The organism is Methylotenera sp. (genome assembly GCF_030653755.1).
In the GTDB taxonomy this organism is placed as follows: domain Bacteria; phylum Pseudomonadota; class Gammaproteobacteria; order Burkholderiales; family Methylophilaceae; genus Methylotenera.
The window spans coordinates 1-57,671 of the sequence record NZ_JAURYU010000054.1; the positions used below are offsets into that span (position 1 = coordinate 1).

General features: G+C 42.8%; 48 protein-coding genes and 2 tRNA genes (1 of these 50 running past the window's edge). 17 read left to right on the plus strand and 33 right to left on the minus strand.

The annotated features are described in order from the left end of the window. From Q7U33_RS11505 to Q7U33_RS11525, 5 genes are all read left to right on the plus strand, one after another. Nucleotides 1–673 (plus strand): GGDEF domain-containing protein (locus Q7U33_RS11505; RefSeq protein WP_304861094.1); only part of this gene is annotated, 673 nt, incomplete at its 5' end. Between the two features lie 142 nt (nucleotides 674–815). Then, nucleotides 816–891: transfer RNA gene (locus Q7U33_RS11510), tRNA-Val, on the plus strand. A gap of 68 nt (nucleotides 892–959) precedes the next feature. Beyond that, nucleotides 960–1,036 (plus strand) — tRNA-Asp (locus Q7U33_RS11515). A 306-nt stretch (nucleotides 1,037–1,342) separates the two neighbouring features. Next, entirely contained in the window at nucleotides 1,343–1,561 is a 219-nt protein-coding gene (locus Q7U33_RS11520) for a YdcH family protein (protein ID WP_304861098.1), read from the plus strand. Between the two features lie 38 nt (nucleotides 1,562–1,599). After that, the gene (locus tag Q7U33_RS11525; protein WP_370652010.1) at nucleotides 1,600–2,034 is read left to right on the plus strand and encodes a cytochrome b/b6 domain-containing protein; all 435 of its coding nucleotides are present in this window, start codon (nucleotides 1,600–1,602) and stop codon (nucleotides 2,032–2,034) included. On the opposite strand, the gene Q7U33_RS11530 is transcribed toward Q7U33_RS11525, so the two are convergent. Next, nucleotides 2,027–2,959, minus strand: a complete 933-nt coding sequence (locus tag Q7U33_RS11530) for a response regulator transcription factor (protein WP_304861108.1) — start codon at nucleotides 2,957–2,959, stop codon at nucleotides 2,027–2,029. The genes Q7U33_RS11525 and Q7U33_RS11530 overlap by 8 nt on opposite strands. Next, nucleotides 2,949–6,380, minus strand: coding sequence for an ATP-binding protein (locus tag Q7U33_RS11535; protein WP_370652013.1), 3,432 nt, complete (start codon nucleotides 6,378–6,380; stop codon nucleotides 2,949–2,951). Before Q7U33_RS11535 ends, Q7U33_RS11530 begins: the two co-directional genes overlap by 11 nt. A 358-nt stretch (nucleotides 6,381–6,738) precedes the next feature. On the opposite strand from Q7U33_RS11535, the gene Q7U33_RS11540 reads away from it, so the two are divergent. Then, nucleotides 6,739–8,673, plus strand: a complete 1,935-nt coding sequence (locus Q7U33_RS11540) for a TonB-dependent receptor (RefSeq protein ID WP_304861201.1) — start codon at nucleotides 6,739–6,741, stop codon at nucleotides 8,671–8,673. A 4-nt stretch (nucleotides 8,674–8,677) separates the two neighbouring features. Here Q7U33_RS11540 and Q7U33_RS11545 read toward each other — a convergent pair whose 3' ends face one another. The 16 genes from Q7U33_RS11545 to Q7U33_RS11620 all read right to left on the minus strand — a co-directional run bounded on the left by Q7U33_RS11545 (nucleotide 8,678) and on the right by Q7U33_RS11620 (nucleotide 22,483). Beyond that, nucleotides 8,678–9,244, minus strand: coding sequence for a HupE/UreJ family protein (locus Q7U33_RS11545; protein WP_304861112.1), 567 nt, complete (start codon nucleotides 9,242–9,244; stop codon nucleotides 8,678–8,680). Nucleotides 9,245–9,372: 128 nt separating this feature from the next. Further along, on the minus strand, nucleotides 9,373–10,008 hold the full coding sequence (ureG, locus tag Q7U33_RS11550; protein WP_304861114.1) for an urease accessory protein UreG: 636 nt from the start codon (nucleotides 10,006–10,008) through the stop codon (nucleotides 9,373–9,375). 8 nt (nucleotides 10,009–10,016) lie between these two features. Beyond that, complete coding sequence (locus Q7U33_RS11555) at nucleotides 10,017–10,652, minus strand: urease accessory protein UreF (protein WP_304861203.1); 636 nt, start codon at nucleotides 10,650–10,652, stop codon at nucleotides 10,017–10,019. Between the two features lie 49 nt (nucleotides 10,653–10,701). Further along, nucleotides 10,702–11,196, minus strand: coding sequence for an urease accessory protein UreE (gene ureE, locus Q7U33_RS11560; RefSeq protein ID WP_304861116.1), 495 nt, complete (start codon nucleotides 11,194–11,196; stop codon nucleotides 10,702–10,704). Nucleotides 11,197–11,205: 9 nt separating this feature from the next. Continuing rightward, on the minus strand, nucleotides 11,206–12,909 hold the full coding sequence (gene ureC, locus Q7U33_RS11565; RefSeq protein WP_304861118.1) for an urease subunit alpha: 1,704 nt from the start codon (nucleotides 12,907–12,909) through the stop codon (nucleotides 11,206–11,208). Continuing rightward, on the minus strand, nucleotides 12,906–13,211 hold the full coding sequence (locus tag Q7U33_RS11570) for an urease subunit beta (RefSeq protein ID WP_304861120.1): 306 nt from the start codon (nucleotides 13,209–13,211) through the stop codon (nucleotides 12,906–12,908). The genes ureC and Q7U33_RS11570 overlap by 4 nt, the downstream gene beginning before the upstream one ends. 83 nt (nucleotides 13,212–13,294) lie before the next feature. Next, on the minus strand, nucleotides 13,295–13,597 hold the full coding sequence (gene ureA, locus Q7U33_RS11575) for an urease subunit gamma (RefSeq protein ID WP_304861122.1): 303 nt from the start codon (nucleotides 13,595–13,597) through the stop codon (nucleotides 13,295–13,297). Between the two features lie 83 nt (nucleotides 13,598–13,680). Further along, on the minus strand, nucleotides 13,681–14,562 hold the full coding sequence (locus Q7U33_RS11580; RefSeq protein WP_304861124.1) for an urease accessory protein UreD: 882 nt from the start codon (nucleotides 14,560–14,562) through the stop codon (nucleotides 13,681–13,683). Next, nucleotides 14,562–15,251, minus strand: coding sequence for an urea ABC transporter ATP-binding subunit UrtE (gene urtE, locus Q7U33_RS11585; protein ID WP_304861127.1), 690 nt, complete (start codon nucleotides 15,249–15,251; stop codon nucleotides 14,562–14,564). The genes Q7U33_RS11580 and urtE overlap by 1 nt, the downstream gene beginning before the upstream one ends. 110 nt (nucleotides 15,252–15,361) lie before the next feature. Next, complete coding sequence (gene urtD / locus Q7U33_RS11590) at nucleotides 15,362–16,105, minus strand: urea ABC transporter ATP-binding protein UrtD (RefSeq protein WP_304861129.1); 744 nt, start codon at nucleotides 16,103–16,105, stop codon at nucleotides 15,362–15,364. Then, complete coding sequence (urtC, locus tag Q7U33_RS11595; RefSeq protein ID WP_370652011.1) at nucleotides 16,102–17,277, minus strand: urea ABC transporter permease subunit UrtC; 1,176 nt, start codon at nucleotides 17,275–17,277, stop codon at nucleotides 16,102–16,104. Before urtC ends, urtD begins: the two co-directional genes overlap by 4 nt. Nucleotides 17,278–17,291: 14 nt before the next feature. Then, nucleotides 17,292–18,209, minus strand: coding sequence for an urea ABC transporter permease subunit UrtB (urtB, locus tag Q7U33_RS11600; RefSeq protein WP_304861132.1), 918 nt, complete (start codon nucleotides 18,207–18,209; stop codon nucleotides 17,292–17,294). A 165-nt stretch (nucleotides 18,210–18,374) separates the two neighbouring features. Then, a complete protein-coding gene (gene urtA, locus Q7U33_RS11605; RefSeq protein WP_304861135.1) occupies nucleotides 18,375–19,619 on the minus strand; it encodes an urea ABC transporter substrate-binding protein in 1,245 nt (414 codons plus the stop codon). 77 nt (nucleotides 19,620–19,696) lie between these two features. After that, nucleotides 19,697–20,035, minus strand: coding sequence for a zinc ribbon domain-containing protein (locus Q7U33_RS11610; RefSeq protein ID WP_304861137.1), 339 nt, complete (start codon nucleotides 20,033–20,035; stop codon nucleotides 19,697–19,699). Nucleotides 20,036–20,047: 12 nt separating this feature from the next. Then, nucleotides 20,048–21,271, minus strand: a complete 1,224-nt coding sequence (fmdA, locus tag Q7U33_RS11615) for a formamidase (protein ID WP_304861139.1) — start codon at nucleotides 21,269–21,271, stop codon at nucleotides 20,048–20,050. A gap of 45 nt (nucleotides 21,272–21,316) precedes the next feature. Continuing rightward, complete coding sequence (locus Q7U33_RS11620; RefSeq protein ID WP_370652012.1) at nucleotides 21,317–22,483, minus strand: porin; 1,167 nt, start codon at nucleotides 22,481–22,483, stop codon at nucleotides 21,317–21,319. A gap of 224 nt (nucleotides 22,484–22,707) precedes the next feature. Here Q7U33_RS11620 and Q7U33_RS11625 point away from each other — a divergent pair, with 224 nt between their 5' ends. Next, nucleotides 22,708–23,265, plus strand: a complete 558-nt coding sequence (locus Q7U33_RS11625; protein WP_304861141.1) for a hypothetical protein — start codon at nucleotides 22,708–22,710, stop codon at nucleotides 23,263–23,265. After that, nucleotides 23,262–23,675 (plus strand): hypothetical protein, encoded by a 414-nt coding sequence (locus Q7U33_RS11630; protein ID WP_304861143.1) that lies wholly within the window; start codon nucleotides 23,262–23,264, stop codon nucleotides 23,673–23,675. Before Q7U33_RS11625 ends, Q7U33_RS11630 begins: the two co-directional genes overlap by 4 nt. Nucleotides 23,676–23,699: 24 nt before the next feature. Here the strand turns inward: Q7U33_RS11630 and Q7U33_RS11635 are convergent, their stop codons facing one another. From Q7U33_RS11635 to infA, 9 genes are all read right to left on the minus strand, one after another. Further along, entirely contained in the window at nucleotides 23,700–24,122 is a 423-nt protein-coding gene (locus Q7U33_RS11635; RefSeq protein WP_304861145.1) for an Hpt domain-containing protein, read from the minus strand. After that, nucleotides 24,079–30,024: a PAS domain S-box protein gene (locus tag Q7U33_RS11640; protein WP_304861148.1), complete on the minus strand. Its 5,946-nt coding sequence runs from the start codon at nucleotides 30,022–30,024 to the stop codon at nucleotides 24,079–24,081. Before Q7U33_RS11640 ends, Q7U33_RS11635 begins: the two co-directional genes overlap by 44 nt. A 38-nt stretch (nucleotides 30,025–30,062) precedes the next feature. Beyond that, a complete protein-coding gene (locus Q7U33_RS11645; protein WP_304861150.1) occupies nucleotides 30,063–31,169 on the minus strand; it encodes an HD-GYP domain-containing protein in 1,107 nt (368 codons plus the stop codon). A gap of 221 nt (nucleotides 31,170–31,390) precedes the next feature. Beyond that, nucleotides 31,391–31,717 carry a DUF3240 family protein gene (locus Q7U33_RS11650; RefSeq protein WP_304861152.1) on the minus strand — a complete coding sequence of 109 codons (327 nt, stop codon included), beginning with the start codon at nucleotides 31,715–31,717 and terminating at the stop codon, nucleotides 31,391–31,393. Further along, nucleotides 31,714–34,785 (minus strand): efflux RND transporter permease subunit, encoded by a 3,072-nt coding sequence (locus Q7U33_RS11655; RefSeq protein WP_304861210.1) that lies wholly within the window; start codon nucleotides 34,783–34,785, stop codon nucleotides 31,714–31,716. The genes Q7U33_RS11650 and Q7U33_RS11655 overlap by 4 nt, the downstream gene beginning before the upstream one ends. Further along, nucleotides 34,785–35,873: an efflux RND transporter periplasmic adaptor subunit gene (locus tag Q7U33_RS11660; protein WP_304861155.1), complete on the minus strand. Its 1,089-nt coding sequence runs from the start codon at nucleotides 35,871–35,873 to the stop codon at nucleotides 34,785–34,787. Before Q7U33_RS11660 ends, Q7U33_RS11655 begins: the two co-directional genes overlap by 1 nt. Then, nucleotides 35,870–37,168, minus strand: coding sequence for a TolC family protein (locus Q7U33_RS11665; RefSeq protein WP_304861158.1), 1,299 nt, complete (start codon nucleotides 37,166–37,168; stop codon nucleotides 35,870–35,872). Before Q7U33_RS11665 ends, Q7U33_RS11660 begins: the two co-directional genes overlap by 4 nt. Before the next feature lie 64 nt (nucleotides 37,169–37,232). Then, nucleotides 37,233–37,619 carry a hypothetical protein gene (locus tag Q7U33_RS11670; RefSeq protein ID WP_304861160.1) on the minus strand — a complete coding sequence of 129 codons (387 nt, stop codon included), beginning with the start codon at nucleotides 37,617–37,619 and terminating at the stop codon, nucleotides 37,233–37,235. Nucleotides 37,620–37,722: 103 nt separating this feature from the next. After that, entirely contained in the window at nucleotides 37,723–37,980 is a 258-nt protein-coding gene (gene infA, locus Q7U33_RS11675; protein WP_304861162.1) for a translation initiation factor IF-1, read from the minus strand. 368 nt (nucleotides 37,981–38,348) lie between these two features. Here infA and Q7U33_RS11680 point away from each other — a divergent pair, with 368 nt between their 5' ends. Both Q7U33_RS11680 and Q7U33_RS11685 read left to right on the plus strand, forming a co-directional pair. After that, nucleotides 38,349–38,552: a cold-shock protein gene (locus Q7U33_RS11680; RefSeq protein WP_019897632.1), complete on the plus strand. Its 204-nt coding sequence runs from the start codon at nucleotides 38,349–38,351 to the stop codon at nucleotides 38,550–38,552. A 220-nt stretch (nucleotides 38,553–38,772) separates the two neighbouring features. After that, nucleotides 38,773–40,608, plus strand: coding sequence for a GGDEF domain-containing protein (locus Q7U33_RS11685; RefSeq protein ID WP_304861166.1), 1,836 nt, complete (start codon nucleotides 38,773–38,775; stop codon nucleotides 40,606–40,608). Between the two features lie 161 nt (nucleotides 40,609–40,769). Here the strand turns inward: Q7U33_RS11685 and Q7U33_RS11690 are convergent, their stop codons facing one another. Next, the gene (locus tag Q7U33_RS11690; protein ID WP_304861168.1) at nucleotides 40,770–41,096 is read right to left on the minus strand and encodes a c-type cytochrome; all 327 of its coding nucleotides are present in this window, start codon (nucleotides 41,094–41,096) and stop codon (nucleotides 40,770–40,772) included. Between the two features lie 23 nt (nucleotides 41,097–41,119). Next, nucleotides 41,120–43,006 (minus strand): methanol/ethanol family PQQ-dependent dehydrogenase, encoded by a 1,887-nt coding sequence (locus Q7U33_RS11695; protein WP_304861170.1) that lies wholly within the window; start codon nucleotides 43,004–43,006, stop codon nucleotides 41,120–41,122. A 286-nt stretch (nucleotides 43,007–43,292) separates the two neighbouring features. On the opposite strand from Q7U33_RS11695, the gene Q7U33_RS11700 reads away from it, so the two are divergent. After that, complete coding sequence (locus Q7U33_RS11700; RefSeq protein ID WP_304861173.1) at nucleotides 43,293–45,233, plus strand: sigma-54-dependent Fis family transcriptional regulator; 1,941 nt, start codon at nucleotides 43,293–43,295, stop codon at nucleotides 45,231–45,233. A gap of 86 nt (nucleotides 45,234–45,319) precedes the next feature. Here Q7U33_RS11700 and Q7U33_RS11705 read toward each other — a convergent pair whose 3' ends face one another. Beyond that, complete coding sequence (locus tag Q7U33_RS11705) at nucleotides 45,320–45,544, minus strand: hypothetical protein (protein WP_304861175.1); 225 nt, start codon at nucleotides 45,542–45,544, stop codon at nucleotides 45,320–45,322. Nucleotides 45,545–45,753: 209 nt separating this feature from the next. Between Q7U33_RS11705 and Q7U33_RS11710 the strand changes: the two genes are divergently transcribed. After that, a complete protein-coding gene (locus Q7U33_RS11710; RefSeq protein ID WP_304861177.1) occupies nucleotides 45,754–46,335 on the plus strand; it encodes a nucleotidyltransferase family protein in 582 nt (193 codons plus the stop codon). Between the two features lie 14 nt (nucleotides 46,336–46,349). Here Q7U33_RS11710 and Q7U33_RS11715 read toward each other — a convergent pair whose 3' ends face one another. The 3 genes from Q7U33_RS11715 to Q7U33_RS11725 are packed head-to-tail and all read right to left on the minus strand — an operon-like array spanning nucleotide 46,350 to nucleotide 49,960. Next, on the minus strand, nucleotides 46,350–47,309 hold the full coding sequence (locus tag Q7U33_RS11715; protein WP_304861180.1) for an XdhC family protein: 960 nt from the start codon (nucleotides 47,307–47,309) through the stop codon (nucleotides 46,350–46,352). A 4-nt stretch (nucleotides 47,310–47,313) separates the two neighbouring features. Then, nucleotides 47,314–49,491, minus strand: coding sequence for a xanthine dehydrogenase family protein molybdopterin-binding subunit (locus Q7U33_RS11720; protein ID WP_304861182.1), 2,178 nt, complete (start codon nucleotides 49,489–49,491; stop codon nucleotides 47,314–47,316). 10 nt (nucleotides 49,492–49,501) lie between these two features. Beyond that, nucleotides 49,502–49,960, minus strand: coding sequence for a (2Fe-2S)-binding protein (locus tag Q7U33_RS11725; RefSeq protein WP_304861184.1), 459 nt, complete (start codon nucleotides 49,958–49,960; stop codon nucleotides 49,502–49,504). Between the two features lie 173 nt (nucleotides 49,961–50,133). Between Q7U33_RS11725 and Q7U33_RS11730 the strand changes: the two genes are divergently transcribed. The 5 genes from Q7U33_RS11730 to Q7U33_RS11750 all read left to right on the plus strand — a co-directional run. Then, on the plus strand, nucleotides 50,134–51,039 hold the full coding sequence (locus Q7U33_RS11730; RefSeq protein WP_304861187.1) for a LysR family transcriptional regulator: 906 nt from the start codon (nucleotides 50,134–50,136) through the stop codon (nucleotides 51,037–51,039). 124 nt (nucleotides 51,040–51,163) lie between these two features. Then, nucleotides 51,164–51,859: an SDR family oxidoreductase gene (locus Q7U33_RS11735; RefSeq protein WP_304861190.1), complete on the plus strand. Its 696-nt coding sequence runs from the start codon at nucleotides 51,164–51,166 to the stop codon at nucleotides 51,857–51,859. Between the two features lie 1,014 nt (nucleotides 51,860–52,873). Further along, the gene (locus Q7U33_RS11740) at nucleotides 52,874–54,037 is read left to right on the plus strand and encodes a TolC family protein (RefSeq protein WP_304861193.1); all 1,164 of its coding nucleotides are present in this window, start codon (nucleotides 52,874–52,876) and stop codon (nucleotides 54,035–54,037) included. Beyond that, on the plus strand, nucleotides 54,037–55,212 hold the full coding sequence (locus tag Q7U33_RS11745; RefSeq protein WP_304861195.1) for an efflux RND transporter periplasmic adaptor subunit: 1,176 nt from the start codon (nucleotides 54,037–54,039) through the stop codon (nucleotides 55,210–55,212). The genes Q7U33_RS11740 and Q7U33_RS11745 overlap by 1 nt, the downstream gene beginning before the upstream one ends. Before the next feature lie 3 nt (nucleotides 55,213–55,215). Further along, nucleotides 55,216–57,671: the 5' portion of an efflux RND transporter permease subunit gene (locus Q7U33_RS11750; protein WP_304861197.1), read on the plus strand. It continues 646 nt past the right edge of the window; 2,456 of the gene's 3,102 nt are visible here — the first part of the coding sequence; its start codon is at nucleotides 55,216–55,218; its stop codon lies off the right edge, out of view.

Genomic DNA, 57,671 nt, shown 5'->3' on the forward strand with positions numbered 1-57,671 from the left:
TGATGGCATTTATCGAGACTTTTATTGTCGCGTCACACCAATTAAAGATGAAAGCGGGAAGCTGTTATACCTACAAGGCCATAATTTAGATATTACAGATCGCAAAAAGCTGGAAGATGAAGTACGCCAACTGGCTTTTTATGATGCATTGACAAAACTCCCTAACCGACGCTTATTGAAAGACCGCCTAAGCCAAACCATGGCATCAAGTAAGCGTAATAGCCGCTATTGTGCCCTCATGTTTTTAGACCTCGATAATTTTAAACCCATCAATGATACCTATGGGCATGCAATTGGTGATGCTTTACTAATAGAAGTTGCTGATCGCATCAAAAGTTGCGTGCGCCAAGTGGATACAGTGTCTCGATTTGGTGGAGATGAGTTTATCGTTTTACTCAATACCTTAACCACAAATAAAGAAAAATCTATTCAGCAAGCAAGCCGGATAGCCGAGAAAATTAGAAAAGCATTATTAACGCCATATTTACTATCGTTAAATAATGGTGATACTAAAACTAAGATTGAGCATTTATGCTCAGCAAGTATCGGTGTTGTTGTATTTATTAATCACGAGTCAAATGAGGATGAAATATTAAAGCGCGCAGATGATGCCATGTATGCAGCAAAATCTGCTGGTCGCAACCAAATTAAACTTGACAGCAAGTTTGTTTGACGATTGAAAGCATCAAAATACGCCTGCCAAACGTCACTTAATTGCGACCATTTAAAAAAACTCACTTTTATTTAAATTAATTCAAAAATGTATTGAAAACATCCCGCATTATCTGTAATATGCGGACCTCGTTAGTGCTGCAGGGTGCTTAGCTCAGTTGGTAGAGCGTCGCCCTTACAAGGCGAATGTCAGCGGTTCGACCCCGTTAGCACCCACCATCTTGCACTGACGAAAATTTGAGCTTTAGTCTGAATGTGTATTGATTTTATCAATACATTAAGTTCAAGGAGTGGTAGTTCAGTTGGTTAGAATACCGGCCTGTCACGCCGGGGGTCGCGGGTTCGAGTCCCGTCCACTCCGCCAATATTTTAAAACCCTTATAAGTGCGAACTTGTAAGGGTTTTTTCTTTCCTACCTCACCCCAATATACCAACACATTAAAATATCAATACTTTAAAGACACTCGTCATCTTAAGCTGTTATCAGGCTCTATTTAACTTCACCAACTCAGCATTGTGGCTATCACTCTAAGTAACGGTCAAACACCCAATTACTCACACTTATCACCTTGCATAGTAAGCTCATGATATAAATCAAGAAACTTAATCGTTATGTTATTTACAATGAGCGTATTCTTACTACTTTTAGCATTTACTTAGGAGCCAGACCATGTTTCCAGAACATCGCGATTTAATTTCAAAACTCAAAAATACCGACTTGCACTTTACGAACTTATTTAACCGCCATAATGAACTTGACCAAAAAATTAAAAACATAGAGTCAGCCATTGAAGTGGCTAGCCATGAGGCAATTGAAGCTTTGAAAAAAGAAAAGCTACACCTTAAAGATGAGATTTACGCTATTTTAATTAAAGCAAACAATGCTTAGCTTGCGTAGGTAACACTTCGCCCACACCTCTAATGACAATGCCTCGCAGTAAGCTTATTGCTGTACATGCCCTAGCATTTTTAATGCTACTGATGACTTGGGCCTGTGGAGAAGCGATTAAATCAGAGGCGGGCACGCCTTTTGTTGCCTTATATTATGTGCTGCATATTTTTCCAGGTAGCATTATTTTCATCCTCATTCTTTTTGAATGGCTAGAAAGAAATCAAGAGAAACTGGTGCACACCCCTGATACACCTACACACTTATGGGTTAACAGAAAACTGCATCGTGCCTACTATCTTATTTTACTTGCGCTACCGATTACAGGGATTGCCGTTTTCTTTGACTTGATGACTAGCCGACCCTTTTATCAACTGCACAGTCTTCTGTTTACGCTATTACTGGCACTCGTGGTAGTAAATCTATGTTCCATGGCGGTAGCTAAGTTTAAACAGAAAAAATCACTTACCTGAATGCTCTTAACTTTGAAGCAGCCAACGATGCAGCAGCAGTTCTGGTTTCAACGCCAAGCTTCTCAAACACATGTTGCAAATGCTTATCAACAGTTCGGTAACTAGAGCCCAAAATATCGCCAATATCTCGATTTGTTTTACCTTTAATCGCCCAATAAAGAACTTCTGACTCTCGCTTCGTTAAATGGAATGTGGTCATCAACATCTCAATTTGCACAGCATCAGACTCTTCTCTCAGCAGAATGACCCATTGCTCATCATTGCTATGATCCGCCAAGCTAAAGATCAAACGACGATTATCTTTAATGACTTTAAAACTTACCAACTCAGCATCATCAGCTTGGTCTAGCCAGCGTAAAACTGATTGAGGCGTGGCCTTACCATCAACATAATCTTTTTGATCAAAATAAGTGCTCATCAGCGCTTTTGCAAGTGGTGTTTGCCAGACGATCTTTCCATTTTTTGGTGTAATGGCAAATACAGCCTGACCAAATGCATCCAAGGCACTTCTCGCCTGTGTCACCATTTTAGCGGTGTTCATATGTGCAACGATGCGTGCAAGCACTTCTTTAGGTCGTATGGGTTTGACTACATAATCAATGCCACCAGCACTGAAGGCCGCTGCCACATGCTCTACCTCGGTGAGCCCTGTCATAAAAATAACAGGGATATGGCTTGTATTCACATCGGCCTTTAATTTGCTACAAACTTCAAAACCATCCATTTCTGGCATGATTGCATCAAGCAATATCAAATCAGGCTGGGCATCTTTTGCAATTTGAATGGCGGTGACACCGTTACCTGCAACCAGCACTGTATAGCCAGACTCATCCAATGCATCATGCAACACTGCTAGGTTATCTAGCACATCATCTACAATCAAAATTAATGCTGACTGAGGCGCACTTAATGGATTATTTGTCATGATTCAATTCGTACATTGTTTTTTTCATTAACTCTATTTGAAATTGCTGAGCATACTGTCGCATTAAAGCAACAAACTCAGTATATTCTTCACCCATGTTTTCAATATGATCTAACTTGGTATTAATGCCTTTAACGTAACCCATTTTCACTAATCCAAATAACTCATCCCAATCTTCTTGCAAAGGAATTGCCATTTCTTTTGCTACTTTTATTAGTCTAATCGGCTCAATATTCTCATCGATAGGTTCAACCTCAGTGATCCATTCCAACTGCAAAGCCTCTCCTATCCAGTCAAGTAACTCCTCAATATTAAGCGGTTTAATAATAAAGTCTTTACTACTAATCTCTGCTGAATTTTCCAGGTTTTTATCAAAAGCATTTGCTGAAACGATCGCTATTGGTATGGGAGACTGATGCACTTTGCGGATAATATATGAAGCCTCCCAGCCGTCCATCACAGGCATCGCTAAATCCATTAAAATCACATCAGGTTTAGATTGCTGATAGATTGATAGACACTCTTGCCCATTGCCAGCCTCTGTCACATCAAAGCCCAATGGAGTTAATATGTTGATAATAAGCTCTCTATCCACCTGCTCATTATCAACTGCAAGCACTTTACGGCGCGGCCCTCGATAGCCAACTCTCTTAGCATTGCTATGAGCGTTCGCATCCGCTTCTTGATGAAATTGAGACAAAAACAATCTAATCTGAAACTTCGTGCCTTTGTCTAACTCACTCGTAAAACTTAACTCCCCCCCCATCAACTCGGTGAGTAACTTGCTAATTGTGAGTCCAAGCCCAGTACCGCCTACATTCACTTGATTGGCAGCACTACCTCGTGAAAATGGCTCATAAATTTTCTCATACTCTGATGAAGGTATCCCTGGGCCTGTATCTTCAATTTCAATATGGGCAATCTCTCTGGCATAAGACACACGGAATGTAATTTGCCCCTTACTTGTAAACTTAACTGCATTCCCTAAAATATTAATCAAAATTTGTGTGAAGCGCTTCTGGTCTACTCGCACAAATGCTGGTAACTCCCCAATTTGAACATAACGGAAATCAAGCCCTTTATTACGCGCTTGCAGATCAAACATACTGACTATTTGATTAATAAATACATGGAAATTAAGCGCTTTAATATCAAACGTTAGCTTTCCACTTTCGATCCGTGCGATATCTAAAGTGCCTTCTATCAATGATAATAAATGCTCGCCACTTCTACGAATCACTTGTATCGCCTGTTTACGCTGTGGTGGTATTGAGGTGTCATTATCTAGCAATTGAGCATACCCAAGAATGCTGTTTAATGGTGTACGTAGCTCATGACTGATACCTGTAATATAGCGACTTTTAGCGTTATTTGCTTGGTCAGCAAGGTATCTAGCCAGCTGTAACTCCGCATCAGTTTGGCGATGCAATTCAATCTCCCTAAGTAACAACCCCGTTTGCCGATTGGATTCTTCTTGTGCAACGCGACGACTTTCTGCTGTGAGCACCAGCCACCAAGCCACAATGCCGCTCGCAAACACCAAAGCTGCAAATACTTTCAAATAGCCAGTACGTAACTGAGGTAATAAATCAGCTGCCGTTGATTCTAGAATTGTCGTTTCGTGAAAATAAATAAGGCCTAATACGGCTGCAAAAAATGATAAAGCAATCATCATCAGCAATATATAGTGTGCAATACCCCCTTTAAGATGTGGCCAAAATGCTTTGGGGAAAACAAAACGGTTCAACTGTATCCATTGCTCTGATAATCTAGCCTGTGGCTTGCAAGCATCACTGCAGCGTGCATCTAGACAGCAACATAGTGAACATATAGCCCCTTGGTATGCTGGGCAGTGCGCCATATCATCTGTTTCATACTCACGTTCGCACACAACGCATTGCTGTACTCGTGTTTTGGCAGGAAATTGATAAGGCTTACGCGCAATGTAATATTTCCCTTTTGTTAGCCATGCAATCATAGGAGAAATAGCGAGCGCGCTCCCCAAGGCAATAAATGATGAAAACGCATGAGCCTCTGCGCCAAGTACACCAGAGTAAGCTGTCACTGACAACACAGAAGCAATTAACATCGTGCCTACGCCAACAGGATTGATGTCATACAAATAAGCGCGTCTGAACTCAATGCCTTTTGGGCTTAAACCCAAAGGCTTATTGATAACTAAATCAGCCACCACGGCAGCGATCCAAGCGATGGCAATGTTGGAGTACAAACCAAGCACTTGCTCAAGCGCTTTAAACACATCAAGCTCCATTAAAATAATGGCAATCAATGCATTAAACACCACCCAAACTACACGCCCTGGATGGCTATGCGTTAGACGAGCAAAAAAGTTAGACCAAGCCAAAGAACCCGCATAGGCATTGGTCATATTAATTTTGACTTGAGAAATCACCACAAATAAAACCGTAACTGCTAGTGCTAACTCATGCGACTTAAATACAGACATATAACCAACCAAATACATGTGCGTTGGATTGATGGCTTGTAAATAAGACATATCGCTTTGAATTACTAAATACGCAAGCAACACGCCAGCCGCCATTTTGACCATGCCCACAAAAATCCAGCCAGGGCCCGCCATCAATACGCCTAAATTCCAACGCCAACGGTTCTCTGGTGTTTTTTCTGGCATAAATCTTAAAAAGTCGACCTGTTCTCCGATTTGTGGGATTAAAGCCACGCCAATCGCGGTTGCAGCCCCAAACATAAGCAAATTAAATTCACCAGGCTCGCCAGACGCGCCTGCAAAATGCATCATGCGTGAAACCACTTCGGGGTCTTGATACAGAACCGCGACAAATGGCAGACACATTAAAATAAACCAAATAGGCTGTGTAAGCATTTGAATTTTGTTAATGAGGGTAACGCCATGAATGACAAAAGGAATCACCACGAGCGCACTGACCAAATAGCCTATATACAGTGGCATATTGAAATATAACTCTAGCGCATAAGCCATAATTGCCGCTTCTAAGGCAAATAAAATAAAAGTAAAAGAAGCGTAAATAAAAGATGAAATGGTGGAGCCTATATAGCCAAAACTAGCCCCTCGAGTGAGCAAATCCATATCTAGGCCATACTTTGCAGCATAAAAACTAATCGGTAGCGCCGTGAAAAAGATAATTGCGCCCACAGCTAAAATTGCCCAAAGTGCGTTTACTACCCCATAGTTAACAGCAATAGTGCCGCCAATTGCCTCTAAAACCAAAAATGAAATAGCACTTAGTGCGGTATTGGAAACACGAAGAATTGACCACTTACGAAATGATCTTGGTGTAAATCTCAGCGCATAATCTTCGATGGATTCATTGGCCACCCATGTGTTGTAATCACGGCGTATTTTTACAATACGCTGGCTAGGCTCAACACTTTCTACTTTTGGCAAGGCTGGATTTACTATCGTCAACGCAACTATCCTATGTATTTATGATTGAATATATTTTTGATTGAATGCATATGTATCAGCAATAGACATGCATCAGATTTTGAAATTAAGCCCATCATATATTAATTAACAATTGATAAAAAATAACTACGCAATTTAGCGTATCTCTGTTCAAACTTTGTTCTATTAAAATGCTATCGATAGCGTCTATATCGACTCAAGTCACTGAATAGCATATCAAAAAAATAACGTACATCGGGACCTAAGTATTACTCATCTATCAAAAATTTATTTAAGTATTCAGTTATTACTACTCTCTAGTTCACAAAGTTTTGCCGAATCGGTTAATCTTGACGAGATAAAAGTAAGCACTATTAGAGAAAATATAATCGGTATTGCAGATACTGCAAGCGAAGGCATTATCAGCCACCATCGCATCAATAACATTCCACTTGCTCGTCCAGGAGAAATTTTAGAACAAGTACCAGGCCTCATTGTGAGCCAACACTCGGGAGATGGTAAAGCTAACCAGTATTATTTGCGTGGATTTAATTTAGACCATGGTACTGACTTTGCAGTGTGGTTAGATAGTATGCCGCTTAACATGCCAACCCACGCTCACGGACAAGGTTATATTGATGCGAATTGGCTGATGCCAGAATTAATTGACAACTTGGCTTTTAAAAAAGGGGCATATCATGCTGAACAAGGCGATTTTTCTGCTGCAGGCTCAACCCATTTGCATTATGCCAAAACATTGTCACAAACCATTGCAAAACTCACCATTGGCAACTATGGCTTTAAACGTTTGTTTAATGCAAGTTCACAAAACATGGCAGATGGTGAGTTGCTATATGCTATAGAAGCGCAAACTTATGACGGCGCTTGGAATAACAGTCAACACCTTAAAAAATTTAATGGCTTGCTACGATATAGCACTGGCGATGAAGCGCATGGCTGGAACATTACCGCGATGGGGTATGACTCAAATTGGGATGCTACTGACCAAATTCCAAAACGCGCGGTGAATGCGGGCTTAATTAAACGATTCGGTGCTATTGATACGACAGATGGGGGAGAAACCAGCCGCTATAGTTTATCTGCAGATTGGCATGATGGTGAATGGCAAGCCAATGCTTATGCAATACATTACAAACTCGATTTATTTTCTAATTTCACTTATTTCTTAGATGATCCGATTAACGGTGACCAATTTCAACAAGCCGATAAACGCAATGTGTTTGGTGGCGCAGTTAACCGTAGTATTAATGCCAATATTGCAGGCATAGAAACGAGCCATCAACTAGGAGTACAAGGTCGTTATGACGACATTAGCAATGTAGGGCTATACCGTACGGCTGCACGTCAACGTTTAAGCACCACCAGAGAGGATGCGGTCAAACAAGCGAGTGTCGGTTTATGGTGGCAAGGCAATTGGCAGCTCACGCCAAGCCTACGCGCTAGCACTGGCATACGTGAAGATATTTATCGATTTGATATTGATAGCAATATCTCTGAAAACTCAGGCAAAGCAAATAGTAATATATTGAGCCCTAAACTGGGCTTAGCTTGGCAATCATCAAAACAACATGAATTTTATATTAATTGGGGTCGTGGCTTTCACAGTAATGATGGCAGAGGCTCCACCATTCGCATTAACCCAATTTCTGGTGATGCCGCTGCAAAAGTGAACCCTTTGGTAAAAGCCGTGAGTAAAGAAGTTGGCTGGCGCGCCAACCCTATGGGTAATTGGCAAACGACACTGGCACTATTCCAGTTAGATATTGATTCTGAATTATTGTTTATCGGTGATGCAGGTGCCACAGAAGCCAGCCGCCCAAGCCGCAGAGTTGGTGCGGAATGGACTAATTACATCGCCATTAATAGCTGGAGCTATATTGATGCTGACTTTGCAGTGACACGCGCTCGGTTTAAAGATGCGGATACAGCGGGTGATGATATCCCTGGCGCGATTGCAAAAACTGCATCTATCGGCATTGCCCTCAACCACCCGAGCGGCTGGTCAGCCTCTACGCGTTTACGCTACTTTGGGCCACGCGCACTTATTGAAGATAACAGCGTTAAATCCAATAGTTCATTACTCACCAATGCACATATCGGCTATCAAATTAACCCAAAACTGAATGTGGGTTTAGATATTTTTAATATATTCAATCGCAAAGTATCTGACATTGACTATTTATACACTTCACGCCTGCAAGGCGAAGCAGCCAACGGGGTTGAAGATATACATACGCATCCAGCCGAACCGAGAATGGCAAGACTGACCATGACATTTAACTACTAAATACTTAAGCTATTAACCAATAGCTACCAAGCAATAGCATTGTCCACGCAAAAATAGTGTGTAGCGACTTAGCGAACTGTACTCGATTTGAACCAAGTAACAAGCCCACACCATGCAATAGTGCGGTAGCGAATAACATGCCGCCTAATGTTGCATAGCTTTGCTGCGAATGTAACTCAACGCCATGCGCCATGCCATGGAATACTGCAAACAAAGCAACGATGCTGGTACGGCTAAGGACTGAAATAGGCAAGTGAATCGCTATGAGTAAGCCCATGCCCATCACGCTCGCTGCGATTACTGTTTCCACACCTGTGAAAGTAATGCCAGCCAGTCCTAATACCGCGCCAAATGTCATCACAGATAAAAATGTAAGCGGTAACTGCCAGCGTGCACTGCCACCTAGTTTGTTTGCCCAAACGCCAATGGCGAGCATGACTAATAGGTGATCCCACCCTGTGAGTGGATGCATAAAACCTGCGTAAGCGCTTTGTAGTCCATGCCCTGGGTGCGCCCACGCTACACCTGACATCAAGCTGATAACAGTACCTAAAACAATCCTTTTTTTCATTGAACTTCCTCCAACAGAATTAAATAATCTATTCAACACATATCATGCCAAGGCCATCACCCAAAGCTGGATAATGCAAGCTTGTGGCAATCCCGCGTAACACCGCCACAGGGTTGCAGAAACAGCTTTTAAAGCATTAACCCTTGTTTTTCGATAAATTGCACAATCTCTTCTAAACCTAGTCCATCTTTTAAGTTGGTAAAAATGAATGGGCGTTCACCACGCATACGTTTAGCATCTCTATCCATCACTTCTAGCGATGCACCTACCATGGGGGCTAAATCGATTTTATTAATGACTAACAAATCTGATTTAGTAATGCCAGGGCCGCCTTTGCGCGGTATTTTTTCACCCGCGGCAACGTCAATCACATAAATCGTGAGGTCTGATAACTCTGGGCTAAAGGTGGCGGCTAAATTATCACCACCACTTTCTACAAAGACAATATCCAGCGTTTTAAAGCGTTTGCTTAATTGCGCAACGGCCTCTAAATTCATCGAGGCATCTTCACGGATTGCAGTATGTGGGCAACCGCCAGTTTCGACCCCAATAATACGTTCTGGCTCAAGAGCTTCGTTTCTTGTTAAAAACTCCGCATCTTCTTTGGTGTAAATATCATTGGTGACCACGGCAATGTTATACACATCTCTCAACCGTTTACATAAAGATAAGGTGAGTGCTGTTTTACCTGAGCCTACAGGCCCACCAATGCCAACACGTAATGGCTCTCGATAAGTTGATTCTTGTGTAGTTTGATTTTGCATAGTAGGGTTCATGATCTAAATAGTCTTGTATATTGAGTTTCGTGTAAGCACCCTGCGATACTTAACAGCGGATTAAAATTGCTGATTTTCTCTTCTGGTAAAGTAAGTGCATCTGCAACGACTTGTGGCAAGCGCGCGCCTAAGGCCAGCAGTATCTTTTGCCCTGCCACTTGCCCTAGTGGAACTGTTTTCATTGCTGCGCTCACCTGATTTTCTAACCATCCCCAACTATAGCCGTGCAACATATCACGTGCTGAAATTTCCCAATATTGCGCAATGGCAGCATATACCGTAGGGAATGCGGGCTGATTCAAGTGATTCAGTTTTTGTAAAAAATCAGCGGGTAAACTTTGTAAATCATTGAGCAAGCGGCACAGTGAATAGCCCATCTGATGCATTTCAGCTAAGGCTTCAGAGGTATCGCGTCCTGCCAAATAAAAGTCATTCCACGCACTAACTTCATCCATATTCTGGTGTTGCCATGCTTGATAAAGTCGATGAAGAATTGGCAACTCAAAACTGCGCTGATAGCTATTTAATACATCGCCTATCCAGACCATTGCACTGTTTAAATCTTTCACATCCCCTGACTCAATCGCCCACTCTAACCCTTGTGAGTAACTGTAAGCACCCACAGGCAACATTGGGCTTGCCAACTGCAGTAAACGGCTCAGCGACAGGTTGCTGCAAGGATTATCCACGTTGGCTCATCCTTGCAAGGGGTCGCAAGCTAGCGACGCTATCGTCATCATGACCATGTCTATGACCGCCTCCATAGGCACCAGCCTCTGGCTCAAATGCAGATAGATGTTCAATGACGTTCAGCGATAAACCAAGCAACATTTCTTTGAGTACATAATCTTGTTCTAACCGAATCCAGCCATCGCCAATTTGCAATGGTACATGTCGGTTTCCTAAGTGATAAGCAGCCGCCATCAGTGACTTAGTGGTTTTAGCCGTGACATCATAAACAGCTTCTTTAGCCGCTACTACTTGCACCAGTAATCCACATTCAGATTGCAAGATGTCGCCACCTCTTAATATGGTGCCGCGCTCCAAATAAAGCGCACCTTCTCGGCCTGATCTTAATGAAACTCGTAATCGACTTTTTTGCCTTAATTCGTAAGGCAGCTCAAGATAATCATCAATTTGATCTGCGACGGATACTCGTTGTGTAAAATTTATCATTAGTATGTATTAAAACAAAAAGTATCGCTGCGCCATTGGAAGCTCACTGGCAGGTTCACAAGATAAATCCAACCCATCTGCACGCACCATATAAGTTTCTGGGTCTACATCAATAACAGGTAGCCAGTCGTTATGAATCATATCTTTTTTATTAATATTGCGTGTGCTGCTCACTGGTACTAGCGTTTTTTGTAAGCCTAATGCAGCTATTTCGGGGTTGTGTAATGCCGCCTTGGAGACAAAAGTCACTGATGTTTTCAAACCACCGCCAAAGGCACCAAACATAGGTCGATAGTGGACAGGTTGCGGGGTTGGAATAGAAGCGTTTGGGTCGCCCATGGCAGCAGCAGCGATCATGCCACCTTTCAAAATTGTAGATGGTTTTACGCCAAAAAAGGCTGGGCGCCAAAGCACCAAATCGGCCAATTTACCAACAGCGATAGAACCCACCGTATCGGCAACACCATGTGTGATCGCAGGGTTAATCGTATATTTCGCGATATACCGTTTTACACGGAAGTTATCATGCTCAGCGCTATCTTCAGCAAGGGGGCCACGCTGCATTTTCATTTTATGCGCGGTTTGCCATGTACGAATAATGACCTCACCCACCCGGCCCATAGCCTGAGAGTCTGATGACATCATCGAAAAACCACCTAAATCATGCAATATATCTTCTGCGGCAATCGTTTCACGTCGTATTCTGCTTTCAGCAAACGCAATATCTTCAGCGATTGCTGGATCTAAATGATGGCAAACCATGAGCATATCTAAATGCTCATCAATGGTATTCACTGTAAATGGTCGTGTTGGGTTGGTAGATGAGGGCAATACATTGAGGTAGCCCGCTGCTTTAATAATGTCTGGCGCATGCCCGCCACCCGCACCTTCGGTATGAAAAGTATGAATAGTGCGGCCTTTAAACGCAGCGATTGTGGTCTCAACAAAACCAGACTCATTCAATGTGTCTGAATGAATCGCCACTTGAACATCCATCTCTTCTGCAACGTTTAAGCAATTATCAATGGCCGCGGGCGTCGTTCCCCAGTCTTCATGCAGTTTTAGGCCGATGACACCAGCCCTTACCTGCTCACGCAGTGGCTCTGGCACACTGACGTTCCCTTTGCCAAAAAAACCGAGATTCATCGGAAATGCATCTGCGGCTTGTAACATGCGATGGATATGCCAAGGGCCTGGCGTACAAGTGGTTGCAAAGGTGCCTGTTGCGGGGCCTGTGCCACCACCTAACATAGTGGTGACGCCTGACATCAAAGCCTCTTCTATTTGCTGTGGGCAAATAAAATGAATATGGCTATCAATACCGCCTGCGGTGATGATCATGCCTTCACCTGCAATAATCTCAGTGCCTGCGCCGATAGGAATGGTCACCGCTGACTGAATATCAGGATTACCCGCTTTACCAATCGCAGAAATACGGCCATTTTTAATGCCGATATCGGCTTTTACAATACCCCAGTGGTCAATAATCAGCGCATTGGTGATGACAGTATCAGCGACTTCATGCGCGCACAATTGGCTTTGCCCCATGCCATCACGAATCACTTTACCGCCGCCAAACTTCACCTCTTCGCCATAGAGCGTATAGTCTTTTTCTACCTCCACCCATAGTGCTGTGTCGGCTAATCGAACACGGTCACCCATAGTAGGGCCAAACATTTCGGCATATGCCCGCTTATCTATATTGACACTCATAACGCTCCCATCACTTTCCCAGCAAAACCATAGACTTTTCTGTCACCGCCTAAGGCAACCAATTGCACAGTGCGCGTTTGTCCTGGTTCAAAACGAACAGCAGTTCCCGCAGCAATGTCTAAGCGGAAACCGTAAGCGGCTTGCCTATCAAAGATTAACGCTTCGTTGGTTTCAAAAAAATGATAGTGTGAGCCCACCTGAATCGGTCGGTCACCTTGATTAGCAACATCTAGCGTTTGCGTTTGGCGATTTTCATTGAGCAATATATTGCCTTTTGCAATTTTCATTTCACCTGGAATCATATTTGTTCTCTCAAGCCTTTAAAGGGAGCTTAAACAATCACGCTATACATCGCGTGCGCTTGTAACTCGTACCGTTGTTAAAGTTATGGAATGGGCTGATGCACCGTCACGAGCTTAGTACCATCTGGAAAAGTCGCTTCAATTTGAATATCAGGAATCATCTCTGGAATGCCTTCCATGACATCATCTCTGGTTAATAAAGTGGCGCCATAGCTCATTAGCTCTGCTACGGTGCGGCCGTCGCGGGCACCTTCCATAATCGCCGCACTAATGTAGGCGATTGATTCTGGATAATTGAGTTTTAATCCGCGGGCTTTTCTTCGCTCGGCAAGTAATGCGGCTGTAAAAATCAGTAATTTATCTTTTTCGCGTGGTGTTAATTCCATGAGTAAGCTTTCATATCAGTGCCATATCTAGTTAAACAACTAGCTTGATTATTTTCAGATAATTCTTTTCAAGATAATCATCTTCAAGTATTCCAGATTCTAGGCCGTGCAGCCTCGCGCTGACCATACCAAGGTCGCAATATCATCCATAACTGCTCAAAATAATGTCGGGCACTCTGTGCTGACTGTCCAACATATCGTGCGACAAAAATTTCAGGTAGTGCTGTCACTCCATATTTTGCTTTGCCATCTATCGTTAAGTTGGGTTGCAAATCACGGCAACTATTTAATAATGCAGTTGGGAGCGCATGCGCAGCAATCACAAAAGTAGCATTCACTGCATTTCCACCCAAGCCAATGATAGATTGCAACAGCGGTGTTTCTTGGTCTAAACAGGCACGCTCATTCCAAATGAGCTTACCTTCTCTACGTATGGTCATCGATTGCTGTAACTCACCGCTGTCCCAACGCTCACCTTGTGCTTGTCGCCCAAAACACAGGATATCCCATCCTGCATATTTAGCATTTTTGCTTAAGTTAACCTGTGCAGAAAAACGCACTTTTGAGCCATTAAACAAGATATTTTCTTGAGGTAACCACTCATAACAAGCGTCATCTTTAATCTCAAATGCTAGATGCTGGCTTGCCACTGAGCCATTGGCTTTGTACCATTTACCAGCGCCAGGCGTGGTTAGCAATACATGTGCACGTTGCACTAAATTCACATTCAGCGTCAGTTGGTCGCCACCTGCCACGCCACCTGGTGGATGCACAATCACCCCATGACAAACGTCTGCACCTTCTGGATACAATGTTTTTTGTATCACCAGCGGGCCAATATGCTGTTTTTTTTCTAACCAAGTACGCAAATGATTTGAGTTAAACGATAAATCAAGTTGCGCCAGCCAACTTCGTGGTGCAGCCCCTTGATCTATAGACAAAACTTTACATACATCATCAACCATCAAACTGATAAATAACCTTTAATTTTTGCGGCATCGACTTCACCGCGTTTATCTTCGTGAATAAACTTACCTTTATCAATCACAATAATGCGATCAGCGACCTCCATGGTGAAGCTTAATACTTGCTCGGATACGATAATGGTAATTTCACGCATCTTTCTAATTTCGTTTAATACCCTCGCAATATCTTTAATAATGGAAGGTTGAATCCCTTCAGTAGGCTCATCTAAAAGCAGCACTTTTGGATTAGTCACCAACGCGCGTGCAATTGCCAGCTGCTGTTGCTGTCCGCCTGAAAGATTACCACCCTTACGCTTACGCATATCGTATAACACTGGGAAAAGTGCATAAATATCTTCAGGAATCTCACGCGTCTTTGATTTTTCTAAACCAGTTTCTATATTCTCTTGCACCGTCATGCTAGGGAAAATCATACGGCCTTGTGGCACATAAGCCAAGCCTTTAGCCACACGCTGATAGCTATCGTTGCCTTGTAAATCAACACCATCAACCACCGCTTTATTACTTTTGCTTGGCAAAATACCCATCAGCGATTTAAACAATGTGGTTTTACCCATGCCGTTTCGCCCCATAATGGCGAGTGTTTCATTTTTTTCAGCTTTAAAATTCAGGCCATGAATCACCTGGCTTTGCCCATAACTGACTTGCAAATTCTCAATTTCAAACATGATGATCTCCTATCAGCATCGATGCATTCAACTTTTTCAATAGCATCGGATTAATATTGCTTAATAAATGCAGTCCTGTGAATCCTTGTCATTTAGTGAACCCGACTAATTTAATGCCCCAAATACACTTCAATGACTTTTTCGTCGGCCTGCACTTTATCCATGGGGCCTTCAGCAAGGATTTTGCCCTGATGCAACACGGTCACTTTATGTGCAATTTTCTTCACAAACTCCATATCATGCTCAATCACAATCACCGCACGATTTTGGCATATACGATTAAGCAAATCAGCGGTTTGATCACGCTCCTTAGCGCTCATGCCAGCCACAGGCTCATCTAGCATAAGCAATTCAGGGTCCTGCATTAACAACATGCCGATTTCCAACCATTGCTTTTGCCCATGGCTAAGCAATGCGGCTTCCATCTCTAAAAAGTCACTTAGCATAATCTCAGCAGCAATCTTCATCACTTGAGACCTGACCACTTCAGTACGTTTAAACAAGAGGCTACCCCACACGCCACGACCTTTAGGATAAGAAACCTCCAGATTTTGATAAACGCTTAAATTCTCATAGATGGAAGGCGTTTGGAATTTACGCCCAACCCCTGCGCGCACGATTTCATGTTCTGAAAGCTTAGTGAGTTCTTTATTCATGAACTTAATCGAGCCAGAGGTTGATTTAGTTTTCCCACAAATTAAATCCAGCACTGTGGTTTTACCTGCGCCATTTGGCCCAATCACTACCCTTAGCTCGTTTTTATCAATATAAAAGGTTAAATTATCTACGGCTTTAAATCCGTCAAAAGACACTGTTAAGTCTTCAACAGCTAGCACAAAGTCTGTGTTGCTCATGCTTTTGCTCCTATCTCTTCAGCGTTAACCGGGGTTGCACTCGTTTCTGCTACAGGTTTTTCATCTTCATAAATCTTGTTGAGAAACTTGATTTTTCTTGCATATTTATCCCACAACCCTGCAATACCATTCGGGAAAAACATCACAACCGCCATAAACAAACCGCCCATCAAGAACAACCACAACTCAGGATAAGTTTCGGAGAAAAAGGTTTTACCGTAGTTAACCAACAGCGTGCCATACACCGCACCGATTAAAGAAGCTCTACCGCCCACCGCTGCAAAAATCACCATTTCAATCGAAGGTACAATCCCTACAAAAGAAGGTGACATAAAACCAACCTGCAACGTAAACATGGCACCGCCAACCGCAGAGATCATGGCAGCCACACAGAAAATAAATATCTTAAAGTCTGATACATCATAGCCAGAGAAACGCACGCGCTCCTCTTTGTCTCTCATTGCTAACAACAACATCCCAAACTTACTACTCAAGATATAACGTGAAAGGAAAATGCTACCGAACAACAAAATACCGTTCAAATAGTAAAGAATATATTTAGCAGTATCAGTACGTGTATCCCATCCTAAAACTGTTTTCAGGTCGGTAATGCCGTTAACGCCGCCTGTTAAACCTTGTTGGCCTACAATCAATATGCTCAGAATTAAAGCAATTGCCTGCGTAATGATGGCAAAGTACACACCACCTACACGACGTTTAAACATGGCAAAGCCAATTAAGTAAGCAAATGCAGCGGGTATGACAAGGATGGCAATAATGGTGAGCGTTAAGCTATTGAACGGCTCCCAAAACCATGGAATAGCGGTTAACTGATTCCAATCCATAAAGTCTGGAATACCTGGCGTCGTTTGAATTTTAGTGCTGATAGGGTCTGATGCCTCCAGCTTCATGAACATCGCCATGCCATAACCACCTAAACCAAAGAAGATACCTTGCCCTAAGCTTAAAATACCGCCGTTACCCCACAACAACACCAAACTCACCGCCACAAAGGCATAAGTGAGGTATTTACCCACTAAATTTAACCTAAAAATATCCACACCAACTGGCAAAATAATAAAGATAAGCGCGGCAAGCATGGCAAGGCCAAATGCACCTTGCTTACCTCCTATCAAATTGCTTGATACTATCTTTTTCAACATGGTATTCATTGCTGTTCTCCTTATTATTTACGCAACTTGGAAGCAAACAAACCTTCTGGTTTCAACATTAAAATTCCAACGATCACCAGTAAAGTTGATACTTTGCCCATAGAGCTAGACATGAAGAACTGTAATATTGATTGTGCCTGTGCAATACCAAAGGCTGAGGCAATCGTACCCATCAAACTTGCAGCGCCACCAAACACCACGACCATAAAGCTATCTACAATGTATAGCGTTCCTGTGGTTGGGCCTGTTGATGCAATCGTTGTAAACGCTGCACCTGCAATCCCTGCAATACCGCAACCCAAAGCAAACGTTACACGGTCTACTTTTTGTGTATTAATCCCTACAGCACCAGCCATCACTCGGTTTTGCACGGTTGCACGGACACGTAAACCCCAGCGCGAGCGGAACATAAACAAATAAACACCAGCAGTGACTACCATGGCTAACACCATCACAAATACACCGTTGATTGGAATATCAATATCAGGCGTTGGATTAAATGAACCTAACATCCATTCAGGTAATTCAGCACTGACTTCTTTTGCGCCAAAGGTAGAACGGAAAATTTGTTGCATCACTAAGCTCAACCCCCAAGTAGCCAACAAAGTATCTAATGGCCGTTTATAGAGATGCCGTATCATGATGAATTCAACAAAATAACCCGCTGCAAATGCGAGGATAAACGCGATGAGAATCGCAAAAACAAAGTAATAACTCACAAATCCATAAGTCACAGCCACTTTAGAAATCATGACAGTGGTATAAGCACCAATGGCCATAAATTCACCGTGGGCCATGTTAATCACACCCATTTGTCCAAAAATAATTGCGAGACCTAAGGCCATAAGTAGCAACACTGTAAACATGCTCAGGCCAGAAAAACCCTGCATCACTACAATATTGCTGATATCTGCTATTGAGTAACCAAACATACCGGCCTCCTACATAAATAACGACAGAGAAAACAACACACTTACATTTGCAATGGACAACACCTAAAAGAAAGATGAGCAATGCATTAACTTACGCTTAACTTATCCTGCTAATAGCAGCAACTTCTTAGAAGTTGCTGCTATCGTTAAGTCACTACGCTACTATTATTGATAACCTTTTGGGAATGGATCAGGTTTAATGTAACCAGAGGTGTAAACCACATCGGCTTGACCATCTTTTTTCCATTTACCGATACGTAATTTGGTCGTTAAGTGATGGTTAGCTTCTACCGTCACAGAGCCTTCAGGTGCATCTTTAAACACATAGCCAGGCAACGCTGCTTGCACTTTATCTACATCAAAGCTACCAGCACGTTCTACCGCTGCTTTATATAACCAAGGACCAAGATAAGCGGCTTGTGTCACATCACCAATCACAGAACTAGGACCCCATTTCTTTTTAAACTCAGCCACAAATTTCTTGTTTTCTGGTGTATCAATACTTTGGAAATATTTCATTGCTGAATAGAAACCAGCTAAGTTTTCACCGCCAATACCTAATACTTCATCTTCAGTCACTGAAATTGTCAGCATGGTTTGTTTCGATGAATTTAAACCAGCCGCATTAAGTTGTTTAAACCAAGCTACGTTACTACCACCCACCACCGCTGCATAAATCACATCAGGTTTTTTTAGTTTGATTTTGTTAATCACTGAGCCGAACTGTGTATCACCCAAGGCAATATACTCTTCACCTACCACCTTACCGCCAAGCTTGTTTTCGATATGCTTACGGGCAATTTTCATTGAAGTACGTGGCCAGATGTAATCAGAGCCAATCAGATAAAATGATTTTGCATTTTTCTCTTTTTGAATCCAGTCTAAACCAGCAAGAATTTGCTGTGTCGCTTCTTGACCTGTGTAGAACACATTTTTAGATTGCTCTAGACCTTCGTAGAAAGTTGGGTAAAACAACAAGCCATTTTCTTTTTCAAACACAGGCAAAGCTGCTTTACGTGATGCTGAAGTCCAGCAACCCATGACCGCTGCCACTTTATCTTTTACTAACAGTTTTTTTGATTTTTCAGCAAAAGTTGGCCAATCTGAAGCACCATCTTCCTGAATCACTTCAATTTTGCGACCTAAAATACCACCCATCGCATTAATTTGATCAATCGCTAACTTTTCAGCTTGGATGGAACCTGTTTCACTAATCGCCATGGTGCCAGTAGCTGAGTGCAAAATACCGACTTTCACTGTGGTGTCAGTCACAGCTAACCCTGTTGTATTCACTTTAGATGTTGGAAAATCAGCGGCTAATGCATGGTTTGAAATAATACCGGCCGTCAGTAATGCACCCACCAGCGCACCACTTACTTTCATAAAACTACGTCTATTCAAGGTACTCATTGCTGTATCTCCTCATTGAAAATAAAATTAAAACTACTGAATAAAACTTTAAAAAATAAAACGTTAAAAATGACGGGCTAATGCCCTAGCATCCATGGTCTTGCAGTTTTCTTGGTTTGCATTTGCAACGCTGCGGCCCCAGTCTCTGGGTTGACCTTAGTGCTAGATTTACAAGTATGAGTCCCTGTGCAACCGCAACTTGAGCGTCTAGTGACCCTAGGGTCATGCGCAGACTTCTCATTACGTTCGTGTGCTTGGCGTTGTGATTTAGCCATTACCGCTAATCGAGGCGCTGACATAATTCGGTGACTCTCAGCACCGCACTCTTCACAAAAAGCTGGTGCACTGGATTCACTCATTTTCCTCAACGCGGTAAACACGCCGCATGTTTCACATTCATATTCATAAACTGGCATTAGAATCTCTCCTTAGCTTGTCTTCGCGGTATCGATGCCTTGTTTCACCATGATTTTTGGGCCATCTGCATTTGGCTTCAAATCAAAATCAAAGATCTCTGTTGGTAGCCACAAGGTTGCACATGCGTTAGGGATATCCACAATGCCGCTGATATGTCCTTCTACTGGTGCAGTGCCCAGAATCGATAGCGCTTGCTCACCGCTATACCCAAACTTCTTGAGGTACTCAATGGCATTTAAACAAGCCTGACGATAAGCCACATGTACATCTAAGTAATGTTGTTTACCTTGCTCATCAACGGAAATACCTTCAAAAATGATGTAATCGCGATACGTTGGTGTCAGCACACTCGGTTGGAAAATTGGGTTTTTAATGCCATATTTCTTAACACCGTCTTTAATCAAGCTGACTTTAATATCGAGATACCCAGCCATCTCAATCGCGCCACAGAATGTGATTTCACCATCGCCTTGTGAGAAATGTAGGTCACCCATTGAGAGGCCGCCATCTTTCACATACACAGGAAAATAAATCTTGGAACCCTTAGTCAAGTTCTTGATGTCGCAGTTACCACCGTGATCGCGTGGCGGCACGGTACGCGCACCTTCCATGGCCGCTTTCTTAGCCTCATCACCAGTTAACTTACCCATCACTGCTGATTTAGGCTCAGGAGGCAGTGCAAGTGCTGGTACGCGGTCAGGGTCAGTGGCAATTAAGTCAGCTTCACGTTTATTCCAAGTTTCAAGTAACTCTCTTGAAGGTAAGCACCCAATCAAACCTGGGTGCATAATCCCTGCAAACTTAACATTTGGAACGTGGCGTGATGTGGTGTAAATACCGTGAAAATCCCAAATCGATTTACGTGCATCAGGATAGTGATCAACTAAAAAACCACCGCCATTTTCTTTAGCGAAAATACCGTTAAAACCCCATTGTTTGTCTTCAAACGTACCGACATCCAATATGTCCACCACCATCAGGTCACCAGGTTCAGCGCCTTCAACACCAATCGGGCCGCTCAAGTAGTGCACTTGCGTTAAATCCACATCACGAATGTCATTAGCGCTGTCATTGTTGCCAATTTGGCCACCAGTCCAATCCATACATTCCACACGGAACTCATCACCTGGTTTAACCATGGCAACCATCGGTAAGTCAGGATGCCAGCGGTTATGAATCTGGCCATCTTGTTCCCATGGTTTTTTGTCTAAATCTAATTTAACGATTGTTTTCATCAGACCTTCTCCTTATTTCATCCAAATAAAATCAGTGGGTTAACGTTAGAATTGCATTTGCAAGGAAACATTAAGAGAGTTCACGCTACTTTGATTTGTAACTTTTTTATCGCCATAAGCTGCTGTAATCACAGCGTTGTAAGGCTGCATGACGTAATTCATACCAATTTCAAATTTCTTGGTATCTATATCACCCACTGTGTTGACGCTTGCACTGCTGGTTGCGCCATCAGCTGCAAATTTTTGATAACGTACAAATGGCATAAACTTGCCCCAGCCAACTGGTTGGTTAAATAAATATCCAGCACCTACTGAATAGGCTTTACCTTCTTCACCTAAAAATACTTTATCTGTGTCGTAATCGTAGTAAGCCGCTTCAAAAGAAGCCGTACCATCACCTACGTTCTTTTTCTCTAACAAGAAATCAACACTGTATGAGGTATAGTCACCAACAGCACCTGTTGTGCTTACTACGCCGTCTTTTTTACTGCGCCCTGCCACACCAATCGCCAGTATGTCTTTAGCGCCAAAATAATTACCTGTACCGTAGTAGCCTGGCTCAGCATCCCAGAAGTCATATTGCAAACGGCCTGCATACATTAATTTATCTTTGGTGCCTGCCGTTTCTGATAGAGCGCCTACACCACTAAATCTAAAAATATTGTCGCCTTCAAATGCGCCAAAAGAGTAAGCAAGCTTGCCATCTAATGCGTTACCTACTACAGCCACACCTTCATCACGACCAATAATGCCGCCGTTCCAACCATAGCGAGATGCAATATTTGACCAGTAACCACCACCCATTGAGTAGTAAGGGCCAGCCATGTTTGCACGATCACTTGGAGACAAAAAGCGACCAGCCCAAATAGCTAGTTCTGGTGTGACTTCAAACTGAACGTTTGCATCAATCACTTCCCAACTTTGCCCATTACTCTTTTCAGTATTCAACATACCTTTGATGTATTTATTCAGTGAGCCTGATAAATACAAACGTGCGCTATCTAGTGAAAAGTCATTAGAACGGTCCTTGCCATTGCCTGCGGCATCTTCAACAGAGCTGTAACTAGAAATAAAACCAAAACCAACGCTTAGTGACTTATCCTCACCAAACGTGATAGTTGCAGCAGCGTTAGCATTTACTGTCGCCATGCTTGCACCTACGAATGCTAAAGATAAGAGTGCGGTTTTTTTTAAATTCAAATTCAATTCCATCTCATTACTCCTTAAGTATTTAAAGCATCAAAAAATCATGAATCACTGGACTGTTTTGCATTCCCAACCAACTTTTATTGATGGATGCATTTGTCATGTGGCAAGAATAATGAGATTGCTCTGCTTGTTAAATACGTCAAATTGCGTACATCATGACCGTCAACTTCAGCAGAAAAGTGTGTTAACTTTTACCTAAACTTAAGCATGAGATGAATGGTGAAAAAATGAAAAAGCCAGCAATACAATTACTCGCTATATTTTTATTGAATGGATGTGGTGAACTTAGCTACAAACAAGGTGCTTCTGTCAAAGATTTAGAAACCACTAAAAGAGAATGTAGATTAAGTAGTGAGCAAGATTTAGATGCTTGCCTCAAACAAAACGGATGGATGGTCCAAAAATTAGATCATTTGGATATTCTGGTAGAAGACGTCACATCACCGCTGCCCTCAACACAAGAAAATACTGAGGTCGCCACAGCAAAAGTAGAAGAAGAGGTGAGCATTTACGTGAGTAGCAACAACCAAACGCTCAAGACTGAAAAACCTGCGCCTATAAAGAAAAAGACGGCTGAAAAACCAAGTGACCCACTAGACACTTTTAAAATTAGCTCATGGTGGAAAATCGGTAGTAATGATCAACATTTCAGACAAGACGCAAATCAGTGCCAGACCAGCCTTGATGCTGCACACGCACCCAATACGCAAACACAAACGTATACCAGAGCCTTTATCAGTTGCATGCAATCCCACGGTTGGAAAGCACTAAAAGTAGCGCAATGATGATGAAGGTAAACATATTACTAGCACTGGTGCTACAGACAGCAACGACCCTATCTTTTTCCGCGGAGTGGGATCAAATTATTAAAACAGACCAATATTACATTGAGGTCGATATTGATACTTACGCTACGATAGATCAACTGCCAACCATCACAACAAGAACCGTATATAAAACACCACAAAAAATGCCCAATCAATCTGGTGTGGTTTACTATAAAAAATTAAGAACAGTTCAATGTGATTGCAACCGAGACAAGATCAAAGACATTGAAGTTAAATTTTTAGATGCATACAATCACACCATTAGACGCGAGATATCCTCTGTATTCAAAGCCGTGAATACGGATAACCACAACAGAGAAATTGCTAGCTTAGTTTGCCAAGTGCATAAAATGCTCGGGGGAAACTGATTAATCTCAGCGGTCTATCAATTTTTAAATCAAATGCCTTAAAAGCTCTCGTGCGCTTTCAAAAGAGAACTGTTTAATCTCGCGCGCTAATTTTGCATATGTCGAGCCCAATACAATTTTAAAAGTATCTGCATGCTGCTCATAAAACACAACCGCTGCGGCATCATTTAGCGCCAACATTGCATCAAGCTCTTTTAATAACACGTTGGATGCCTCTGCATTCACTTGACTGGAGATGTCATTTGACTGTGTAGATGAAGGTAGTATGGTAGGCAATACTGCTGCGATCTTAATCAGCTCATTACTGATTAGCTCAAGTTTTAGCGCAACCACCTCTGCATTTAAAGTAGCCGCTTGGCCTTCACGCAATAACAACTCCAGATTACCAGCACACAAGGCTAGACTATCTAACCCCAATGTTGCTGAAGCGCCCTTCAAGGCATGCACAGAATGCCTTGATGGGCGCTTCAGCAACATAGTCAGCTTGCGCGATTAAATGCTTTAGGTGTGTGACATCATCAGCGTGCGCACTAATAAAATCAGTGAGTAAACTTAGATATTTTTCAACATTGCCTCGTAACGCCTCAAGCACTCTGGATATATTTAAACCTGACATCGTGCGTAGCTGTTCTAATGCTACCTGCGTAACAGCGCTATGGTCATTTGTGGCCGTAACCGTTGCGTCTGTCGCAGATAATGTAGAGGTTGTCATATCTACTTTACTGTTTGCAGTACTGACTTCATGATTGTTAATTGCATGAGATGCTGGGAGCCACTTTAACAAAGTGCTATATAGCAATTTAGGCTCGACTGGTTTGGCAATAAAATCATTCATACCTGCGTTAAAACAGGCGTTACGATCTTCATCAAACGCATTTGCCGTCATGGCAATGATAGGTGTTTCTTTGTAATCGGGCAATGCACGGATGAGTTGCGTTGCCTCGATACCCCCCATATTAGGCATGAACATATCCATTAACACCAAATCATATTTCTGCTGTTTCACTCTGGCAAGCGCTTCAACACCATCTGCAACTGTATCCAACATTAAGCCAGCGTTACGTAACATTTCTATAGCAACTTCTCTATTAATAGCACTATCATCTGCCAATAATATTCGCGCTCCAGAATGATGTAATTTTAATGCTGACTCTGCATCACTCAGTGCAGCATTACCATATGTTGGAATTGAAGCTTCTTGGCCATGCTGTAATCTAGCGGTGAACCAGAAAGTACTGCCTTGCCCAACCTCACTCTCAATACCAACATCACCACCCATCATATTGGCTAATTTACGTGTAATGGCAAGCCCTAAGCCAGTCCCGCCATATTTTCTGGTGATGGAGGTATCTGCCTGTTCAAATGCTTGAAATAACTTGTTGGCTCTTTCTGAACTTATGCCAATCCCTGTATCTCGCACATCGAACCTCACCAGAAAATCATCTCCGTTATCCTCCAACAGTCTGGCACTGATGCTCACTTTGCCTTGCTCTGTGAACTTCACTGCATTAGCCGCATAGTTTAATAATGCCTGACGTAAGCGGGTAGGATCTCCACGCAGCAATAGCGGTACATCTCCACGGTCAATTTCAACTTGCAACCCTTTATCACGCGCGCTCTCGCCAATAATTGAATCTATATTATCGAGTACACTAGTTAGATAAAAATCTGTTGTTTCTAACACTAACTTACCAGACTCAATTTTAGAGAGGTCAAGAATGTCATTAATAATGGTGAGCAAATGTCGGCTTGCGCCATCAATTTTATTTAAACGCTCTACTTGCTGTGGCGTTGCATCTGCTCGACGAAGCAGATGTGTTAAACCAATAATCGCATTCATCGGTGTGCGAATCTCATGGCTCATGTTTGCTAGGAAAGTACTCTTGGCATTATTAGCGGCTTCAGCCTGTTCACGCGCCTGACTCAACTCAAAAGTACGGCTTTGCACTAATCCTTCTAAGTGGTTACGGTGCTGGTCTAACTCAATCGCAATCCGTTTTTTCTCAGTAATATCCTCTTTCACGGCCACATAGTTAATAACGCTACCATCAGCGGCACGCAACGGCGTAATAATCGCAAACTCATGATACTGAGAGCCATCTTTACGTCGATTAATAAACTCACCCTTCCATGGCAACCCTTGACTTAATTGATGCCACATTTCTTCGTATATTTTTTTCGGCGTTTGTCCTGAGTGCAAAATATTAGAGTTCTTACCAATCACATCCTCTCGGCTATACCCCGTCGCATCGACAAACGCTTGGTTGACATACTCTATCTGAGCTTTGGTATCAGAAATAACCACACTCTCAGGGCTTTGCTCGATGGCCTGGGAGAGTATAAGAATCTGCTCTTCATTAGCTTTTCGCTCAGTGACATCAGTAATAAAACCATGCCAAATCACACATCCATCTAGCTCTTTTTCTGGCATTGCATTACCAGATAGCCAACGCACCGTGTTATCGGTAAATTTAACGCGATATTCATGGCGCCATGGGGTTAAGTCCTGAGCTGACTTCCGAATAGAATCAACGACACCCTGATAATCATCAGGATGCAGAACTGATAGGACAACTGATGCATCATCAATCACATCTTGAGGGCTAATCCGATAGATATCTTGAATCCCTTCACTCGCATATGGAAAACATGTCGTTCCATCTGTGCGCAAACGATATTGATACACCATACCAGGTAAACGATTTGTGATTTTTCGCAATAAGGTTGCTGCTTGCTCACGTGCAGCTTCAGTTTGTTTACGCTCAGTAAGGTCTGAATTGGTGCCAGACACACGCAATGGTTTACCATGTACATCTCTCAGAATAAATCCACGCGATAGTACTGGCACATAATGACCATCTTTGTGTTGCATTCTAAATTCAATTTCATAGCTATTAGAGTAACCTTTAACCACTTCGTCAAAAGCTTGATTCACCAAATCCAAATCATCTGGATGCACAATCTGTTGCCATAAACCAGTACCGGCAATTAGTTCATTAGGCTCATAACCTAACATAGACCACCAGTGATCAGAATAATATAAATCGTTAGTGGCAAGGTTCCAATCCCAAGGTGCATCACGTGAGCCACGTAACACTAGCTGCAAACGCTCCTCTGAAGTTTGCAATGCATGCTCTGTGGTCTTGCGTGCTTCGTCACGAGCAAATGCATCCAATGCAAAACTGATATCATTCGCCATTTCGATGAGTAAAGACTGCACTTCATCATCAAAAGCATTGACTTCACCTGCGTAAATATTAAACGCGCCTATCGTCACTCCATTGCAATTAATGGGTAATGACGCCGAGGCCTTCCAACCAGAATGTTCACCACGTTCATGCCAAACAGCAGTGCGTGCATCATTGACAAAATCTTGCACCCATACAGGATGATTTTCTCGCACAGCTGTTCCAGTGGGTCCTGTTCCAAATGGACTATTAGCATCTATTGAAATATGTGCGTCTGCCATGTAATCATGTAAATCACCATGAATTGCGACAGGTTTAATCAACTGACTTTCATCATCGATCAAGCCAATCCATGCCATTTTCAAACTGCCAAACTCAACGGTGTCGTGACAAATACGCTTAAATAATTCATCTTGATGACTACTACGTACAATCGCTTGATTACAGTAACTGAGTACCGCATAAAGCTGCGTGAGTCGCCTAATTTTAGCTTCAGCTTGCTTATGCTGTGTGATGTCTTCATACATACCCAGAATACCAACGACCCCGTTCTGCTCATCTTTAAGCGGGACTTTAGAAGTGCGAAGCCAAATCGCACTACCGTCTTTTGTCGTTTGCTGTTCTTCATAAAACAGTTTGGCAACGCCTGAGTCCATCACAGCCTGATCATCTGCACGATACAAGGCGGCTTCGGTAGCCCAACTCATTTGAAAATCATCTTTACCGATTAAATCTTGCGGGTGCGCTAAACCTGAGTCTTTTGCAAACAAGGTGTTACAGCCTAGATAACGTAAATCACGATCTTTCCAAAACACCCGAACAGGTGCCGTATCGATCACTTTCAACAGTAAATCGCGCGCGCGCGACATATCGACTTCTGCTTGAATCCGATCGGTAATATCTTGCGCTGTGCCATGAGAGGTAATTGGCTGTCCTTGTTCATCAAATACCGTAAAGCAACGTTCCTGCACCCATTTAATGCGCCCGTCATGCATGACGATCCGATGCTCTACCTCATAGTCGGTTTGGTTTTTGATAGCACGGCGATAGCTCGCATCAACTTTATCCTTATCGTCAGGATGAACAACCGCCAAAAATGCTTCATAAGTGGCATCAAAGCACTGTGATGACAATTCAAATAACGTATAAACCTGCTCGCTCCAGAATAATTTTCCAGTTTGATGATCTAGCGTCCAATTACCCAGCTTGGCAATAGTCTGAGCTTCTTTTAACAACTGTTCACTTTTACGTAAACTATCTTCTACATCTTTTCTTTCGGTAATATCGCGTGAAATGCCAAACAAGCCAATCACTTCACCTTGTGCATTTCGCATTGGGCCTTTTGACGCAAGGTAAGTACGTGTACCATGAACGTTCACTAACTCCTCTTCATAGGTTCTCATCACCATATTTTCGATGGTCAGTAAATCGTTATCTCTAAATCGCTTTGCTACCTCAGGAAGTAGTATTTCAGCATCTTTTTTACCAATAATCTGCTCAGGACTGCCGCCTAATGCCTTTGCAGCTTCTGGATTGACCAGCAAATAACGTCCTTCAAGATCTTTAATATAAATAGAATCAGAAGAGTTATCCGCCAGCATGGCAACCAATTGATTACTTTGATTTTTCTCAGCTAATAAGGCTAGCTGTTGCGTACGCAACTGCTGGCGCCATAGCATAACTAGCGCCATCATCATGGTGCAAATCGCAGCAAATGCAATTAAACCAATCCAATATAAGCTACTCCATAGTGAAGCAAAGACCTCATCCTCATCAACTTTAGCGATAATGCGCCAATCAGTACCCGCCACAGGCGCATAGGCGGCCAGTACGTCGTGCGCCCGGTAATCTTTTGCACGTATGGTGCCAGGTTTTGTATCACTAAGCGCAAATACAGAAGCTAATGCACCTTTGTGGATAGGATACTTAAGTTGAAGTGCTGAATTTTTCTGATGTCTTAGCTCATTTAAAAAAACAACCTCATCCCCTTCTTGACGCACTAACAGCGTTTCAGCACTGAGGCTATCGGTTGGCCAGGTATTAATTAAGGGATACAGAAACTGATGCGCTGAAATTCTTAATAGAATAGCTACATTAGGCTGACCTACTTTAATATATTGTGCTGGGAGAGGCACAACCCAATCCATGTAAACGTGTGCATGAGTATCAAGTATTAAACCACCGTGACTTGGCTTATTTTGATTAAATGCATTAGCTACATGCGCTTTATCCACTATGACATTTTGATGACTCTGTTTAGTATTGAGCAGCACTTGTCCCAACTGATCGATTACCATTACGTCTTCATAGCCATAAGCCTGAATGTACGCATTGAAGCGATGCTTAATTTTTTCTGCACGTTCTACGTCTGATGGGTTTTTAACAAACGCTACTACTTGCGACATCAAGCCCTGTGATGACAATAGTATCTGGTCATCGCTATCTCGCTCGCTAAGCCAGTGCTCAATTTGTTTAGCTTTTAACTCAGCCACCACTTTTAAATCATTAAAAGCTTCTTGTTCAACTTGCGGTGCTTGTAACTTAAAAAAACCGATACCGATTAACGGCACAATCAATGTGAGTAAAGCAAAAGATAAATACAGGTGATTAACAGGTGAGAAACTTCTTTTTTGCTCACCATTAATTGATTTTATGACTACATTTTCACACCAAACATTGAGAAAAAAATAGAACAGACCACTGGTAATGGCAACGAACAGCCAACCTTTAATACTCATTGCAAACTCTATTTGGTTAGTATGGGCAAACAAACGCATGACTAACTTATCCGAGAATAGTATCCAGACACTAGATAGCAGGGTATAAACGATGACAGGCTTAAGAATATCAAGATGAGTTTCTCTTAATTGCTTAGGCTCAACTGCATGAGTTTGCGAAGTATTTTCGAGCAAGTATTTTTGAAGATTGTCGAGCACCAAATAAAACAAAACACTAGTGACAGCAACAAATAGCCAACCTTTGAGCATGCTAAATAACTCAACAAGATCGGAGCTCTCAAAAAGTTGTACTAAGGCCTTATCTGAAAAAAGTATCCATAAACTAGCAAGTACGGCATAAACCACGACTGGTTTAAGAACTTTACTTCGAGGAACAGTATCTTCGATGAAATGTGTAGTGAAGTAATTATTCTTATTTTTCATCGCTCAGTGCCTAATCGACATTTTAAAACAACGGTTTGTTAAGCTGCATTTGTGTCAGCATCAGCAAAACGCTTGCCGATTGCAACGAAGCCATCCAGATTTTCAAGAAACACATCAACAAGCTCAGGGTCAAAATGCTTACCCTTGCCTGCGACAATGATATCGCGAGCAACTTCACCACTCATCGCAGCTTTGTAAGGACGAACGGAGGTAAGTGCATCATATACATCAGCTAATGCCATAATACGTGCAGATAAAGGAATCTTTTGCCCAGCTAGTCCATCAGGATAACCACTACCATCCCATTTTTCATGATGCCAACGCGAAATCTCTTTGGCGACCAATAAAAATGGCAATGGCATACTCATTTCGTCTTCAGCTTTCTGAATCGCATCGCTACCTAATTTAGCGTGCGTTTTCATGATAGTGAATTCTTCTTCAGTTAATTTGCCAGGCTTAAGCAAAATATAATCTGGGATACCAACCTTGCCGATATCATGCAACGGCGCTGAACGCGCAAGCAAGTCAATATAACGATCGGTCATTAACTCTTTATATTGAGGATGATCTTTTAAACCAGACGCCAAAAGGTGAACATAGTTTTGTGTGCGACGTAGGTGGTTTCCAGTTTCTGGGTCACGGATTTCAGCCAGATGCGCTAGCGCTCGAATACTGACTTGCTGCGTAAGGTCGTTCTCTGCCATGCGTTTGGCAACCTCAGCTTCTAGTAAATCATTTTCATTCTTAAGCCATTCTCGTGCACGTTTCAGATCTAGGTGGGTACGCACACGCGCCAACACGACTGCAGGCTTAATTGGCTTAGCAATATAATCCACAGCGCCAAGCCGCAACCCTAACTCTTCATCATCAGACTCAGACAATGCAGTGACAAATATCACAGGAATATCAGCAGTGGCGGAGTTCTGCTGTAACTTACTCAATACGCTGTAGCCATCAACTTCTGGCATCATGACATCTAATAAAATTAAATCAGGTTTAGGGGCTGACTCTGCCACACGCAACGCATTCACCCCTGAAGTCGCTGCCAATACCCGATACGTTGGCATTAACAGCTCACTTAATACATGCAAATTCTCCGCAACATCATCAACAATCAGTATGGTTTCTTTTGTTTCTGCAATCATATTAGTCTCTATATTATTGATTTTAGAAATAATTTCTACAATTTTACTATCCAACACCGTGACTGACTATCTAACCACAATAAAAGTTTAGTCTATCTATCACCTAAAACCGTGATGAGAGGCATAATAGGCTTGGCCCCCACACTTTATGTAAGACAACTTCTAATCAATAAAAAAGAGGAAATAACCATAACATCTATATAACTATCTTACATCAAACTTCATATAGATTGCGCCTCCTTAATTGGCAACAGTATGTAATGCATACCAGTGTATTTAAACGTTTGCTTCAATTCGGCTATTAAACCTTCTAATACAGGAAAACTAGCGTGCATCATCAATTGCACACGGCTTTGACGGCCAGCCACTTGTTCTAACATGCTCAGTGGCACATCGCCTTCAGCATGGTATCGACCATGCCCACTTACCTTACTTGATGTAAAACCAGATAGCTCGTTTTTTTGTAACAATAAATCAACTAATATTTCTTCTAAACTCACTGGCGCAATGAGTATTAATAAGCCTTGCGCAATTGTGTCTTGGGTCATTTTGCACCCCCATTAAAAAACCTACGATAAAAAATTGGCAACAATACCAACGTCAGCGCGGTTGAACTCACCAATCCGCCAATCACCACAATGGCTAAAGGCCGTTGAATTTCAGAGCCAGGACCAGTGGCAAATAGCAAAGGGATTAAGCCAAAGGCAGCAATACTGGCGGTCATCAGCACAGGTCTTAATCTACGCTTAGCGCCCTCCATTACGATAGAAGCCATTGCCATGCCTTGCGCTTGTAGCTGGTTAAAATAACTGACCATCACAACGCCATTAAGAACCGCTATACCCAATAAAGCAATAAAGCCCACCGACGCTGGGACGGATAAGTATTCTCCTGAAATCCACAGCGAGAACACGCCGCCAATCATTGCAAATGGAATATTGGATAAAATCAATAACGCTTGTTTAATTGACCCAAACGTCGCAAATAACAATAAAAATATCAGGCCAATAGCGACAGGCACAACAACCGCTAAGCGTGCAGAAGCTCTTTGCTGATTTTCAAACTGCCCACCAAACTTCACAGCGTAGCCTTCATCAAACTTCACTTCCGCTTGCACACGCTGTTTAGCTTCCTCCACAAAACTGACCAAATCACGGTCACGTACGTTGGCTGTCACTACCACCAAACGCGCACCATGCTCTCTATCCACTTTCACAGGGCCTTCTTCACGCTCAATTTTAGCCACCGCTGAAAGCGGTATATTCGTACCATTCGCTAGTGTCAGCATTAAATTACCAAAATCTGTAGGCGATGCACGTAAGTCTTGACTACCGCGAATCAACACTGGCGTTCGCCTTTGCCCTTCTTGCACCACGCCTAACTGCTTACCTTCAAGCTGTGCGAGCAATATGGATTCAATCTCAGTAATACTCAAGCCAAGACGGCCAGCAGCCATACGATCTATTTTAATTTGTAGATATTGCACACCACTATTTTGTGGCGTGTACACATCTTGGCTACCCGCAATAGACTCTAAAATTTTAACGATTTGCTGTGCTTTTGCATCGAGTGTAGGTAAATCTGGCCCAAAAATCTTAATGGCCAAATCACCACGTACGCCCAATATCATTTCATTCACACGCATATCAATCGGCTGCGTAAAGCTATAGGCCAAGCCAGGTAACTGGTTCATTACTTTACGCAACTCATCAATCAATTCATCTTTTGTCGCCATGCGCCATTCACTCATTGGTTTTAATACTAAAAAGTTATCCGTTTGATTTAGACCCATCGGGTCTAGCCCCAAATCATCAGAACCAACGCGCGAATACACGCCTTTCACTTCAGGCACTTGACTTAAAATTGCCCGCTGAACATTCATATCTGTGATGATGGTTTGATTAAGGTTAATAGAAGGCAGCTTCTCTACCCCAATAATAATGTCACCTTCATCCATCACTGGCATAAAAGTTTTACCTATTTGGGTGTACACCACACCAGTGAACGCAAGCATCACAAGCGCAGCAATAACAATCACTTTTGCATGCGCCAAACACCAGATCAATACTGGCTCATAAATGACCAATGCCTTGCGCACCAACCAAGGGTTGTCATGGCTGACTTCTTTTAACAAGAATGAAGATAACACAGGAATTACCGTCAACGACAATATAAGCGAGCCAGCTAAAGCAAACATAATCGTCAATGCGACAGGTGTAAATAATTTACCTTCTAAGCCCTGCAATGTCAGCAAAGGTAAAAATACAGTAATAATAATGAGCACGCCCGCAGTAACAGGCACACTAACCTCACGCACTGCGCGATAAATAATATGCATGCGTGGTAAAGAGCCAGCACGTTCTTTATCAGCTAAATGCGAGACGATATTTTCTACTACCACGACTGCAGCATCTACCAACATGCCTATTGCAATGGCAAGCCCACCTAAGCTCATTAAATTAGCAGACATGCCGAAATTGCGCATTAATAGAAAGGTAAACAATGCAGAAAGTGGCAGAATAAAAGCAATGGTGAGTGCTGCTCTAAAATCACCCAAAAACAAAACTAACAGAATTAACACAAGCACGACAGCCTCTAACAATGCTTTCGTCACAGTATTAACCGCACGCTCAACCAAACTACCACGATCATAAAACACATTAATCTTGACGCTCTTTGGTAACTGCGGGGCTATTTCAGCTAGCTTAGCTTTTACCCCCTCAACCACTTTTTGTGCATTTGCTCCGCGCAAACCCAACACCAACCCTTGAACAGATTCACTATCACCATTACTGGTCACAGCACCATACCGTGTAATAGCGCCAATACGCACAGTGGCAACATCTGCCACTTTCACTGACATACCTTGTTCTGTGCGTACGATAGTGTTCTCAACATCTTCAATGCTTTTAAAACCACCTTCTGAACGCACTAATAATGAACCCTCACCATCATTCAAGCGCCCTGCACCACCGTTTCGGTTATTCGTCTGAAGCACCTCTTGCAAACGATCTATCGCCACGCCTCGCGCATACATCCGTGCGTTGTCTGGTACGATTTCAAAACTACGTACTAATCCACCCAGCACGTTCACATCCGCCACACCAGCAACCGTGCGCAACTGGGGGCGAATCACCCAGTCAAGCAAGCTTCGTCGCTCTTGCAGGCTAAGCTCATCACTCTCTACAGTAAACATAAACATTTCGCCTAGCGGCGTTGTCATTGGCGCCATGCCACCAGAGGCATTATCAGGCAAATTGGCCCAGACAGCATTTATGCGCTCTGAGACTTGTTGCCTAGCCCAATAGATATCGGTTCCGTCTTCAAAATCCACCGTAATGTCAGTAAGTGCATACTTAGCCACAGAGCGTAATCCTACTTGATGCGGCACACCTAACATTTCAACTTCAATCGGTGCGGTAATTCTTGCTTCAACTTCCTCTGGCGTCATACCAGGGGCTTTAACAATAATTTTAACTTGTGTAGAAGACACATCAGGAAAGGCATCAATCGGCAAAGCCTGATAAGCCAACACACCTGCGGCCGCTAAACCGAGCGTAGCAATAATCATTAACAGCCGTTGAGTTAATGCAAACTGAATAAGTTTAGCTAGCATCATTCAGCTCCTAAACCCAACCAAGTACCTTTAATTGCAGCAATACCCGTCACTGCAATTTTTTCTGTGCCAACAAACGGTGCGTCAACGACAGCATCATCCCCTTGCTCTGAAATAATCGTCACTTTAATCGGTTTAAACCCTGTCTTAGTCTGTACAAAAACTAATGCATTAGTGCCTTGCCTTGCAAGTGCTGACTTTGGCACACTAAAATACTGTGATTGACCACCTAGGTTAATTTCCGCCTCGACAAACTGCCCTGGAGATAACTTTTCTGCACCTTTTGTAATTTCAGCACGCAAATGCAAAGTTTGATCCGCTTTATTCACACTACGAATCACAGCGATCAAATGCCCACTCGCTTGCAATTTAGGTACCTGAACTTGCATCCCCTCTTTAACAAACGGCAAGCCTTCAAGCGGCGCGTGAATTTCAAGCCAAAGTGGCGACAATTTTGCAATTCGATACAAGGGCATCGCCATATCAACACGCTGCCCAGTGGTCACCATTTGCTCCAACACTTGTCCAGAAATTGGTGCAACCAAACTGATTCCACTTTGCATCCCTGTTGATGGGCTTAGCTTTGAAATAGCCCCATCGCCCATCCCTGCCAACCTTAATGCCTGTTTACTCTGGGCTAAATTAGCGCTAGCCTCATCATGCGCACTTTCAGTTTCCAAATATCGACGCTGCGCAATAATGCCGTCCTTCAACAATTCGGTATCCCTTGCCAAAGCTTTTGCCGCAAGTCTCTTTTGCGTTAGCGCCTGTAAATAATCACGCTGCAAACCTAATAAGTCTGGGCTAATCAAATGTGCAATCACTTGCCCCTTCTTAACTGTCTGTCCTGCTGCAACATGCATTTGGTCTAGCAAACCTGACTGTGGCGCGCTGACAATGCGCTCCTGACCAACTGGAATAACGATTTCAGCTGGAAAACGGCGGCTACTCAATAAATTATTTTTACCGATAGGACTAACGACCACGCCCAAGCTTTTCTGTTGTGCCAAGCTCATTAATATATCGGCCGCCTGTGCATTGCCACTCAAAATGACCAACGTGGCAATCAATGATAAAAGATAGTTCATGGCAACACTCCTACTGTTTGGTTGTAGCGGGCAACATCCCACTGCACTTGTATTTTCTGACTGGCAAATATGCGTTCAGATTCAAAAGCTCGCGCTTGCACTCTTAATAAGCTGACCAAGTCCGTCTCACCTAATTGGAACGCTTTACGTGCTAGCCTGACGCTCTCATCAGCAATCGTATTTTGCTGACTTGCCAAAACCAGCTCAGCACGGCTGACTTCTAAATTATGTTCAGCTTCATGCATGGCTGTTTCTAAAGTATATTGAAGTGCTGCCTGCTCACTTAAGGCATTGCCTACCACCTGCTCGGCTGCTGCTTTAATCGGTGCAGCACGCGTATCGCCACCAAAGGGGATGCGTAACTTAACGCCTACACTTTCGTTGGCAGCCACATCAAACGCACCCTTAATACTGCGCATATTCAATAACACTTGAAGATTCTCGCGCCCCTCTACCTGCGCAAGCTCTCGTTCAGTCTGTGCCAGGTTAAGCTTAGATTGAGCCTCAAGCCATATTGGTGATTGCTGATAATCACTTAAAGTAGATTGTTGCTCTGTAAACTCAGCAGGTACTTCTTTTAGGCCTGTAAGCACATAATAACGGTGGCGCGCATGCATCACCTCAGCTTCAGCGCGCAAATGTTCTTGCTCAGCACGTAAAGATTCTTGTTGTGTCAGCATCACATCCGTTTTAGGCACTTCACCTGCTAAGAATCTTTTTTCCACATCTAGTTGAAGTTGATTGGCGACCTTCAACCTATTGATAGCAAGCACTAACTGACTCTCGCTCAAAGCCAGTGACCAAAGCACATCGCGCAGCAAACCAGCCACCTGAAGCTTCAAACTTTCACGACTAGCCGTCAACGTGCTACTGCCCACGTCAGCAACTTTTAGGCGCTTATCACGCTGACTTGGCATCCAAACAGGTAGCTCCAACTCAGCTTGCCACTCACGCTCACCGCGTCCACCACCCAACGCATCATTTTGATGCATCACACTCATTGCGGGCGCTGATGGCAACATGGCATGGGCGAGTGTATTTTTCGAGGCGACCCAAACATCCCTAGACTGCAATGTAGACTGCATAGGGTTTCGAATGAACGTTTTCTCTAACACCTCAGATAAACGCAGGTTTGGATTTACCTTTAGCGTATCTAGGTGGCGACCCTGATTAATATCAGCACTTAAAGATAAAGACACAGGCGCACTTTCAATGAGCATAGGCTCAGCATGAAGCATATTGAATAAACTTGCAGAGAACGCTATTACTAACCAGTATCGGCAGAAAATAGACATAACACACTCCTAAAAAAACATAAAATCACCTGTGATTAATACAGATGTTAATACTCAAGCTTTTTTAGAAAAGAGGTGGGGCGCGCGGCCCAGCGAGAGACTTTAAAAAGAGGGGGATACTGACATGAGCAGTACGCTCATAGCGATAACGTCGAACAGAGAGGATCAACAGAGGGATAATAAAAAGCATTAAAAATAAAGGCACAGGCAATGCCTCCATATTTTTAACCAAAGCCTTATTAACCCCAATAGTCTCTATGTCACTAATATTTTTAAGCGTATGCACATTATCTTGAAATTCAAATAAACCTGCATCATGCATATGTAAACCATGTCCATCAGCATAAGTATCCGCTTGAACATGCGCGTGGATAAAAGGCGTAAAAGCTTGCAATATCGCAAACCAAACCACGACTATCCACAACAGTTTTTTATTTAAACCTTTTAGCATAAACTAAATGTATCAGCTAATAAGCGTGATGACAAACGAATTACACCTAAGTGACTAATACCTAAGTTACGTTAGATACGTTTTTACGGGATACGTTTTATATTTAATACGATCTTTTTCTAGGGGTATAAGTATGGTGGCTATCAATATGCCTAAATGTGATACGTCCGTTATTCACATCATACGGTGATAGCTCAAGCGTCACTTTATCGCCTGCTAAAATACGAATGTGGTTTTTTTTCATCTTACCACCCGTGTAGGCAACCAAGGTGTGACCATTATCTAAGGTCACGCGGTAACGTGAATCAGGTAATATCTCCATTACCACACCACTCATTTCAATTAATTCTTCTTTTGCCATTGCTTTGCTCCAAAATCATGTAAGACCCGTGTTAAAGCAAAAAGCTAATCAAAAGTTGATGCAATCGTAAAACATTGGGTATAGTGAGTATAAAAATAATTTACGAAAGCACTACCTAACGCACGCGCACTATAGCGCCACACGCTTAATTTAGCAAGCTAAACAGTTAAATAAGTGCCTGATTTTTATCACTATCAAGCATTACCCTATAAATATAATGCAAATTGTGCTTGACAGCTTCCCAATTAGTCCGTAAAAAGCAATGTAGGCGTTTGAATTTTTAATTTTTTGGTCTTTCGTAGATTGATAGTATTTAAAAACCCGAACTTTCAGGGTGCCTCCCTTTTTTAAAAAGTATGGAATAAGATATGGCAACAGGTTTAGTAAAATGGTTTAATGACTCTAAAGGTTTTGGTTTCATTACTCCTGACGCAGGCGGTGACGATTTATTCGCACATTTCTCAGCTATCAACGATAGCGGCTACAAAAGTTTGAAAGAAAACGATCGCGTATCTTTCGACGTGACTGACGGACCAAAAGGTAAACAAGCTTCTAATATTCAGAAGGTTTAGTACTTAAAGAATCCATTTAAAATGACCCTTTATCGGGTCATTTTTTTTGTCTACTTTTTGCTAACTCAATTTTTTTGCTAACTCAATGTTTCATGAATGCCAAACTACAGTAGTTAAAATAAATATTTGTTGTCAAATTAACCCCAGAGTAAGATGATGGCTTGTTACAAGTTAAACAAAATGTAACAATCACCCAAAAGGATTAATCAGCACGGATCTTATGGAACAAAAACTCACATCACTTGAAATCGCTCGGCAAACGTTAATTAAGCTTTCTAAAAGCCAACGACCTCCGACTCCCGAGAACTACAGACAAGTTTATGATGAAATTGCTGGCACGGCTTCATCAAGCACCAAAGCAATTTTGGACAATACCCTCAACAAGGTACTGTTAGAGAAGAGCAAAGGCAACGCCAAATATGCGGCTATTGCAAAAAAAATCTCAAGCCTAATCGACAAACATGATGCTGTTAATCTAGATACACAACTTCGTGCACTTATATCTAATGATGCTGAAAACGAAAGTGACATTCAGTGGGGCACATTGTTACGCTACTTACTCAAGCAGTTAGACCTAAATCACACAGGGTTAACTGCCGCATCTAAAAAAGATGGGCTAAATCGTGTTATCACAAATTTTGGAAACGATTCATCTCAACTAGCGGAAAAAGTTCAGACACTCATCACGTCGTGGGGAGAAGGTAAAACTGCAAACATTGAAATATCGCCTAACGAACTTTCCAAACCAATCCATCATGGTCAATCATCTAAAAAAGATGAGGCATCACTGTCTATACATCATCATGCTGACAAAAATGATGTCAATCACGCAGAAGCAGCTATCGCTTGGCGTGACATACTGATTAGAACCATTAGGATTCTTGTCTTACCAAAATTTACTGACACACCGAGTGCTGCGAATCGCGTTGAAGAGTTAATTAAAGAAGCCGAAGCTGCGCATACGCTTGAGCAAATTAACCAACTTAACGGCTCTTTACGGTCAACCCTGCTTCGAGCAGAAATGCAAACAGATTCACAACGTAGAATGCAAGAAGCATTGATTGAAATATTGCGACTGCTAGTGGCCAGCATGGCAGATTTAACCATTGAAGATCAATGGCTACACGCACAAATTATGATTGTGAAAGAAATTGTTTCAAAACCACTTAAAATTGATACAGTTTATAACGCTGAAAGTAGCTTAAAAGAACTTATTTTCAAGCAGTCTCAGATTAAACCAGGTCTGATTGAAGCCAAAGAAACGCTGAGAAGCATGGTCAGCACATTTGTTAGCCGTCTGGCAGACATTACAACCTCTACAGGCAACTACCAAAGTAAAATTGAGGAATACCATAATCAAATTAATGCGGTAGAAGACATCTCTGAGCTTAATACCATTTTGGAAAGCTTAGTGGGTGATATTGGTGAAATGAATAATGAAGCAAAAGCTAATCACGTTACGCTCTTAGAATCACAGAAAAAAGCAGAAGAAGCTGAAAAGAAAATCAATGAACTGACACTTAAACTTGATTATATTAGCGAAGCCGCGCATGAGGATTTCTTAACTGGTGCATTAAACAGACGTGGTATGGATGAAGCACTCATTCGTGAGTTTGAGCGCTCTGACAGGCACGGCACGCCACTATCGCTGGCAATGCTAGACGTTGATCACTTTAAGAAAATTAATGACACCATGGGGCACTCAACAGGTGATAAAGCACTCGCCCACTTATCTAAAGTTGTTAAGAGCATTTTACGCAGTACTGATGTGCTAGCACGCTATGGTGGTGAGGAGTTTGTTATTTTGCTACCAGGCTCAAATCAGAAGGATGCTGTCACTGTGGTTTCAGGCTTGCAACGTGACTTAACTAAAAACTTCTTCTTGCACAACAGTGAGCGCGTACTCATTACATTTAGTGCAGGGGTCGCAGAGCGCTTGCATGGAGAGTCTGTTGATAGTGTTTTACCACGTGCAGATGCGGCATTATATTTAGCTAAGCAATCTGGAAGAAACCGAGTCATTGGTGCTGAACAACCTACAGCTATTTCTGAGTAAACTATCACTGGTTTATCAATACTCTAATTAATTAGCATTTAATACCAGCCCAAGACCAGCGCTTGGCACACTAAAATAGTGTGGGGTTTGCTTGTTTTTGACTTAAAAAAAGGGCTAACCTAGTGGTTAGCCCTTTTCTTTTATGAGGGAATGCTTAACAGCTAGGCCTGTGTAAGAATCCACTTCACAATCGTTTTGATGTCATCATCTTTCACCTGAGGACTATTCGGTGGCATTGGCATTTTACCCCAAACTCCACCACCACCTGCCTTCACTTTAGCTATCAAACGTGCCTCTGCGGATGCATCACCTTTATACTTAGTGGCAATATCTTTGTAGGCTGGCCCAAGAATGGCATTTTGTATGCCATGACACATAAGACACCCACTTTTTTGCGCAAGCTTTTCTGCTGATTCAGAGGCATTTGCCACTTGTGCAGTCAATATCAAAGCGCTTAACAATACTGTTTTCTTGAATAGTTTATACATAATTGTATCCTTATGACTAAATGTTATAGGCTGAATACGTTCATTGCACCACCACCAGGTGCAGCGTTGTACTTAACTAGATCTTTATAACCACCAGCAGCACCCAAGCCATCAGTAGCATTAGTTAACCCTAGGTTCATCGCCACACCAGCCCAACCACCAATGCCAGACAATACACCTACGTACTGCTTACCTTTATGGCCGTAAGTGATGGCATTACCAACGACGCCAGAACCTACTTGGAATTTCCACAACTCCTTACCTGAGTTAGCATCAACCGCTTTAAACCAGCGATCAAGTGTGCCGTAGAACACTAAGTTAGTAGAGGTAACAAGTGCGCCGCCCCAAGCTGAGAACTGCTCTTTTTTGTACCAAGCTGATTTACCTTTTAAGCCATCCCAAGCCATAAAGCCACCCATCACACCATCTGGCCCAGGGAACATGGTTAAGGTTGAACCTACCCATGGCTGCCCAGCAACGTATTTAGACTCTACTGGCTCGTATGTCATGCAAACATGATTAAGCGGTACGTAGAACATGCCTGTTTTTGGTGAGAATGCCGCAGGTTGCTGATCTTTTACACCTAACGCTGAAGGACAAATCCCTAGTGCGTTGTAATCTTGGTGGGTTGAAAACTTAGGATCTTTTATTGGTGTACCAGTTTTAAGGTCAACACTTGATGCCCAGTTAACAAACGGATGCATTTTATTCGCGACTAACAATGATCCATTGGTACGGTCAAAAGTGTAACCAAAACCGTTACGGTCGAAGTGGCTAGCAAGTTTTTTGCCTTTAGAATCCCACAGGATGATTTCATTCATACCGTCGTAATCCCACTCATCATGAGGCGTCATTTGATAGCCCCATTTCGCCATGCCTGTATCTACATCACGTGCAAAAATCGTCATAGACCACTTGTTATCGCCAGGTCGTACATCTGGGTTCCATGTGCTTGGGTTACCTGTACCGTAGTACATCAAGTTCAATTTAGTGTCATATGAGTACCAACCCCAAGTTGGGCCGCCACCATTCTGCCAGCCATCTTTTCTTGCTTGTGGTTTGAGCCAAGTTTTAATACCAAGATCTTTCTCTGGGAATTTCAATTGGTCTTTAGGTAAGGCTTTAAATGAACCACCAATTTTATTACCGCCGTTTACGTCTTGGTAAAGTGATAACGCGCTGTAGTGCGGATTATCTTTATTAAAATCATCACCAATCAATACATCTTGGTCAGAGCCTGTGCTGTATGCACGCCAAACTAAAGCGCCATCTTTAATGTTATAAGCAGTGATATAACAACGCACACCATACTCACCACCTGAACAGCCAGTAATCACTTTGTCTTTAATCACATGTGGTGCATTGGTATTTGATGCGCCTTCTTTCGTATTGGTAACTTGCGTATCCCAGAGTTTTTTACCAGTTTTAGCATCTAACGCAACTAAAAGACCATCATTTTGTTGCAAGAAAATTTTGCCATCACCATAACCCAAGCCACGGTTTACGTTATCGCAACATAGTAAAGCTTGTACTGATGGATCTTGTTTAGGGAAATAAGACCAAAGAATTTTTTGATTATTATTTAAATCTAGTGCGTAGATGTTGTTAGGAAACGCGGTATGGATATACATCACACCATTGATCACCAATGGCGCACCTTCGTGACCACGATTAACACCTGTTGCAAATGACCAGGCAAGTTTCATGTTTTTCACATTGCCTTTATTGATTTGGCTTAGACGGCTATATCCAGTATTGCTAAAATCCTTACGTGGATGTGCCCACTGATTATCATCATTCATGAGTGTTGATAATTCATCTGCAGCAAAAGCTGGTGTGCTTAACATGCCAAATAGACCAGCACTTAAAGCGATGCTCAAGCCAAGTCTACGTTTAAATTGATGATTCATTTTGCATCCCCAAATTATAAAAATTATTTAAGTTACGTATTACTAATTTCATGCATTGAAACGACATTGGTAACAGTGCTAATATTGCAATGGGCATGCCAACACAATAAAAAGCCATCATTTAAATAAATTTTTATAAAAAAATTATTTAAAATCAATAAACTAAAAATCTCATGGAAATAAAGATTGCTTCCATGCTGAAAGCATTTAACTTTGAACACTGTGTCAAAATTGAACATCTGTCACGTGACAGGTGTTCAATCATTTAAGGTAAGTAGCCAACAATATGAGCAATGCCACAACAGATAAAACTCCAGCTATCCTGCAAGCCAGAAAAGAATTTTTGAGCAATGGCAATGTAGAACAAGGGGCAATTGCTGAAGCGATTGAGCGCTCATGGCGGCGCTGCATGGCGAATGGTATAGACACAAACTCGCCACAAAGTCTGGAAATTGTGACCGCGCAAGAGCTTGCTCTGAAACGTGAGCAAAATCAGCAACTGCTTAAGCTTGCGCAACCTGAGATGGAAACACTCAACGAGCAAATCGCACACACACGTAACGTAGTGATATTAACGGACGATGAAGGTGTGATTTTACATAGCCTTGGCGGGCATCACTTTCTGAATGAAGAGCAACGCATTGCTTTGTCTGCCGGCGCATCTTGGCATGAAAATCATAGAGGCACCAATGCGATTGGTACTGTGCTAATTGAACAATCAGCGCTCACGGTACAAGGTGCCGAGCATTTTATGGCATACCATCACTCATTAAGCTGTTCTGCCGTCCCTATTTTTGGTGCTGAGAATCAGCTGATTGCCACATTAGACGTTTCTAACGACTCCAACACATCACAGCAACATACCCTAGCGTTGATAAAAATGTCTGCACAGATGATTGAGAATCGACTGTTTTTAGCAAGCCACCAAGGTGATGTGGTACTACATTTTCATGCTCGCCCAGAGTTTATCGGCACACTATGGGAAGGCGTCGCCATTTTTACGGAAGGTGGTCAACTGGTCGCTATCAATAGAAGTGGTCAATTTCAACTCAGCTTAAACACAAACGCATCTAATACAAAAAATGAGCGTGCGTATCCCCAAGTTAACTTTGACCAGTTATTTGATATTCCATTTACCAGTCTGGTAAGGCAGACTGGGAGCACAGATAAACTAATCGTGCCCTTAAGGTTAAATAATGGTGCACGTATTTATGTACAAGTAGAACTGCTGCATAAAAAACAATGGATTAGCACAACACCTCCTGCTATCGTAAAAAGAACCAGTGCTGCTAATCTGGATTTATTAGATAGTGGTGATTCAAAAATTTCACGTGCTATACAACAAATAAAACAAGTACTGTCCCGCGACATCCCTATTTTGATTCAGGGTGAAACGGGGGTTGGTAAAGAGTTATTCGCACGTGCGATACATGAAGCGAGCGCGCAGCACAAAGGCCCATGGATTGCCGTGAATTGTGCAGCATTACCAGAAGGCTTAATTGAAGCGGAGTTGTTTGGCTATGAAGAAGGTGCTTTTACGGGTGCGCGGCGTAAAGGTAGCCCTGGAAAAATTGAGCAAGCGAACGGCGGTACTTTATTTTTAGATGAAATTGGCGACATGCCACTCTCGTTACAAGCAAGGTTACTGAGGGTGCTCCAAGAGCGTACCGTTACACCTTTAGGCAGTACAAAAACGATTCCTGTTAGCTTCTCGCTCATTAGTGCCACTAATTTAAAACTAAAGGAAAAAGTAGATAGCGGCGCTTTCCGTAGTGACCTCTATTACCGCCTTAATGGCTTGAGCGTAGCGCTGCCGCCTTTGCGAGAGCGCTCTGATTTGCAGGCACTGATTGATGTCATTCTACATATCGAGCAAGCTGGCAACATAGAAATCACTCCTGAAGTCATGGGGATATTCAAAGCGCATTCATGGCCAGGCAATATCCGTCAGTTACATAATGTCCTACGGACGGCATTAGCATTAGCAGATGGGTTGCCTATTAGCACACTGCACCTGACTCAAGATTTTATTGATGAGATATCCACGCCGCTTCTAGCAAACATCAATGACTCTCCATCGAAATTGTTAGATTTAGGTGACGTAACAAGTCACGCAATACAACTTGCCATGCAGGCTGAGTCTGGCAATATTTCCGCGGTAGCGCGAAAGCTTGGCATCAGCCGCAACACGCTTTATCGCAAACTAAAAACGATGGGGCTTAGCTAAACTTAAAGCCTGTGTTAAAGCTGAAAGCCTGTATTAAAAGATTGACTAAATATTAAAGCTTATTGAGTAAAGCGCTGTCGATAAAATCACTTAGCATCAGTGTGCACAGCTTTAATGTCCCGATGCCACAAAGTGGCAGCGCCAAACATGAGATAATTAAAAGCAGAAATGGCTAAATAGCAAAGAGCAACTTCCGAAATAAAATCACCAATCGGCTTATCCTTAACCACTACGTAAATTAAGCCAAATACCATCAACAGCGTGGCAACAATAGTGAGTATATTTGTGATTCTTTTTATTAATATCGCCATATAAATCTTTAAACCACCCTTAATAAAAACGTAAAATCTGTTTATGTAGCAACACTATACTACCACCCGCCGTATACCAGCATGACATACGTCATGCTAAGAAGAATAAACTTTAGGGGCTGTAGTAGATTAGTACAGTAATTTTTAGTTATATTAACTGCGTCATCTATTAAAGCAATTAAGCCCTAAGTATGAAAAGGATGATATCAATGATAGGCATATTACTAGCGGCTGGTTTTTCACGTCGATTCGGGTCGTCTGACAAGCTATTGCAAGCTTTGCCAGATGGTCGCCCAATCGCAGTGGCCTCTGCTCAGAATCTCATTGAGGCAATGCCAACTAGCATTGCAGTGGTGCGGGCAGAAAATATTCAGCTTGCTGAATTATTACTCAGTATCGGCTTTAACATTGTGGCATGTGAAGAGAATAAGCAAGACATGGCAGATAGCCTAGCGATGGCTATTCGTTTCTCATCTAAGTTTGAAGCCGCAAAAGACGGTTTTTTGATTGCTCTGGCAGATATGCCATATATTAAACCTGCTACGATTAGCGCCGTTGCTGAGCAGCTATCAAACCATGCTAATCATTCGATTGTCATCCCTACCTATGAGGGTCAACGTGGCCACCCTGTTGGCTTTGCTACCCAATATCGTAGCGAACTAGAAAACCTACATGGTGATGAAGGTGCGCGCGCTATTATCAAACGATATCCAGATGCAGTTTATATGCTGCCATGCAAGGATGTGGGAATTTTAGCGGACATTGATACACCCGCAGATTTAAAACGCTAAGCCGCACAACTTACTTAGCTTACCAAACCAATCGTCGTCTGTTGTGCCCGCACTTGAATCAACTCAGCAAGAATGGCAACAGCAATTTCGGCAGGTGTACGGCTACCAATACGCAACCCCACTGGGCCGCGCATCGTTGCAATTTCTGATTCACTCAAATCAAACATACGTAAACGTTCACGGCGCTTTTCCTGATTTTTATGTGAGCCAAGTGCGCCTACATAAAACGCATCTGACTTTAACGCCTCTAGCAAGGCCATGTCATCTAGCTTAGGGTCATGTGTCACTGCCACTATCGCCGTATGCGCATCTGGCTCAATATCCAGCACCACATCATCAGGCATGCCATATACCAAGGTTGCACCCTCTACATGCCACTCATCTCGAATTTCTTGGCGTGGCTCACATACCAGCACATCAAAATCCAAGGCCTGCGCCATACTTGCTAGCGTAGCACCAAGTTGATTAGCACCGATAATCAATAAGCGCCATTGCGGTCCAAAGTAGCTATGAAACCAATTACCCTCGATTCTTGGCGCACCTTCAGGCAATACTTCCGCGAGCTTAATTTCCCCTGTCTTTATATTCACAGAGCGTTTGGTCAGTTTACGATGACGTAAGTTCTGAATAATCGGCTCCAACTGAGCTACCACATTCAACGGCTCTACAAATATCTGTAATTGCCCGCCGCATGGGATTCTAAAGCGCTGTGCATCTTCACGGCTAACACCATACTCCATGATTGTAGGTTGCGTGGGCAAAGTTCGATTGCGCGCTTTGTCGGCTAAATCATCTTCAATACAACCACCAGAAACTGAGCCTATCAAATGCCCATCCTCACGCACCACCAGCACCGCACCAGGCAGACGTGGCGCAGAGCCCCACGTCTTTACTACGGTAAACAAATGCGCCTGATACCCATCATTCAGCCAATCAAGCGCTCTGTGTAATACTTCTAAGTCTGCTGATTTCAAGGGATTAAGCCAGCTGATTGCCAATCGGCAATTGACGGATACGTTTACCTGTAGCCGCAAAAATTGCATTAGTCACCGCAGGGGCAACAGGCGGCAAGCCAGGCTCACCAACGCCACCCATTTTTTCAGTGCTTTGCACGATGTGTACTTCAACCTTGGGCATATCGCTCATGCGCATCACGAGATAATCATGGAAGTTAGACTGCTGAACCTTACCTTCTTTAAAGGTAATTTCACTTTGCATGGCAGCCCCTAAGCCAAAAGAAATCGAAGACTCCATTTGTGCTTTTAGAGAATCAGGGTTTACTGCAAGACCGCAATCAATGGCACACACCATACGATGCACTTTCACTGCGCCTTGATCAACAGAGACTTCCGCGACCTGCGCAACAAAACTGCCAAAAGACTCATGCACCGCAATGCCGCGAGAAACACCTTTAGGCAATGGCTTGCCCCACTCGGCTTTCTCAGCGGCTAAATTAAGTGCCGCTAAATGACGTGGGTGACCTTTCAAAAGCGCACGACGGTAATCTAATGGGTCTTTCTTCGCACTATGTGCAAGCTCATCAATCAAACTTTCCATCACAAATGCAGAGTGGCTATGGCCAACTGAACGCCACCAAAGCACAGGAATACCAGTTTTCACGGTATGCAAACTCACATGATAGTTAGGAATTTCCTTCAAATACGGTGAATCTGCAATGCCCTCTACTGAGGTAGCATCAACCCCATCTTTAATCATAAAAGCTTCAAATGGCGTCCCTAACATAATTGACTGACCTACCGTCACTTGCTCCCAAGCTGCTGGAAAACCATTGGTATCCAAGCCGATTTTGGCTTTGTGTAAATACATTGGGCGATAATAACCGCCCTGCACATCATCCTCACGACTCCAAACTGTTTTCACTGGCACACCTGCCGCTTTAGCCACATGCACCGCCTCTGACACAAAGTCAGCCGCTGGATTTGCACGTCGCCCAAAACCACCACCTAAGAAAAGCGTATGTATTTTGACTTGCTCAGGCGTCAACCCTAATATTTTTGCCGCAGCTTGCTGGTCTGTTGTTTGCATTTGCGTGCCTGTCCAAATTTCACAAGCATCTTTCTCAATACGGACTGAACAGTTGAGCGGCTCCATCGGTGAATGTGCTAAATAGGGCAATGCGTATTCAGCTTCGATTAACTTATCAGCTTTAGATAACGTAGCTTTGCTATCACCCAATTGTGCTGCGACCAAGCCAGGATTAGCCGCTTTGCTTCTAAAGTCCTCAAGCATCGCTTTTGAATCAAGGCCTGCGTTGGGACCTAAATCCCATTCGACCTTCAGTGCTTCACGGCCTTGTTTTGCTGCCCAATAATTATCAGCCACCACCGCAACACCCGTAGGCACTTGCACCACCTGCTGAACACCTTTGACTTGCTTGGCAGCACTTGCATCAAAAGACTTTACTGAGCCACCGAATACTGGTGAACGCGCCACCATGGCAGTCATCAAGCCATCGAAATGAACATCCTGCCCAAATACCGCAGTGCCATTTATTTTTTCCGGGCCATCCAGACGCTTAGTCGCCTTGCCGATCACTTTCCAATCTTTAAGGTCTTTTAGCGTAACGGCTTTCGGCGTTTCTAACTTGGCTGCAGCTTCAGCGAGATCGCCATAGCTAATTTTCGAGTCGCCGCTAATGACAAAACCATTTTCTGTTTTAAGATTAGCAGCAGGAACACCTAATTGCTCAGCAGCGGCACCAATTAATAACTGTCGCGTCAGCGCGCCAGCTTGACGATAGCGGTCAAACTCAGACCAAGTGGTAGAAGATCCACCCGTGATTTGAATGCCGTAAGCAGTATGAAGATATGCAGGGGATGCAGAAGCATGTTCTACTCTAATCTTGCTCCAATCGGCATCCAACTCCTCTGCAATCAACATGGGCAATGTTGTCCAAATACTTTGTCCCATCTCGCTATGTGCAAGCATCACAGTGATTGTATTATCGGTGCCAATCCGTAAAAAGGCATTGGGTGCTGGGAGCGTTGCTTCACCCGCATTGCCAGTTTCTTTCGCAGCACCCGGCAGTAAAAAGCGTTTAGCTTGAGGAATTGAAAACGCAATCACAAGGCCACCAACCACTAACGCTGAGGCTTTAATGAAAGTACGTCTAGAGATATTTAAAGGTGCAGTCATGAATATCTCCTTAAGCTAATTTAGTGGCAGCAGCATGAATCGCTGCACGGATACGCGGATAAGTACCACAACGGCAGATATTTCCGCTCATGGCTGCATCAATATCGGCATCAGTTGGTGTTTGGTTGCTAGTCAGCAAAGCTGTCGCGGCCATAATTTGGCCGGATTGGCAGTATCCACACTGCACCACATCCACCTCACTCCAGGCCGCTTGAACCGCTTGGCCAACTTTATCATTTTGAATATCTTCAATCGTGGTAATTTTTTTACCAACTGCAGCAGCGATAGGCGTAACACACGAACGAATTGGCTCCCCATCTAAATGAACCGTACAGGCACCACATTGCGCCATGCCACAACCAAACTTGGTACCAGTCAAATGCATGACATCTCTTAATGCCCACAGTATCGGCATATCATCAGACACATCTAGCTTCTCTTCTTTACCATTGATATTCAAAATAATCATGATGGCTTACCCTCTAATTTGTTGTTTTAATATTGATTTTTATAAACTTATACGGCAATTATCGTTTAATGCTAAATAACAATGAATGCAAAAATAGCACTATCTCATACTGTTAACTATCATTATATGGAATAATTTGGAATTGATAATTCCAAATTATGGATTACTTATTCATGCAGAATCAATTAGAAATGCTACGTATATTTAAAGCAGTAGCAGAATCCGCCAATTTTAAAGAAGCCTCAATCCGACTAGGCATTTCACCACAATCTGTCACTCGCGCCATCAAAGAGTTAGAAGAACGCGTTGGTGAACCACTGTTTTATAGAAGCACACGTAACACTACCATTACCGAATTTGGTAAGCAAATGGCACTGAAAAGTGAAGGTGTGATTGAGCAAGTGGATGCACTCTTTCAGTTGAATCAGCATACACATGCGCCAAAAGCGATAGAAGGCTCAGTTAAAATAACGATGCCAAGCACATTTGGACGCCAATATTTACTACCAGCCCTCACTGCGTTTGCAAAAGAGTACCCGAACATTCAGCTAGATCTCAGATTCTCCGATCTGATTGATAATGTCGTGGCTGATCAAATGGATATTGGGGTTCGTATCGGTTTTTTTAGCAACAACAGAAATGTTGCAAGACGTGTGAATGAAATTAAATTTCATATAGTAGGCGCGCCTGCGCTGATAGAAAAAACCGGTATTCCTAATCAAGTCAACGATTTATGTGGAATGCCATACACAGGACTTATTGACCAGAATACAGGCAGAATGTGGCCTTGGTCTTTTGCGAATGAACCTGACTGCTTTCCTAGCGCGCCAGCCTTCATTACAGATGACATCGAAGCCGAACTAGCAGCAGTACTTGCTGGTGTCGGTTACAGTCAGCTTCCTGATGCTATATGTAAGAAATACATCCAAAATGGCCAGCTCGTTTCCGTATTGGCAGATCAAGCACCCGCCCCATGGGGTATTTATGTGTACCGTCCACAGCGAGGCCCTGTGGCAGAACGCGTGAGAGTCGTATTTGATTATTTAGCAAAAACACTCAGTGAGATTAAGTTTGGATAGACACAGACAGCGTTTTTAAAAACAGTTTGAATTAAACAATATAATAAGTTTCAAACACAGCAACATGATTAACAAACACTTTTGAGTAACTTATATCAAATCAATTAGCACCTGGGAGTCATTTATGTCAGAAAACTATCAAGTACTTATCACTGGCGCCAACCGTGGCATTGGCCTAGAGTTCGTCAGTCAATATGCACGTGACGGCCGGAAAGTAGTAGCATGCTGTCGCGCTCCAGAACAAGCAAGCTCATTACAAGCACTCGCAAAAACACATACAAACATTCAAATACTGCCATTGGATGTTGCCGACTTTGCTCAAATTGATGCTTTAGCGCTTCAGCTAAAAGATTTAAAAATAGATCTACTGATCAACAATGCTGGCATTTACCCAGATAGCAGCACAGACGACATCAATACTAACGATTGGCTAGATGCATTTAAAGTAAACAGCATGGCGCCGTTGAAAATGGCCATGGCTTTTGCACCTCACATTGCCAATAGTAAACTGAAAAAGATTGCCACGCTCTCCAGCAAAATGGGCAGCTTAGACGATAATACCAGTGGCGGTAGTTATATTTACAGAAGCTCAAAAGCCGCAGCTAATATGGTGATGAAAAGCTTATCGATAGACTTACAACCGTTAGGCATTACCGTCGTCACCTTACACCCAGGCTGGGTGCAAACCGAAATGGGCGGTAGCAATGCATTAATCGACACTAAAACAAGTGTTACTGGCTTACGCAAGGTAATTGAACAATCAAACCTAAATACAACAGGGCAATTTATTGCCTATGATGGGCAACTTATCAAATGGTAAAGTCGGCCCATTAATAATCAAAGCAAGATCGTACTTACCTATACAAAGTTTAACATCACAAATGAATAGCAATTAACTGCTGATAATTACTTTGCACGCTGATCGAAATGAATCATAAGTCACAATTCTACTAAGCAAATATTAAGGTCAGATACCATGATACCCCTTACCTAAGCTCGTGAATTGCAATGATGATATAAACTTGTGTCTTTTAAAAAACAACAACAATGTACTATAATTACTCGTCTTAATTTACAAGCTAGTCAATACAATCATATTTTCGTTACATCCCCAATTTAAATAAGTAAACACAAATTACAATAACGTGGCTTCTAAAAAGCATGCTAAGTCTTAGTATGTTTAAACGTACATGTAAAAATTTCGAATAAAAATAAAACTGGTCACTAATGCGCAAGATTCAAACAATGTTCAAAAAACTGCTGTTAATCATAGGATTAATATCAATTTTTGCATCTGTTTTTAATCAGCATTTCAATAATAACGCATTTGATACACAAGGCAATGACCTAGTAACAATGGTGCAATTTGATATAGATAGCAACCGAGACATTGCTGATAACATTGCTGTTACTAGCGTTTTATATCATCAAATCATTCGAAAGAGCCCTGCTTACTACTCCTACAGCGCAAGCTATCAAGAACCAACCCTGTTAGTTCACCTAAGACCTCCGCGCACTTAATCTAAATGTGGCTTAATTCTTGCAAGCTTAACTATTAGGCTTGCAGGCATTGTCAATCTCTGCCGTTGCTACCCAGAACGATGCTTATCTCATAGGCATGCGTGCTGCACAGCGCAAAATCAAAATTAATAATTTTTGTCATTAGTTAATAGCGATTAATTAGTTTCAAACTTCACTCAGGAAACTGTTTATGCATCATTTTAGTGCAAGTAGGCGATTAACAAGCTCAAAAAAAAGACGCTTAACTTCCCTTATCGTTTTATTGTCTAGTTTTATGTTTAGTCATACAACACATTCAGCGCAAAGCTTTACATTGGAACAAATTGTAAAAATTGCTGCCGAACAAAATCCATCCATTACCATTTCAAAGGCACGCGAAGATGCCGCCACAGCATCGGTCATTACAGCGACGACTTATGCTAACCCTCAATTTGAAATTGGCGCAGGTCCTTCAAACTACATTACACCGGGTGGTCAGGGTAACAATCGCAACTGGGGAGTGGCACTGTCACAGCCTTTAGACTTCCCAAGCGTTCGCAATGCTAAAAGAGAAGTCGCTGAAAAAAACGTTGACGTAGCAACACTTGGCATCGAGCTTACAAAAACGGATGTTCGTGCACGCGTAAAAAGCGCTTTTTATGATGTATTACAACGTCAGGCAGTGCTTGAGATTGCTGAAGCAGATCGTAATTTGCTTAAGGATATCCGTGAGCGTGTCAAATTACGTGTCGATGTAGGCGAATCTCCAAAATATGAGCTCATTAAAGCAGATACTGAAGCACTAGCGGCTGAGCGAGACTATCAGAGCGCAAGAGTAAGAGTGATTGAAGGAAAAGCCTATCTGCGAGGCTTAATTGGTGCTGTAGTGCCAGAGGATTACAACCTCACTGGCGAGTTACCCCTAAGCGCTAGCCTACCAAACATTGAAGACATTCGTGTTCTGATCAATGACGCTGTGCAGTTGAGACAAATTCGTGCAGCGATTAAAACTTCTGAGGCTAATCTGAGATTACAAGAAAAATTACGTAACCCAGGGTTAACTGTTAGAGCAGGAGTTGAGCAAGACCCTGATTTACGCCAGTTTAGGCTGGGCGTTCTCATCCCAATACCAGTTTGGGATCAGCGCGGTGGGCCAATTGCACAAGCAGCGGCTGAGTTAAAAGAAGTCAATGCGATGTTAAGTGAGCGTGAGTTGGCAATTAATCGCGATATTGAATCTGCCTATCAGCGCTATTTAATTTCACAGCAACAAGTAGTTGCATTTGAGAGTGGCCTGCTATCTCAGGCTGAGTCAGTGCTTAAAGTAGCAGAAGCCGCCTACCGCTTTGGCGAGCGCGGGATACTTGATTACTTAGATGCGCAACGTACCAAACGTGTTGTCAGTAAAGACTACTTATCCGCACGCTACGAATATATTAACACCATGCTGGAAATTGAACGCTTGCTTGGCTATGAACTTTTGGAGGTTAAATCTTAATGTCTGCTATATCTATGTTTTCAAATGCTTTACCAAGTAAAAATCTGTTTCTTGCTTTGTTTATAGCCAGCACTTTATTAGTTGGCTGTAATGCAAAAAAAGAAGAAGCGCCAGTTGTCGCTGAAGTAATAGATCCAAATATTGTGGAAATCTCAGGCCAATTAGCAAGCCAGATTAAACTTCACACAGTGGGTAATATAGAAATGCGTGGCACCTTGCGCGTTCCAGGAACAGTGCAAGTTGATGAACAGCGCATGGCAAGAATCGGTGCCTCAGTGACTGGGCGCATTAAAGACATTGAAGCCACCCTAGGCCAAAATGTCAAAAATGGGCAAGTCCTAGCAACGCTAAATAGTACTGAGTTAGCACAAAATCAACTGGTTTATATCAAAGCTGCTCAGCAGATTGGCTTGCAAAGTAAAGCCGTAGAGCGTGCTCAATTACTGCAAGAAGCCGATGTTATTGGTGCAGCTGAATTGCAACGCAGAGAAGCAGAGTTGAGTGCTGCGCAAGCTGAGTTAAATGCAGCTCGAGACCAACTACAGGTATTGGGCATGAGCGAGTCTGCTATCGACAAACTGACGCAGACAGGGCAAATTCGTTCTTATAGCAATGTAGTATCGCGTATCTCAGGCACAGTGATTAGCCGCAAGGTTAATCTAGGGCAAGTAGTACAGCCAGCAGAAGAGTTATTTATCATTGCCGACCTTTCTCGTGTCTGGGTAGTTGCTGAAGTACCTGAACAACAGGTAGAACTGATTAAAATCGATGAAGAAGTCGTGATTGAGATTCCAGCGCTTGGTAATAAACAATATAAAGCTAAGCTAATTTATGAAGGCGACGTAGTAAACCCAGAAACCAGAACTGTCACTGTGCGCTCTGATCTGGCAAACGAAGATCGTGAAATTAAGCCCGACATGCTGGTTTCAATGCTGATTCAATCGCAGCCAGAACCAAAACTAGCCTTGCCATTACAAAGTATTGTCAGAGAAAACGATACTACTTATGTTTACGTACAGCTAGCACCAAACAAGTTCCGTCTGCGTGAAGTTGAATTGGGGCCAGAATATGAAGGAATGGTGACCATCCTGAATGGTGTGTCCAAGGAAGAGATTGTAGTAGCGGATGGCGCATTCCATGTTAACAATGAACGTAAACGCAAAGAATTGGAGTAACGCATGATCGAATCTCTAATTCGTGGGGCGCTTAAACAGCGCCTGATTGTCATGGTGTTTGCCGTTGCAATGATGATTGCAGGCATATTTGCATTACAAAGACTTTCTGTGGATGCTTTTCCAGATGTCACCAATGTACAGGTGCAGATCGCAACACAGGCGACAGGTAAGTCACCAGAAGAAGTTGAGCGTTTTATTACCGTGCCTCTTGAAATCAGTATGACTGGGTTGCCGGGCCTGATAGAAATGCGCTCGCTCAATCGTAATGGCCTATCTTTAATTACGCTGGTATTCACTGAAAAAACGGATGTATATTTTGCGCGTCAGCTGGTGATGGAAAGGCTGATGGAAGTGATGGAAAAAATGCCAGAAGGCGTCATGCCAATTCTTGGCCCTGTTGCAACTGGTCTTGGTGAGGTTTATCAATATACGTTGGATAAACCTAGTGATGGTGAAAAAGAGCTTACGGTAGAAGATCTCACCGAACGCCGTGCGATACAAGACTGGGTGGTGAGGCCACTGCTGCGTGGTATTCCTGGCGTGGCCGAAATCAACTCGCAAGGTGGTTACGTTAAGCAATATCAGGCACAAGTTAACCCAGACCGTATGAACCATTATGGTTTAAAACTACAGGATATTTATACAGCATTTGCTAAGAACAATGCCAACAGCGGTGGTGGCGTATTGCCACAATTTGCAGAACAGTATCTGATTCGCGGTGTGGGTCTGATTGAAAATCTAGATGACATTCGTAATATCGTTCTAAAAGAGCAAAATGGTGTGCCAGTGTTTATGCGAGACGTCGCTGAAGTTAAGCTAGGGCATGAAGTGCGCGTTGGAGCAGTGATGAAAAATGGCTATACCGAGTCAGTTGGTGGCATTGTCATTATGATGCGTGCGGGTAACGCCAAAGAAGTTGTGAGCCGCGTTAAAGATCGTGTAAAAGAAATCAACGACAAAGGCATGTTGCCAAATGGCTTACAGATTGTGCCTTACTATGACCGTAGCGAGCTAGTAGATGCGGCATTGTTTACGGTAACAAAAGTGCTAATCGAAGGCATTATTCTGGTGGTTTTTATTCTGTTCCTATTCTTAGGTGATGTGCGCTCTAGCATTATTGTGGTGGCAACGCTCATACTAACGCCGCTAATTACGTTCATGGCGATGAATTATTACGGAATTTCAGCTAACCTCATGTCCTTAGGCGGCTTGGCAATTGCGATCGGCCTCATGGTTGATGGTTCGGTAGTGGTGGTTGAAAACGCCTTCCACCATTTAGGGCACAGGCAAAACGAGAGTAAGGTGCGCGTGGTGCTGGAGGCCGCGAGTGAAGTCGCTACGCCGGTATTATTTGGGGTAGGCATTATTATTTTAGTGTTCTTGCCACTCATGACACTAGAAGGAATGGAAGGCAAGATGTTTGCACCGTTAGCAATGACGATTGCAATCGCCTTGTTTGTATCACTGGTCATTTCACTAACCTTATCTCCAGTGCTTTGCTCTTACATTCTTAAGGGTGGTTCAGGTGAGGACACTAAGCTAATCCAATCGATTAAAAACCCATATTTGAAGCTGCTTAACTGGGCGCTTACGAATGATAAGAAAACTATTGCAACAGCATCATCAGTGTTCATTATTTCGTTATTGGTGTTGCCGTTGCTGGGGACCTCTTTTATTCCTGAAATGAAAGAAGGTTCAATTGTTCCGGGTATTAACCGTGTGCCTAACATTTCGCTTGAAGAATCTATCAAGATGGAAAACGAAGCAATGCGGCTGATTATGGAAAAGGTACCGGGCGTTAAATCTGCAATGTCTGGTATCGGTCGTGGTGAAAGCCCAGCTGACCCGCAAGCACAGAACGAATCTACGCCAATTGTCAGCCTGAAGCCAAGGGACGAATGGCCTGAGGGCTGGACGCAGGATGATATCGCCGACAAGATGACCGAAGTATTATCTGCAGGATTACCTGGCGTACAAATTGTCATGGCACAGCCGATTTCAGATCGTGTGGATGAGTTGTTAACTGGTGTTAGATCGGACGTGGCAGTGAAAGTATTTGGTGATGACATGGCTAAACTCAAAAGCAAGGCTGATGAAATTGCTAGAATAGCCAGTACAGTGCCAGGTGCGGTCGATCTACGTGTTGAAAAGGTTTCAGGCCAGCAATACCTGAATATCACCATCAACCGACAGGCGATTGCACGTCAGGGTATTAATGCTTCGGATATTCACGATATCATTGAAACTGCGATTGGCGGTAAGGTTGCCACCGAGATTTATGAAGGTGAGCGTAGGTTTTCTGGTGCGGTTCGCTTTCCTGAAAGTTTCAGGGACAATACCGAAGCGATCGGCAATATACTGGTAACTTCGCCAAACGGCTCACGCGTTGCATTGCGAGACCTAGCCAATATTGAAATTAAAGATGGCCCTGCACAAATCAGTCGTGAGTTAGGCAAACG

Bases quoted from the DNA above. Each gene is read 5' to 3' on its own strand.
- Q7U33_RS11625 (WP_304861141.1), top strand. From the start codon at position 22,708: ATGAAAAAGCCAGCAATACAATTACTCGCTATATTTTTATTGAATGGA.
- urtD (WP_304861129.1), bottom strand. From the start codon at position 16,105: ATGAGCAACACAGACTTTGTGCTAGCTGTTGAAGACTTAACAGTGTCT.
- Q7U33_RS11620 (WP_370652012.1), bottom strand. From the start codon at position 22,483: ATGGAATTGAATTTGAATTTAAAAAAAACCGCACTCTTATCTTTAGCA.
- Q7U33_RS11580 (WP_304861124.1), bottom strand. From the start codon at position 14,562: ATGGTTGATGATGTATGTAAAGTTTTGTCTATAGATCAAGGGGCTGCA.
- urtB (WP_304861132.1), bottom strand. From the start codon at position 18,209: ATGTTTGGTTACTCAATAGCAGATATCAGCAATATTGTAGTGATGCAG.
- Q7U33_RS11570 (WP_304861120.1), bottom strand. From the start codon at position 13,211: ATGATTCCAGGTGAAATGAAAATTGCAAAAGGCAATATATTGCTCAAT.
- fmdA (WP_304861139.1), bottom strand. From the start codon at position 21,271: ATGAAAACAATCGTTAAATTAGATTTAGACAAAAAACCATGGGAACAA.
- Q7U33_RS11680 (WP_019897632.1), top strand. From the start codon at position 38,349: ATGGCAACAGGTTTAGTAAAATGGTTTAATGACTCTAAAGGTTTTGGT.
- ureC (WP_304861118.1), bottom strand. From the start codon at position 12,909: ATGAGTGTCAATATAGATAAGCGGGCATATGCCGAAATGTTTGGCCCT.
- ureA (WP_304861122.1), bottom strand. From the start codon at position 13,597: ATGGAATTAACACCACGCGAAAAAGATAAATTACTGATTTTTACAGCC.
- Q7U33_RS11650 (WP_304861152.1), bottom strand. From the start codon at position 31,717: ATGACCCAAGACACAATTGCGCAAGGCTTATTAATACTCATTGCGCCA.
- Q7U33_RS11610 (WP_304861137.1), bottom strand. From the start codon at position 20,035: ATGCCAGTTTATGAATATGAATGTGAAACATGCGGCGTGTTTACCGCG.
- Q7U33_RS11645 (WP_304861150.1), bottom strand. From the start codon at position 31,169: ATGATTGCAGAAACAAAAGAAACCATACTGATTGTTGATGATGTTGCG.
- Q7U33_RS11670 (WP_304861160.1), bottom strand. From the start codon at position 37,619: ATGCTAAAAGGTTTAAATAAAAAACTGTTGTGGATAGTCGTGGTTTGG.
- Q7U33_RS11640 (WP_304861148.1), bottom strand. From the start codon at position 30,024: ATGAAAAATAAGAATAATTACTTCACTACACATTTCATCGAAGATACT.
- Q7U33_RS11745 (WP_304861195.1), top strand. From the start codon at position 54,037: ATGTCTGCTATATCTATGTTTTCAAATGCTTTACCAAGTAAAAATCTG.
- Q7U33_RS11690 (WP_304861168.1), bottom strand. From the start codon at position 41,096: ATGTATAAACTATTCAAGAAAACAGTATTGTTAAGCGCTTTGATATTG.
- Q7U33_RS11530 (WP_304861108.1), bottom strand. From the start codon at position 2,959: ATGACAAATAATCCATTAAGTGCGCCTCAGTCAGCATTAATTTTGATT.
- ureG (WP_304861114.1), bottom strand. From the start codon at position 10,008: ATGCAAAATCAAACTACACAAGAATCAACTTATCGAGAGCCATTACGT.
- Q7U33_RS11525 (WP_370652010.1), top strand. From the start codon at position 1,600: ATGCCTCGCAGTAAGCTTATTGCTGTACATGCCCTAGCATTTTTAATG.
- Q7U33_RS11735 (WP_304861190.1), top strand. From the start codon at position 51,164: ATGTCAGAAAACTATCAAGTACTTATCACTGGCGCCAACCGTGGCATT.
- Q7U33_RS11730 (WP_304861187.1), top strand. From the start codon at position 50,134: ATGCAGAATCAATTAGAAATGCTACGTATATTTAAAGCAGTAGCAGAA.
- Q7U33_RS11545 (WP_304861112.1), bottom strand. From the start codon at position 9,244: ATGAAAAAAAGGATTGTTTTAGGTACTGTTATCAGCTTGATGTCAGGT.
- ureE (WP_304861116.1), bottom strand. From the start codon at position 11,196: ATGATAAATTTTACACAACGAGTATCCGTCGCAGATCAAATTGATGAT.
- Q7U33_RS11695 (WP_304861170.1), bottom strand. From the start codon at position 43,006: ATGAATCATCAATTTAAACGTAGACTTGGCTTGAGCATCGCTTTAAGT.
- Q7U33_RS11520 (WP_304861098.1), top strand. From the start codon at position 1,343: ATGTTTCCAGAACATCGCGATTTAATTTCAAAACTCAAAAATACCGAC.
- urtE (WP_304861127.1), bottom strand. From the start codon at position 15,251: ATGTTTGAAATTGAGAATTTGCAAGTCAGTTATGGGCAAAGCCAGGTG.
- urtC (WP_370652011.1), bottom strand. From the start codon at position 17,277: ATGAATACCATGTTGAAAAAGATAGTATCAAGCAATTTGATAGGAGGT.
- Q7U33_RS11665 (WP_304861158.1), bottom strand. From the start codon at position 37,168: ATGTCTATTTTCTGCCGATACTGGTTAGTAATAGCGTTCTCTGCAAGT.
- Q7U33_RS11710 (WP_304861177.1), top strand. From the start codon at position 45,754: ATGATAGGCATATTACTAGCGGCTGGTTTTTCACGTCGATTCGGGTCG.
- urtA (WP_304861135.1), bottom strand. From the start codon at position 19,619: ATGAGTACCTTGAATAGACGTAGTTTTATGAAAGTAAGTGGTGCGCTG.
- Q7U33_RS11655 (WP_304861210.1), bottom strand. From the start codon at position 34,785: ATGCTAGCTAAACTTATTCAGTTTGCATTAACTCAACGGCTGTTAATG.
- Q7U33_RS11720 (WP_304861182.1), bottom strand. From the start codon at position 49,491: ATGACTGCACCTTTAAATATCTCTAGACGTACTTTCATTAAAGCCTCA.
- Q7U33_RS11660 (WP_304861155.1), bottom strand. From the start codon at position 35,873: ATGAACTATCTTTTATCATTGATTGCCACGTTGGTCATTTTGAGTGGC.
- Q7U33_RS11700 (WP_304861173.1), top strand. From the start codon at position 43,293: ATGAGCAATGCCACAACAGATAAAACTCCAGCTATCCTGCAAGCCAGA.
- Q7U33_RS11555 (WP_304861203.1), bottom strand. From the start codon at position 10,652: ATGTTGCCTGTGGGTGCTTACAGTTACTCACAAGGGTTAGAGTGGGCG.
- infA (WP_304861162.1), bottom strand. From the start codon at position 37,980: ATGGCAAAAGAAGAATTAATTGAAATGAGTGGTGTGGTAATGGAGATA.
- Q7U33_RS11705 (WP_304861175.1), bottom strand. From the start codon at position 45,544: ATGGCGATATTAATAAAAAGAATCACAAATATACTCACTATTGTTGCC.
- Q7U33_RS11630 (WP_304861143.1), top strand. From the start codon at position 23,262: ATGATGATGAAGGTAAACATATTACTAGCACTGGTGCTACAGACAGCA.
- Q7U33_RS11685 (WP_304861166.1), top strand. From the start codon at position 38,773: ATGGAACAAAAACTCACATCACTTGAAATCGCTCGGCAAACGTTAATT.
- Q7U33_RS11725 (WP_304861184.1), bottom strand. From the start codon at position 49,960: ATGATTATTTTGAATATCAATGGTAAAGAAGAGAAGCTAGATGTGTCT.